The organism is Geodermatophilus sp. URMC 65 (assembly GCF_053502545.1).
Genome location: NZ_CP199954.1, coordinates 3,342,834 through 3,396,511 on the forward strand (window position 1 = coordinate 3,342,834; position 53,678 = coordinate 3,396,511).

The window sequence follows — 53,678 nt, forward strand, 5'->3', positions numbered from 1 at the left end:
CATCCTCGAGGTGAAGAACCCCGAGGCCGACGCGCAGCTGGTCGCCCAGGGCGTCGCCGAGCAGCTCTCCAGCCGGGTCAGCTTCCGCCGCGCCATGCGCAAGGCCATGCAGTCGGCCCAGCGCAGCCCGCAGGTCAAGGGCATCCGGGTGCAGTGCTCCGGTCGCCTGGGTGGCACCGAGATGAGCCGGTCGGAGTTCTACCGCGAGGGCCGCGTGCCGCTGCACACCCTCCGGGCGAACATCGACTACGGCATCTACGAGGCCCGGACCACCTTCGGCCGCATCGGCGTGAAGGTCTGGATCTACAAGGGCGACGCCAGCGGCTCGCGTGCCGAGCGGGAGGCCCTCGAGGCCCTCGCCGCCCGGCAGCAGCGCCGTGAGCGCTCGCAGCGGCCGCGCCGCTCGGGCTCCTCGGGCACCACCGCCGGCGGGACCGAGGCCGGCCGCGCCGCCGCCGAGTCCTCGACCGGCCCGGCCGTCGACACCACCGACAGCGCGGTGGCCGCGACCTCCGGTGAGGCCGCTGCCCAGCAGTCCGTCGCCGACGCCGCCGGCCCCGAGGCCACCGCTGCGGCCGAGAACACGGCCGCGCAGAACCCCACCACGTCGACTGAGCAGGGGGTCTGACACCGTGCTGATCCCACGGCGCGTCAAGCACCGCAAGCAGCACCACCCGAGCCGCTCGGGTCGTGCCAAGGGCGGTACCCAGATCAACTTCGGCGAGTACGCCATCCAGGCGCTCGAGCCGGCGTACGTGACCAACCGGCAGATCGAGTCCGCTCGTATCGCCATGACCCGCCACATCCGCCGTGGCGGGAAGGTCTGGATCTCCATCTACCCGGACCGCCCGCTCACCAAGAAGCCGGCCGAGACCCGCATGGGTTCCGGTAAGGGCTCGCCGGAGTGGTGGGTCGCCAACGTCAAGCCGGGTCGGATCATGTTCGAGCTGTCGGGCGTGGCCGAGCCGGTGGCTCGCGAGGCGATGCGCCGCGCGATCCACAAGCTGCCGATGAAGTGCCGCTTCATCACTCGTGAAGGAGAGGTGTGATGGCCGCCGGTCTGACCGCTCCCGAGCTGCGTGAGCTCTCCGTCGAGGAGCTCGCCACGCGGCTGCGCGAGTCGAAGGAAGAACTGTTCAACCTGCGGTTCCAGGTGGCCACCGGCCAGCTGGACAACAACCGGCGGCTGCAGACCGTCCGCCGCGACATCGCCCGGATCTACACGATCATGCGCGAGCGCGAGCTGGGCCTCTCGGTCGCCCCGAGCGAGGGTGTGGCATGAGCGAGCCCCAGTCGGCGGCTACGTCGAACACTGCTGCCGCGTCGGGCCCCGGCCTGGCCGGCCGTGGCTACCGCAAGGTCCGCGAGGGTCTCGTGGTCAGCGACAAGATGGACAAGACCATCGTCGTCGAGGTCGAGGACCGCGTGAAGCACGGCCTCTACGGCAAGGTCATTCGTCGCACCAGCAAGCTGAAGGCCCACGACGAGCAGCAGGTCGCCGGCATCGGTGACCGCGTGCAGATCATGGAGACCCGGCCGACGTCGGCCACCAAGCGGTGGCGGCTGGTCGAGGTCCTCGAGAAGGCCAAGTAGGCCGGTCGGGGCCCACGTGGTCCCCGTCGGAGGCGCCCTCCGGGGCGGGTCCAGGAGCGAGTACCCTGGACGACTGGCGCGCTCTCGCGGGTGCGCCCATCCCGGTACCCGTGCTCGGACGCACCGGCGGCTGACGCTGCCGGTGCGTCCGCACGTGGGTCCCGGACAGCCGGTTCACCGTTCCGGCCCGGCTGTCACAACTGAGATCAGGGAGTAGGACGTGATCCAGCAGGAGTCGCGACTGCGGGTCGCCGACAACACCGGTGCGAAGGAGATCCTCTGCATCCGGGTGCTCGGCGGGTCGGGGCGACGCTACGCGGGCATCGGTGACGTCATCGTCGCCACCGTCAAGGACGCGCTGCCCGGTGCGGGGGTCAAGCGGGGCGACGTCGTCAAGGCCGTCGTCGTCCGCACGGTGAAGGAGCGTCGTCGTCCGGACGGCTCCTACATCCGCTTCGACGAGAACGCCGCCGTCATCATCCGCGACAGCGGCGACCCGCGCGGTACGCGCATCTTCGGCCCGGTGGGCCGAGAGCTCCGCGACAAGCGCTTCATGCGGATCATCTCGCTCGCTCCGGAGGTGCTGTGACCATGGCTGCGAAGAAGGACACGACGGCCAAGGCGCCGTCGATGAAGGTCAAGAAGGGCGACACCGTCGTGGTGCTGTCCGGCAAGGACAAGGGCGCCAAGGGCCGGGTGATCGCCGCCTACCCGAAGCTGCAGAAGGTCCTCGTCGAGGGCGTGGGCCGGGTCAAGAAGCACACCCGGATCAGCTCCAACCAGCGTGGTGCCCAGTCGGGCGGGATCGTCACGCAGGAGGCTCCCATCCACGTGAGCAACGTGATGGTGATCGACTCCGAGGACAAGCCGACCCGGGTCGGCTACCGCAAGGACGAGGAAGGCCGCAGCATCCGGGTCTCGCGGCGCACCGGTAAGGACCTCTGACGCCATGAGTGCACCCACCCGTGAGCTGCCCCGCATGCTCGCCCGCTACCGCGACGAGATCGTCCCGGCCCTGCAGGACGAGTTCGGCTACGAGAACGTCATGCAGATCCCGCGGCTGACCAAGATCGTGGTCAACATGGGCGTCGGCGAGGCCACCCGCGACGCCAAGCTGATGGACGGTGCGGTCCGCGACCTGACCGCCATCACCGGGCAGAAGCCGGCCGTCGTCCGGGCCCGCAAGTCCATCGCCCAGTTCAAGCTGCGCGAGGGCATGCCGATCGGCGCGAAGGTCACCCTGCGCGGCGACCGCATGTGGGAGTTCCTGGACCGGCTGCTGTCGCTGGCCCTGCCCCGCATCCGTGACTTCCGTGGCCTCAACGCCAAGCAGTTCGACGGTCACGGCAACTACACGTTCGGCCTGACCGAGCAGTCGATGTTCCGCGAGATCGACGTCGACAAGATCGACCGTCCGCGCGGCATGGACATCACGCTGGTCACCACCGCCACGAACGACGAGGAGGGTCGCGAGCTCCTCCGCCTGCTGGGCTTCCCGTTCGCCGGCCAGCCCGTCGTCACCACCACCCGCTGAGCCGGGGGAGGAGACACCCACATGGCCAAGAAGGCGCTGATCAACAAGGCGGCCCGCAAGCCGAAGTTCGCGGTCCGCGGCTACACCCGGTGCCAGCGGTGCGGTCGCCCGCACTCGGTCTTCCGCAAGTTCGGCCTGTGCCGGATCTGCCTGCGGGAGATGGCGCACGCCGGCGAGCTGCCGGGCGTCAGCAAGTCCAGCTGGTAAAGGACCCGGCTGCCCCCACGACACGCTTCGCGCGCCGTGGGGGCCTGCAGCCGGGCCGTTCCACCCCCTCACCAGGCACCACCGATCGCCGAGAGGCCCGCGCGAGACCGCGTGAGGAACCGCGGCGAGAGAGGCACGACACCCATGACGATGACCGACCCGATCGCGGACATGCTGACGCGGATCCGGAACGCCAACCAGGCGTACCACGACTCCACGACCATGCCGTCGTCCAAGTTGAAGACGCACATCGCCGAGATCCTCCAGCAGGAGGGCTACATCGCCGGCTGGACCGTCAACGAGGTCGAGAAGGACGGCACCACCCGCAAGGAGCTGGTGGTGGACCTCAAGTACGGCCCCAACCGTGAGCGGAGCATCGCCGGCGTCCGGCGCGTCTCCAAGCCCGGTCTGCGGGTGTACGCCAAGTCCAACGCGCTGCCGAAGGTGCTCGGCGGCCTCGGGGTGGCCATCATCTCCACCTCGACCGGGCTGCTGACCGACCGCCAGGCGAACAAGAAGGGCGTGGGTGGGGAAGTCCTCGCCTACGTCTGGTGAGGAGCGAGTGACATGTCGCGGATCGGACGACTGCCGATTCCCGTGCCCGGTGGCGTGGACGTCACCATCGACGGCCAGACGCTGAGCGTCAAGGGTCCCAAGGGCACGCTGAACCACACCGTCGCCTCGCCGATCACCGTCGAGCGCGGCGAGGACGGCACGCTGCAGGTGCAGCGCCCTGACGACGAGCGGGAGAGCCGGGCCCTGCACGGGCTGTCGCGCACGCTCATCGCCAACATGATCACCGGCGTCACCGAGGGCTACACCAAGACCCTCGAGATCGTCGGCGTCGGGTACCGCGTGCAGGCCCGCGGGTCGGACCTCGAGTTCGCCCTGGGCTACAGCCACCCGGTGCCGGTGAGGGCCCCCGAGGGCATCACCTTCACGGTCGAGTCCCCGACCCGCCTGCGGGTGACCGGGATCGACAAGCAGCTGGTGGGCCAGGTCGCGGCCAACATCCGTGGACTGCGCCGTCCGGACCCGTACAAGGGCAAGGGCGTGCGCTACCAGGGCGAGGTCGTCAAGCGCAAGGTCGGGAAGACGGGTAAGTGATGGCACAGACCGAGAAGAGCGGCGCTCGGGTGCACAAGCCCGTGGGCACCGACATCAGCACCGCGCGGCGGGTCTCCCGCCTGCGCCGGCACACCCGGCTGCGCAAGCGCGTGGGGGGCACCCCGGAGCGCCCGCGCCTGGTGGTCAACCGCAGCTCGCGGCACATCCACGTCCAGGTCGTCGACGACACCGTCGGCCGTACCCTGGTGAGTGCCTCGACGCTGGACGCCAGCCTGCGCGGCGCCGAGGGCGACAAGTCCACGCTGGCCCGCCGGGTCGGCGCCCTGGTGGCCGAGCGCGCCCAGGCCGCCGGCATCACCGCGGTCGTCTTCGACCGGGGCGGCAACCGGTACCAGGGCCGCATCGCGGCGCTGGCCGACGGCGCCCGAGAGGGTGGCCTGGACTTCTGATGGACTCGCGGGACCGCAAGCCGAGCACCGTGGTGACTCGGCGGATCGACACAGAGCAGATCGAGAGGGACGTCTGATGCCAGGACCACAGCGACGCGGCGGCGGTGCCGGCGGCGGCAACGACCGCCGTGACCGTCGTGACGGCGGGCGGGGGCCCGGCGGCGCGCCTGCCGAGAAGAGCAACTTCATCGAGCGCGTGGTTGCCATCAACCGCGTGTCCAAGGTCGTCAAGGGTGGTCGGCGCTTCAGCTTCACCGCCCTGGTGATCGTGGGCGACGGCGACGGCACCGTGGGCGTCGGCTACGGCAAGGCCAAGGAGGTGCCCGCGGCCATCGCCAAGGGCGTCGAGGAGGCCAAGAAGCACTTCTACAAGGTGCCGCGGATCGCCAGCACCATCCCGCACCCCGTTCAGGGTGAGGCGGCGGCCGGCGTCGTGCTGCTGAAGCCGGCCAGCCCCGGTACCGGTGTCATCGCCGGTGGTCCGGTGCGTGCCGTGCTGGAGTGCGCCGGCATCCACGACGTGCTCTCCAAGAGCCTCGGGTCCTCGAACCCGATCAACATCGTGCACGCGACCATGCAGGCGCTGAAGGACCTCGTCCGTCCCGAGGAGATCGCGGCCCGCCGTGGTCTGCCGCTCGAGGACGTCGCTCCCGCCGCCATGCTGCGGGCGCGTGCTGGCCAGGGGGTCTGAGATGGCGCAGCTGAAGGTCACCCAGATCCGGTCGGCGATCGGCACCAAGCCCAACCAGCGCCAGACGCTGCGTTCGCTGGGGCTCAAGCGGGTCAACGACTCGGTCGTCCAGGAGGACCGTCCCGAGATCCGCGGGATGGTCGCGACGGTGCCGCACCTGGTCACCGTCGAAGAGATCAGCTGAGCAGGGGCATCACATGACTCTCAAGGTCCACCACCTGCGTCCGGCCCCCGGCGCCCACACCCCCAAGACCCGTGTGGGTCGCGGTGAGGGCTCCAAGGGCAAGACGGCCGGTCGCGGCACCAAGGGCACCGGCGCGCGCGGGAACACCTCGGCGCGCTTCGAGGGCGGGCAGACGCCGCTGCACATGCGGCTGCCCAAGCTCTCGGGATTCAAGAACCGGAACAAGGTCGTCTTCCAGGTCGTCAACCTCGACCGGATCGCGGCCCTGTTCCCCCAGGGCGGCTCGGTGAACCCCGACTCCCTCGCCGAGGCCGGCGCCGTGCGCCGTGGCCAGCCGGTGAAGGTCCTCGGCACCGGCGACCTGGGCGGTGTCCGGGTGCACGTGCACGCGCACGCCTTCTCCGCGTCCGCCGCCGAGAAGATCGGCGCGGCCGGGGGCAGCACCACCCGCATCTGAGAAAGGACCACCCTTCCCCCCACGCCTCGCACGCTCGGCGTGGGCCCCTGAAGGATGGCCGTTCCAGCAAGTCACCCGCGGCCCGGCGGCTTCCGTAGCCGCCGGGCCGCGCATTGCTAACCTCAACCGGACCGAGCAGGGGAGGGCACGTGCTGCAGGCGTTCGCCGCGGCGTTCCGGACGCCAGACCTCCGGCGCAAGCTGCTGTTCTCCCTGGCGATCATCGCCGTGTACCGCCTGGGTGCCGCCATCCCCGGGCCGGGCGTCTCGGTGGAGGCCATCAACAGCTGTCTCGAGCAGGCGCAGGCCTCCGACCAGCGGGACCTCTACTCGCTGGTGAACCTCTTCTCCGGCGGCGCGCTGCTGCGGCTGTCGGTCTTCGCGCTCGGCATCATGCCGTACATCACCGCGAGCATCATCGTGCAGCTGCTCGTCGTGGTCATCCCGCGCTTCGAGCAGCTGAAGAAGGAAGGGCAGTCGGGCCAGCAGAAGCTGACCCAGTACACCCGCTACCTCACGATCGCCCTCGCGATCCTGCAGAGCACCGGCATCATCGCCCTGGCCCGCAGCGGTCAGCTCTTCCCCGGCTGCTCGCAGGACATCATCCCGTCGAGCTCCATCTGGACGACGGTCGTCCTGGTGGTCGCGCTGACCGCCGGCACCGCCGTGATCATGTGGCTGGGCGAGCTGCTGACCGAGAAGGGGATCGGCAACGGCATGTCCGTGCTGATCTTCACCTCGATCGCCGCCCGGATCCCCGCCGAGGGCGGCTCGATCCTGCAGACCCGCGGTGCCGTGGTCTTCGCCGTCGTCTGCGCCTTCGCGCTGCTGATCATCGGGGCGGTGGTCTACGTCGAGCAGGCCCAGCGCCGCATCCCGGTGCAGTACGCCAAGCGCATGGTCGGCCGCCGGATGTACGGCGGGACGTCGACCTACTTGCCGCTGAAGGTCAACCAGGCCGGCGTCATCCCGGTCATCTTCGCCTCGTCGCTGCTCTACCTGCCGCAGCTGATCACCCAGCTGCAGGGCGACGAGACCGGTCCGGTGCGGCAGTTCTTCGAGAACTACGTCATCGACCAGAGCAGCCCGGTGCACGTGGCCCTGTACTTCGGACTGATCGTCTTCTTCACGTACTTCTACGTGTCGATCACGTTCAACCCGGAGGAGCGCGCCGACGACATGAAGCGCTACGGCGGCTTCATCCCCGGCATCCGCCCCGGCCGCCCCACCGCGGAGTACCTGCAGTACGTCCTGTCCCGGATCACCCTCCCGGGCTCGATGTACCTGGGGATCGTGGCGGTCCTGCCCAACTTCTTCCTCTCCGTCACGCAGGAGGGGCAGAACCAGAACTTCCCGTTCGGTGGCACCGCGGTGCTGATCATGGTCGGAGTGGGGTTGGAGACGGTGAAGCAGATCGAGACGCAACTCAACCAGCGCAACTACGAAGGGTTCCTGAAGTAGTGCGCGTCGTGCTGCTGGGCCCTCCTGGAGCAGGCAAGGGGACCCAGGCGCAGGTCATCGCCGACCGGCTGGGGGTCCCGGCCATCTCGACCGGTGACATCTTCCGCGCCAACGTGAGCGGCGAGACCGAGCTCGGGCTGCAGGCCAAGAGCTACATGGACGCCGGTGACCTGGTCCCCGACGAGATCACCGTGGCCATGGTCAAGGACCGGCTCGCCGAGACCGACGCCAAGGGCGGTTTCCTGCTCGACGGCTTCCCGCGGACGATCGCCCAGGCCGAGCAGCTGCGGGACTCGCTGCGCGAGCTCGGCCAGGCCCTGGACTGCGTGCTCGAGCTCGTCGTCGACGAGGACGAGCTGGTGCGCCGGCTCTCCGGTCGCCGCGTGCTCGTCGACGGTGAGTGGGTGCAGCGGGACGACGACAAGCCGGAGACCGTGCGGCACCGGCTGCACGTCTACCGGGAACAGACCGCCCCGCTGTCGGGTTGGTACGACACCGAGGGACTGCTGACCCGGATCGACGCCATCGGCGCGGTCGAGGAGGTCACCGAGCGGGCGATGGGCGCGCTCGAGGCCTGCGGAGGTCGGCGTCCCGACGAGTCGGGCGCGGGCTGAGGGCAGGCGGCGCAGATGACGGCCGCGGGGATCCTCGGCCGGATCCCGCTGCTGGCGAAGTGGAGTGGACGGATGATCCAGATCAAGACGCCGCACGAGATCGAGCTCATGCGGGGTGCGGGCCTCGTCGTGGCCGAGGCCATCGCGGCCGTCCGCGCCGCCGTCCGGCCCGGTGTCACCACCGGTGAGCTGGACGCCATCGCCGAGGACCACATCCGCAGCGCCGGCGCCGTGCCGTCCTTCTTGGGCTACCACGGCTTCACCGGCAGCATCTGCGCGTCCATCAACGACGAGATCGTGCACGGGATCCCGGACCGGGGCCGCACCCTCGCCGAGGGCGACAACATCTCCATCGACTGCGGCGCCATCCTGCAGGGCTGGCACGGCGACTCGGCGGTGACCGTGACCGTCGGGCCGCCCTCGGCGGAGGACGCGGCGCTGATCGACGTCACCGAGCGGTCCATGTGGGCGGGCCTGGCCAAGGCGCTCGCCGGCGGGCGGCTGACCGACATCAGCCACGCCGTCGAGCAGACGATCACCGCCGAGCAGCACCCGTACGGGATCGTCGACCACTACGGCGGGCACGGCATCGGCACCGAGATGCACCAGGACCCGCACGTGCTGAACTACGGGCGCGCCGGGCGCGGCCCGCGGCTGGTGCCCGGGCTGGCACTGGCCATCGAGCCGATGGTGACCGTGGGTGACCCGGCCACGGTCGAGCTCGAGGACGGCTGGACCGTGGTCACCAAGGACGGGTCGCGCGCGGCCCACTTCGAGCACACCGTCGCCATCACCCCCGAGGGCCCCTGGGTCCTCACGGCGGAGGACGGCGGCGTCGCGGGGCTGGCTCCCTTCGGGATCACCCCCCGCACCTGAAGAAGGACCTCCCTCCTCCCCACGCCTCGCAAGCTCGGCGCGGGCCCCTGGAGGGAGGCCAGGTGTGACAGGACCCTGGTTGGAGAGCCCGGCCGCGGCGGGGTACAGTGAACGACGGCGTTCGCGCCGCCCTGTTGTCGTGCTGTGGCCGTACGACCCGGGGCGCCCTCGCGGGAGCGCCTGCACCACCCGTTCTGTACACCCCTGAGTGCGTCCGCCGGGCCCCGGCGTGAGCGCGCGAGGGACACCAGCACCACCGAGTCAGGGAGGCCGTGTCGGGCATGGCGAAGAAGGACGGGGCCATCGAGGTCGAGGGTCGCGTCGTCGAGCCGCTGCCCAACGCGATGTTCCGGGTCGAGCTGCAGAACGGGCACCGGGTGCTCGCCCACATCAGCGGCAAGATGCGCCAGCACTACATCCGCATCCTGCCCGAGGACCGCGTGGTCGTGGAGCTCTCGCCCTACGACCTGACCCGCGGTCGCATCGTCTACCGGTACAAGTAACCGCCGCTGCGCGCCGCCCGAGGGGCCGGCGCGCCCGGCGCACGATCGACAGGAATGAGGGGCGGCACCGGTGAAGGTCCAGCCGTCGGTGAAGAAGATCTGCGACAAGTGCAAGGTGATCCGCCGGCACGGCCGGGTCATGGTCATCTGCGATAACGCCCGCCACAAGCAGCGGCAGGGCTGAGGGAGTACCTGGACATGGCACGACTGGCCGGCGTCGACCTCCCCCGCGACAAGCGGATGGAGATCGCGCTCACCTACATCTACGGCATCGGCAAGACCCACGCCAAGGAGACCCTGGCCGCGACGGGCGTCAGCCCCGACCTGCGCGTCCGGGACCTCGGCGACGAGGACCTGCTGAGGCTGCGCGACTACATCGACGAGCACTTCCGCGTCGAGGGTGACCTGCGCCGCGAGGTGGCCGCCGACATCCGCCGCAAGGTGGAGATCGGCTGCTACCAGGGCCTGCGCCACCGCCGCGGTCTGCCCGTGCACGGGCAGCGCACCCGCACCAACGCGCGCTCCAGCAAGGGCCCGCGCAAGACCATCGCCGGCAAGAAGAAGGCCGGCAAGAAGTAAGCCGTGAGGCGCGTCGTCGCACGACCCGTGAGGGCGGGAGCGACGGCGCGCTGCTCGTGCTCATCTGGCCACTGATCAGAAGGAAACCGGAGAGACATGCCTCCCAGGGCTCGCGCCGCGGCTGGTGCCAAGAAGGTCCGCCGCAAGGAGAAGAAGAACGTCGCCCACGGCGCCGCGCACATCAAGAGCACCTTCAACAACACGATCGTGTCGATCACCGACCCCACCGGGAATGTGATCAGCTGGGCCTCCGCCGGCCACGTCGGCTTCAAGGGCTCGCGCAAGTCCACGCCGTTCGCCGCGCAGATGGCCGCCGAGAACGCCGCGCGCAAGGCGCAGGAGCACGGCATGCGCAAGGTCGACGTCTTCGTCAAGGGCCCCGGCTCCGGCCGGGAGACCGCCATCCGGTCCCTCCAGGCCACCGGCCTCGAGGTCGGCCAGATCCAGGACGTGACCCCGCAGCCGCACAACGGCTGCCGCCCGAAGAAGCGCCGCCGGGTCTGACCGGCCACAGACGAGACTGACGAGGAGTACCTGACGTGGCCCGTTACACCGGAGCCGACTGCCGCATGTGCCGGCGCGAGAAGATGAAGTTGTTCCTCAAGGGCAGCAAGTGCGAGTCCCCGAAGTGCCCGATCGAGATCCGGCCCTACCCGCCGGGCGAGCACGGCCGGGGCCGCAGCAAGGACAGCGAGTACCTGCTGCAGCTGCGCGAGAAGCAGAAGGCGCGCCGCATCTACGGCGTCCTGGAGAAGCAGTTCCGCGGCTACTACGAAGAGGCCAACAAGAAGTCGGGCAAGACCGGTGAGGTCCTGCTGCAGATCCTCGAGTCGCGCCTGGACAACGTCGTGTACCGGGCCGGTTTCGCCGAGTCCCGCGACATGGCCCGCCAGCTGGTGCGCCACGGTCACATCCGGGTCAACGGCCGCAAGGTCGACATCCCGTCGTACCGGGTCAGCGCCAACGACATCATCGAGGTCGCCGAGAAGTCGCGGCGGATGCTGCCCTTCGAGATCGCCCAGGCCCGCGCCGGCGAGCGCCCCGTGCCGCCGTGGCTGGAGGTCATCAGCAGCCAGCTGCGCGTGCTGGTCCACAGCGTCCCGGCCCGCCAGGTGATCGACACCCCGGTCCAGGAGCAGCTGATCGTCGAGCTCTACTCCAAGTAGGAGCTCGCCGCCTGGTGCAGGAGCGCACAGCTCCTGCACCAGGCCGGCTCCGGCGGTCGGACAGATGTCCGTCGGGGCCCGCACCACCCCCTCACGGCGTCATATGGCGGGCGCCGGAGGACATCGAGGAGAACACCACCATGCTCATCGCACAGCGCCCGACGCTGACCGAGGAGACCATCACCGAGTCGCGTTCGCGGTTCGTCATCGAGCCGCTGGAGCCCGGCTTCGGCTACACCCTCGGCAACTCGCTGCGCCGCACCCTCCTGTCGTCGATCCCCGGCGCTGCTGTCACCAGCATCCGGATCGAGGGCACCCTGCACGAGTTCACCACCGTGCCGGGCGTCAAGGAGGACGTCACCGAGATCATCCTCAACCTCAAGGGCCTGGTCGTCAGCTCCGACTCCGACGAGCCGGTGACCATGTACCTGCGCAAGCAGGGTCCCGGTGAGGTCACCGCCGCCGACATCGCGCCCCCGGCCGGTGTCGAGGTGCACAACCCCGAGCTGCACATCGCCACGCTGAACGGCAAGGGCCGGCTGGAGATCGAGCTGGTCGTCGAGCGGGGCCGCGGCTACGTGCCGGCGCCGCAGAACAAGCAGCCCGGCCAGGAGATCGGCCGCATCCCGGTCGACTCGATCTACTCGCCGGTCCTCAAGGTGACCTACGCCGTCGAGGCCACCCGTGTCGAGCAGCGGACCGACTTCGACCGCCTGGTCGTCGACGTCGAGACCAAGCCGTCGATCGCCCCCCGCGACGCCATCGCCAGCGCCGGCTCCACCCTGGTCGAGCTCTTCGGCCTGCTGCGCGAGCTGAACATCGACGCCGAGGGCATCGAGGTCGGGCCGAGCCCGGCCGAGGCCGCCGACATCGCCAACTTCTCGATGCCGATCGAGGACATGGACCTCACCGTCCGGTCCTACAACTGCCTTAAGCGCGAGGGCGTGCACACCGTCGGTGAGCTCGTGACCCGCTCCGAGGCGGACCTGCTGGACATCCGGAACTTCGGGGCCAAGTCCATCGACGAGGTCAAGATGAAGCTGGCGGCCATGGGCCTGGCGCTCAAGGACAGCCCGCCCGGGTTCATCCCCACCTCGGTCGAGAGCTACGACGAGGGCTACGAGACCGATGCCTACCAGGGCCACGGCGAGTTCGCCGCCGGCTACGACCAGGCGCAGTACGACGACGGCTCCTACCAGGAGACCGAGCAGCTCTGAGAAGGACCCCGCTGCCCCCGCCGTGACAGGACCCCGTCCTCCCCACCCTTCGCAAGTTCAGGGCGGGACCCGGGACGGGGCCGGCGGCGGGATACTGCAGCGGGGCGGGTCGGACGGCGGGGCGACCCGCCGTCCGGCACCACTGCCGGGCCCGCCACACTGGCCCGGAGGCACTACCCGCGCGCAGCGCACGAGACGTCAGCACCACCATGGAGTGCAGCCGGCACCGCGGCCCGGCAGCCTGAGGAAGGACCGACATGCCCACCCCCACCAAGGGCCCCCGTCTCGGCGGTTCCCCCTCGCACGAGCGGCTGATGCTGGCCAACCTGGCCACGTCGCTGTTCGAGCACGGGCGGATCACCACCACCGAGGCGAAGGCCAAGCGGCTGCGTCCCCTGGCCGAGAGGCTGGTGACTTTCGCCAAGCGCGGTGACCTGCACGCCCGTCGTCAGGTGATGACGACGATCCGGGACAAGGACGTCGTCCACACGCTGTTCGCCGAGATCGGGCCGCGCTTCGCGGACCGTCCGGGCGGCTACACCCGCATCACCAAGGTGGGCCCGCGCAAGGGCGACAACGCCCCCATGGCGGTCATCGAGCTGGTCGAGGGTCAGACCGTGGCCCAGCAGGCCGTCGGCGAGGCCGAGCGCGCCCGGGGCACCCGGTTCGCCGGTGCCGCCTCGGGTGCCGGCGCTGCATCCGCCGCCGGTGAGGTCACCGCCGACGCCCTCCAGGCCGCCGACGACACCGACACCGACACCACCGACACCGACACCGACACAACCGGCGCCGACACCACCGAGGCCGGCACCACCGACGCCGTGGCCCTCGATGCCGAGGCCGTCGACACGGACGCCACCGCGGGCGCGACCGCTGCGGGCGACGCGGAGGCCACCACCGGGACCGTTGCGGCCGACGCCGAGAGCCCGGGCGACGCCGAGGAGACGGGCGGCGCGCGGTGAGCGACCGCGAGCAGCCGGGCCAGGGCGGCGACGCCGGCGCGGCAGGGGTCTCCGCCGGCGGCGGTGACCAGGGCGCGACCTCCGTGGGCGAGACCACCGGTCCGGGTGGCGACACGTCACCGGCCGTGATCTCCGGCGACGTGGACGCCGAGGCGCAGGAGGTCGTCACCGACCTCTACAACCCCGACGGTGAGCGGCAGGACGACAACGACGTGACGCCGGAGCCCAAGGCCGAGAACACCGCCGTGGTCGACGACCCGGTGCTGTCCCCGGACGTGGCCGCTGCTGCCGCCGCCGAGGTGGAGGCCGCCGAGCTGGGTGACGCCGCCACCGCCGGCACGCACGCGCCCGGGGGCGAGTCCGCTCCCGACCCGCGGTGAGCGGTCGCTGACCAGCCACCACGTCCCCGACGAGCCCGCCACCGCACCCGGTGGCGGGCTCGTCCGTCTCCGCCTCGGGATCGCCTACGACGGCACCGCGCTGCACGGCTGGGCCCGGCAGCCCGACCAGCGCACCGTGCAGGGCGACCTCGAGGAGGCCCTGGCCAGGGTGCTGCGCCGACCGGTCGCGCTGACCGTCGCGGGCCGCACCGACGCCGGGGTGCACGCCACCGGCCAGGTCGCGCACGCCGACGTCCCCCGCACGGTGTGGGAGGAGCAGCGGCCACGGCTGGTGCGCCGGCTGCGCGGCGTGCTACCGCCCGACATCGCCGTCCACTCGATCGACGAGGCGCCGCCGGAGTTCGACGCCCGCTTCGGGGCGCTGCGCCGCCACTACGTCTACCGGCTCACCGACGCCGACAGCGGGCCGTCGCCGCTGCGCCGGGCCGACACGGTCGGCTGGCCCCGCAGGCTGGACGCCGACGCGATGGCGGCCGCCGCGGACCTGCTGCTGGGCCTGCACGACTTCGCCGCCTTCTGCCGGCACCGCGAGGGCGCAACGACGATCCGCACGCTGGTCACCCTGGCGGTGACCCGGGAGGGCGACCTGGTGGCGGTACGGGCGTCCGCGGACGCCTTCTGCCACTCCATGGTGCGCAGCCTCGTCGGTGCCCTCACCGCGGTGGGGGAGGGCCGGCGTCCACCGGAGTGGCCGGCCGCGCTGCTGGGCCGCACCGAGCGCTCCAGCGAGGTGCCGGTCGTCCCGGCCGGGGGGCTGACTCTGGTGGCCGTCGACTACCCGCCGGACGACGAGCTGGCCGCCCGGGCGGAGGTCACCCGGGCCCTGCGCTCCTGAAGCCGTTCAGGGCAGGGCGGCGACCGCCTCCTCGATCGGGGTGTCGCCGCTCACCAGCTCCACGACCTCGTCGGTCTTGCCGGCGTCCAGCAGCGCGAGCAGCACCGCGGCGACGTCGTCCCGCGGCACCTCGCCGAACTCCACGCCGTGGGCGAGGGTGACCCGGCCGGTGCCGGGCTCGTCGGTGAGCCGGCCGGGCCGCAGGATCACCGTGTCGAGCCCGGGCCGGGGCAGGATGGCGTCCTCGGCGGCCAGCTTGGCCTGCAGGTAGACGGCGAAGACCGGGTCCATGCCCCGGGGCGTCCCCTGGCGGGCCTGCTCGACGCCCATCGAGGACACCAGCAGGTAGCGCCGGACGCCGGCCCGCTCGGCTGCGTCGGCGAGCAGCAGCGCCGCGCCCTTGTCGACGGTGTGCTTGCGGGCCTCGCCGCTGCCCGCGCCGGCGCCCGCCGCGAACACGACCGCGTCCGCCCCCGAGACCACCTCGGCCACCTGGTCGACGCCGGTCTGCTCGAGGTCGAGGACCACCGGCTCCACGCCGTCGGCGCGCAGGTCGTCGGAGTGCGCGGGGTTGCGGACGATGCCGACGACCGTGTCACCGCGACCGGACAGCAGGCGGCCGAGGCGGCGGGCGACCTGCCCGTGGGCCCCGGCGATGACGAAGCGCATGGGCAGCCCCTACCCCTGAGGGCGGCGCGGAACCCGGCGGGCGGCGGCCGCCCGGGCGCGGGCGAGGTCGGCCGGGGTGTCGCAGTCGGTCCACGGGGGCGGCTGCCCGGGCCCGACCTCCGGGTGCAGCCGGCGCACCGCGAGCGGGGCGAGCACCCGGCGCACCGGGGTGGGCCCGTGGACGTCGGCGACCGCCGCACGCAGGGCCGACGTCCGCCACACCCCGAGCAGCAGCTGGTCCCGATCGGTGTCGTCGACCACCAGGACGCCGTCGCCGGTCAGCCGCTCGCGCAGCGCGTCGATGAGCGCGCGGGTCAGGAACGGCAGGTCGCCGGCGAGCAGCGCCACCACGTCCCCGGGGACGTGCGCCAACCCGGCCCGCATCGCGGCCACCGGCCCACCGCGCGGCGGGTCCTCGCGGACGACCAGGACGTCCGGCGGCACCGGCTGCGGCGGGCCGACGACGATCCGCGGGGAGGCGTCGGGGACGGCGGCCAGGACCGCCTCGAGGATGGTGCGGCCGCCGACGTCCAGCTGCGGCTTGGGCTGCCCGCCCATCCGCGCCGCGCGGCCGCCGGCGAGGACGACGGCGGCGTAGGGCGGGAGCGCGGGCACCCAGCGACCGTAGGGCCCCGACGTGGGTACCGTCGCCCTCCGTGGGACGAGTCACGAGCCGGACACCGGTGCTGCGGATCCGCGGCGCGGCGCACAGCACCCGCCCGGACACCGTGGCGGCCGAGGAGCCGCTGGAGATCCGCCTGGCGGGGACGCCGCTGGCGGTCACGATGCGCACGCCGGGCGACGACTTCGACCTGGTGCACGGCTTCCTCGCCACCGAGGCGGTGATCGGGTCCGCGGACGACGTGGCCGGGCTGCGCTACTGCAACTCCGTGGACGAGGACGGCCGCAACACCTACAACGTCGTCGACGTCGACCTCGCCCCCGGCGTGGAACCCCCGGACACCGCGCTGGACCGGAACTTCTACACCTCCAGCTCGTGCGGCGTCTGCGGCAAGGCCAGCATCGACGCGATCCGGACGAAGACGCGGCACGACGTCGCGGGGGACGACGTCCGGCTGCCACTGCAGACGCTGCTCGCCCTGCCCGACCGGCTGCGCGCGGCCCAGCAGGTGTTCGACAAGACCGGCGGGCTGCACGCCGCCGGGCTGTTCACCGCGGACGGCGAGCTGGTGGCCCTGCGGGAGGACGTCGGCCGGCACAACGCCGTCGACAAGGTGGTCGGCGACGCGGTGCGCGAGGGGCGGCTGCCGCTGGCCGGGCACGTGCTCATGGTCAGCGGGCGGGCCAGCTTCGAGCTCACCCAGAAGGCGGCGATGGCCGGCATCCCGGTGCTGGCCGCGGTGTCGGCGCCGTCGTCCCTGGCGGTGGAGCTGGCCGCCGACGTCGGGATCACCCTGGTCGGCTTCCTCCGCGGCGACGGCTGCAACGTCTACACCCGCACCGAGCGCATCGTCGTCCCGGAGGAGCCGGATCCGCGTTGATCATGAGCTCGTTGCCGCGCTCGGCGGCGTGTCGGCGCGTGTCAACGGCAAGAACCCCATGATCAACCGCGCCCCGTCGAGGGCCGGCCGGACCAGGCCCCCGTCGTCCCACCGGTCGACGTCCGGGCACTCGTCCCGGGTCCCGCCCCGAGCGTGCGAGGGGTGGGGAGGACGGGGTCCTTCCTCAGTGGTCGCCTCCCCGGAGCTGCGAGACCACGTGGGGGAGCAGGGGGCCGAGGACGGCGAGGGCGTCCCTCACCCCACCGGTGGAGCCGGGCAGGTTCACGACGAGCGTGCTCCCGGAGGTCCCGGCGATCCCGCGGGAGAGCACCGAGGTGGGCACCTTCGACTCCCCGTACCGCCGCACCGCCTCGGCGATGCCGGGCGCCTCGCGCTCGAGCACCCGCCGGGTGGCCTCGGGGGTGACGTCGGTGGGGGAGAGCCCGGTGCCGCCGGTGGTGAGGACGACGTCCGCCCCGGACCCGATGGCCTCCAGCAGCACCATCTCCAGCTCGGCGGCGTCGTCGGGGCGCACGTGCGGCCCCTCGACGGTGAACCCCAGCGCGCGCAGCCCCTCGGCGAGGGCCTGCCCGCTGCGGTCCTCGTAGACGCCGGCGGAGGCGCGGTTGGAGGCGGTGACGACGACGGCGCGGGCGTCGGCCGGCAGCCCGCTCACGTGGTCCTCCTCGCTGCGCTCGTCGGACACGTCCGCGTGGCTGCTGTGTCCCCGGATGAGCTCGCGAGCTCGCTCATCTCCGCCACTCCCCGCTCTTGCCGCCGGACTTGGCGAGCAGCCGGACGTCGGTGATGGCCGCGCGCGGGTCGACGGCTTTGACCATGTCGATGACGGTCAGCCCGGCGACGGCGACCGAGGTGAGCGCCTCCATCTCCACGCCGGTGCGGTCGGCGGTGCGGGCGGTGGCGACGATCTCGACGGCGTCGTCGGCCACGGTCACGTCCACGGTGACGCCGTGCAGGGCGATCGGGTGGCACAGCGGCACGAGGTCGGGCGTCCGCTTGGCCCCGGCGATGCCGGCGATGCGGGCGACGGCGACGGCGTCCCCCTTGGGCACCCCCTCGCCGCGCAGCAGCGTGACCACCTCGGGGCTGACCAGCACCCGGCCGGCCGCGGTGGCCTCGCGGGCGGTGACCGGCTTGGCCGAGACGTCGACCATGCGGGCGGCGCCGGCCTCGTCGACGTGCGTCAGACGCGGTTCGGGGGTCACGAGTCCTCCTCGCCGGCGCTCGTCGGCCTCGTGGCCAGAGGTGCTCTGCTCATCGGTGACCTGGCGCTCATCGGTGACCTGGCGAGCTCGTTCACTGGAGTGCTCCTTCGATCAGCACGACGTCCACCGGGGCGCCGGCGGGCAGTTCGGTGACGTCCTCGGGGACGACGACCAGGCAGTTGGCGCGGGCCAGGTGGGCGACCAGGTGCGAGCCGGGCCCGCCGACCTGCGAGACCGTGCCCGCGTCGTAGCGGCCGCGCAGGAACTGGCGGCGCCCGGCGGGGGAGCGCAGCGCGGCGGTGAGCGTCGCCGGTGCGCGCAGCCGGCCGGGGTCGGCGTGGCCGAGGGCCCGGCGCAGCGCCGGGCGGACGAAGACCTCGAAGGAGACGAACGAGCTCACCGGGTTGCCGGGCAGGGTGACCACCGGGACGCCGTCCACCGTGCCGGCCCCCTGCGGGCCGCCGGGCTGCATCGCGACCTTGACGAACTCGACGGTGCCCAGGGTCCGGAAGGCGTCCCTCACCACCTCGTAGGCGCCGGCGCTGACCCCGCCGCTGGTGATCAGCAGGTCGGCGCTCGCGAGCTCGGCGCGGACGGCGGCGAGGAACTCCTCGACGTCGTCGGGCACGAAGTGCAGCCGCCGCGCCGTCCCCCCGGCGTCCTCGACCGCGGCGACCAGCAGCGCGGAGTTGGACTCGTAGATCTGCCCGGGCAGCAGCGGCTCGCCGGGCTCGACCAGCTCGCTGCCGGTGGAGAGCACCAGCACCCGCGGCCTGCGGCGCACCCACAGCGTCCGCGCGCCGACGGCGGCGGCCAGGCCCAGCTGCGCGGCGCCGAGCGGGGTGCCGGCGGTGAGGGCGACCGTGCCGGCGGTGATGTCCTCGCCGGCCCGCCGCACGTGGGTGCCGGGGGCGGGGGCGTCGCGGATCTCCACGACGTCGGTGGCGCCGTCGGTCAGCTCCACCGGGACGACGACCTCCGCGCCCGCAGGGAGCGGCGCGCCGGTCATGATCCGCTGCACCGTGCCGGGCTCGAGCGGGCGGACGTCGGTGCGCCCGGCGGGGACGTCGTCGGCGACCGGCAGCCGCACGGGCAGGTCGGCGACCTCGGCCGCGCGCGCGGCATAGCCGTCCATCGCGGAGTTGTCGAAGCCGGGCAGCGACACCTGCGCGGTCACGTCGCGGGCGAGCACCCGGTTGTGCGCAGCCGCCAGCGGCACCTCCTCCTCGCCCAGCGGGGCGAGCAGCGCCGTGACGACCGCCTGGTGTTCCTCGACCGTGCGCACGGGGCACATCCTGACCGATCCGCGTCAGGCGCACCGGTGGCAGGCGCACCGGGGAGGGCGAGCAGGGATGGCCGACGTCGTGGTCCTGGGCCAGGTGGGCCGCGACCTCGTGCTCCGCACCTCCGCCCTGCCCGGGCCCGGCGGCTCGGCGAGGGTCGGCGAGCGCCGCGAGCTGCTCGGTGGGAGGGGCGCCGACCAGGTGGTGGCGCTGGCCCAGCTCGGCGTGCCGGTCGCGCTGGTCGGCGTCGTGGGTGAGGTCTTGCCGGGGCACCCAAGCGGTCGCGCAGGCCGCGGCTGACGGGATCGACGTCTCCGCCGTCGTGCGCCGCCGCGGCGCCGCCACCGCGCTGCTGGTCGACCTGGTGGAGGACGGCGGGGTGCGCCGGCTGCTCCATGACGTGCCCGACGCCGTCCTGCTCACCCCGGACGACGTCGCCGCGGCCACCGACCAGTTCGCCGCCGCGCAGGTGGTGAGCCTCCAGCTGCAGCAGCCGGGGGCCGCCGTGGGAGCCGCGCTGCAGCGGGTGCCCGAGGGCGTGATCGTCGTCATCGACGGTGCGCCGGAGGACGACGCCACCCGCGACGCGGTGCTGGCCCGGGCCGGCGTGGTCCGGGCCGACGCCACCGAGGCGCGGCTGCTCACCGGCCGGGACCTGTCCGGGGTGGACGCCGCCCGGGACGTGGCGGCCGAGCTGCTCACCGCCGGGGCGCGGGTGGTCGCGCTGGGCGTGGGGGGAGGAGGGCGACCTGGTCGCGTGGCGGACCGGTCCGCGGTTCGGCGTCGCCGCGGAGGAGCTGGAGGTCGACCCCGGCTGGGCCGACGGCGACGTCCTGGTCCCACCGCTCGGCGAGCAGCCGGTCGACCCGACCGGAGCCGGGGACGCCTACGTCGCCACGCTCGTCGCGACGCTGCTGGGCGGCGCTCCCCGGAGGACGCCGCCTGGGCCGCGTCGGCGGCCGCCGGGCTGACCGTGGCGCACGCCGGCGGCCGCCCGCAGCCGGACCCCGGTGTCCTGGGAGCGGTGGTCCGCCGGGGCCGGAGCCGCTGAGCTGCCCGTTAGGGTCCGTGCGGGACCGAGGGACCGACCGAGGGGTGGACATGAGCGAGATCGACCGGATGCTGGCGGCCAACGCCGACTGGGCGGAGCGGTTCCCCGGCTCGAAGGACGTGCGTCCGGCCCGCCGCGTCGCCGTGGTGGCGTGCATGGACTCCCGGATGCCCCTGTTCCAGATGCTCGGCCTCGAGGTCGGCGACGCGCACGTCATCCGCAACGCCGGCGGCGTCGTCACCGAGGACGTCGTCCGCTCGCTGACCGTCTCCCAGCACGTGCTGGGCACCCGCGAGATCCTGCTGGTGCACCACACCCAGTGCGGGCTGCAGGCCACCGACGACAACTCCTTCGCCGACCTGGTCGAGCAGGCCACCGGCCGCCGCCCACCCTGGGCCGTGCGCGCCTTCCGTGACGCCGAGGACGACGTGCGCGAGTCGATGCGGCTCATCCGCGAGAGCCCCTACCTGCTCTCCCGCGAGGTCAGGGGCACCGTGTACGACGTCGACACCGGCGTGCTCCGCGAGGTCGTCGAGGCCTGACCTCCCCTGTGGGCCTCCTGCAGCTGGCAGGACTTCGTCCCCCCCGCCAGCTCGAGGCGGTGCCCCGGACGGGGCGGAGGGCAGGGGTCCTCCGACTGGTATCGTGGTCGGCTGGCGCGCGCGGCCGGCTGGTGTCCGCGTGTCCCGCACCGTCTCCCGTGCTCGGTGAGGCGATCCCACCAGCCGATCCGACGACGACGGAGGACACGAGCGCCGTGCGCACGTACACCCCGAAGCCCGGCGAGGTCAGCCGGGCCTGGCACGTCATCGACGCCACCGACGTGGTGCTCGGTCGACTCGCCAGCCAGACCGCGATCCTGCTCCGCGGCAAGCACAAGCCCCAGTACGCCCCGCACGTCGACGTCGGCGACTTCGTCGTCATCGTCAACGCGGGCAAGGTCGCGCTGACCGGCTCCAAGCGCGACGAGAAGATCGCCTACCGCCACTCGGGCTACCCGGGCGGCCTCAAGCGGATCAACGTCGGCGACCAGCTGCGCACGCACCCCGACCGCGTCATCGAGCGCGCGATCAAGGGCATGCTGCCGCACAACAGCCTGGGCCGTCAGATGCTCAAGAAGCTGAAGGTGTACGCCGGGCCCGAGCACCCGCACGCCGCTCAGCAGCCCCAGTCCTACGAGATCAAGCAGGTGGCCCAGTGACGACCGCCCTCACCGTGACCGACGCCGAGGGGCGTCCGGTGCAGACCGTCGGCCGGCGCAAGGAGGCCATCGTCCGCGTGCGCCTGCTGCCGGGCACCGGCCAGTTCCGGCTCAACGGCCGCACCATCGAGGAGTACTTCCCGAACAAGGTGCACCAGCAGCTCATCCGTGAGCCGTTCGTGACCGTCGAGCGGACCGAGCAGTACGACGTCGTCGGCATCCTCCGGGGTGGCGGCGTCAGCGGCCAGGCCGGCGCGCTGCGCCTGGCCATCGCCCGCGCGCTCGTCGCCGTCGAGGCCGAGGACCGCCCGGCCCTCAAGAAGGCCGGCTTCCTCACCCGCGACCCCCGCGTCACGGAGCGCAAGAAGTACGGGCTCAAGAAGGCCCGCAAGGCGCCCCAGTACTCCAAGCGCTGACCGGTACGCCCGTGGGTCGCCTCTTCGGGACCGACGGCGTCCGGGGTCGGGCCAACGCCGACCTCACGCCGGAGTTGGCCCTCTCGGTGGCACGTGCTGCCGCCGGCGTGCTCGCCGACCGCGACGGGACCCAGCGTCCCGTCGCGGTCGTCGGCCGTGACCCCCGCGCCAGCGGGGAGATGCTGGAGGCCGCCGTGGTGGCGGGCCTCGCCAGCGCCGGCGCGCAGGTGCTGCGGGCCGGGGTGCTGCCCACCCCGGCGATCGCGCACCTCACCGCGCACACCGGCGCGGACCTCGGCGTGATGATCTCCGCCAGTCACAACCCGATGCCCGACAACGGCATCAAGCTCTTCAGCCGGGGCGGCCACAAGCTGCCCGACGCGGTCGAGGCCGCCATCGAGCAGGCCGTGACCGCCGGCGAGGCCGACGGCCCGCGCCCCACCGGCGCCGGGATCGGCCGGGTCTCCGACCTCACCGACGCCGGTGCGGTCTACGTCGAGCACCTGCTGTCGACCCTCGAGCGGCCGCTGTCCGGGCTCACCCTCGTCGTCGACTGCGCCCACGGCGCCGCCGCGGTGTGCGCGCCCGAGGTCTACCGGCGTGCCGGGGCCACCGTGCACGTCATCGGTGGGGAGCCCGACGGCTGGAACATCAACGACGGCATCGGCTCCACCCACCTCGGCCCGCTGACCGAGGCCGTGCGCGCGCACCGCGCCGACCTCGGCATCGCGCACGACGGTGACGCGGACCGCTGCCTGGCCGTCACCGCCGAGGGCGACGTCGTCGACGGCGACGCGATCCTGGCGGTCTGCGCGCTCGGGCTGCACGAGCACGGCCGGCTCACCGGCGACACCGTCGTCGCCACGGTCATGAGCAACCTCGGCTTCCACCACACCATGCGCGACGCCGGCATCGCCGTGCACACCACCGCCGTCGGCGACCGGTACGTGCTCGAGGCGCTGCGGGCGCAGGGGTTGAGCCTGGGCGGCGAGCAGAGCGGCCACCTGGTGTTCCTCGACCACGCCACGACCGGCGACGGCCTGCTCACCGGCCTGTCGCTGCTGTCCCGGATGGCCGAGACCGGCTCGTCGCTGGCCGAGCTGGCCTCGGTGGTGCAGCGGCTGCCGCAGGTCCTGGTCAACGTGCCGGTGCGCGACCGGCTGGCGGTCGTGGAGAGCGACGAGGTCGCCGCGGCGGTCAACCACTGCGAGGCCGAGCTCGGGGACGACGGCCGGGTGCTGCTGCGCCCCTCGGGCACCGAGCAGCTCGTGCGGGTGATGGTCGAGGCGCCCACCCAGGAGCGCGCCGACGCCATCGCCAGGCGCCTCGCCGACGTCGTCGCGGCCGTCGACTGAGAGAGGACCACCCTCCCCGCCACGCCTCGCACGCTCGGCGCGGGCCCTGGCGGGTGGCCGTCCAGCACGTCACCAGGCTCGGGGCGGGACCGCGCCGGGCGGCACCTGGCCGCGGTGTCGACCGGGGGGACGACGACGTCATGACACACCAGTCACATCTGTCGCTCCCACTCGTCTGAGGGAGGGACGGGTCCGGTCCCGCCGGTAACCTCCATGGAATGTGCGGCATCGTGGGATACGTCGGCCCGCAGAACGCTCTGGACGTCGTCCTGGAGGGTCTGCGCCGGCTGGAGTACCGGGGGTACGACTCGGCGGGCGTCGCCGTCCTCGCTGACGGTGGGCAGGCGACGGCGAAGAAGGCCGGCAAGCTGGCCAACCTGGAGAAGGTCCTCGCCGACCAGCCCCTGCCCGAGTCGACGATCGGCATCGGGCACACCCGCTGGGCGACGCACGGCGGGCCGACCGACCGCAACGCCCACCCGCACCTGTCCGCGGACGGCAAGGTCGCGGTCATCCACAACGGGATCATCGAGAACTTCGCCGCCTTGCGCGCCGAGTGCCAGTCGGCCGGCGTCGAGTTCTCCTCCGAGACCGACACCGAGGTCGCCGCACACCTGCTGGCGACGACCTACGCCGAGACGCCGGAGGGCCCCGGCCGCCTGGCCGAGGCGATGCGCGCGGTCAGCCGCCGCCTGGAGGGCGCCTTCACCCTGGTCGCCTCGCACGCCGACGAGCCCGACACCCTGGTCGCCTCCCGTCGCAACAGCCCGCTGGTCGTGGGCGTCGGCGACGGCGAGTACTTCCTCGGCTCCGACGTCGCCGCCTTCATCGCGCACACCCGCGAGGCCCGTGAGCTGGGCCAGGACCAGATCGTGGAGATCCACCGGGAGCGCGGGGTCACCGTCACCGACTTCGGCGGCACGGTCGTCGAGCCCACGGCGTACACCGTCGACTGGGACGCCGCGGCCGCCGAGAAGGGCGGTCACGACTGGTTCATGCTCAAGGAGATCGCCGAGCAGCCGCAGGCGGTCGCCGACACCTTGCTGGGCCGGCTCGGCGAGGACGGGCGGCTGGTCCTCGACGAGGTCCGCCTCTCCGACCAGGACCTGCGCGACATCGACAAGGTCTTCGTCGTCTCCTGCGGGACCTCGTACCACGCCGGCCTGATCGCCAAGTACGCCATCGAGCACTGGACCCGCATCCCGGTCGAGGTCGAGGTGGCCAGCGAGTTCCGCTACCGCGACCCGGTGCTCGACCGGTCCACGCTGGTCGTCGTCATCAGCCAGTCCGGCGAGACGATGGACACCCTGATGGCGCTGCGGCATGCCAGGGACCAGAAGGCCCGCACGCTGGCCATCTGCAACGTCAACGGCTCGACCATCCCGCGGGAGTCCGACGCCGTCCTCTACACCCACGCCGGCCCGGAGATCGCGGTCGCCTCCACCAAGAGCTTCCTGGCGCAGATCGTCGCCTGCTACCTGGTCGGCCTCTTCCTCGCCCAGATCCGCGGCATCAAGTACGCCGACGAGGTCGCCGCGATCGTCGAGGACATCCGCGGCCTGCCGCAGGCCGTCGAGCAGGTGCTCGCCCAGATGGAGCCGGTGCGTGCGCTGGGCCGGACGCTGGCCGACGCCGACACGATCCTGTTCCTCGGCCGGCACGTGGGCTTCCCCGTGGCGCTGGAGGGTGCGCTCAAGCTCAAGGAGCTCGCCTACATCCACGCCGAGGGCTTCGCCGCCGGGGAGCTCAAGCACGGGCCGATCGCGCTCATCGACCAGGGCACGCCGGTCGTGGTCGTCGTCCCGTCGCCGCGCTCCCGGGAGTCGGTGCACGGCAAGGTCGTGTCCAACATCCAGGAGGTGCGGGCCCGTGGGGCGCGCACCATCGTGATCGCCGAGGAGGGGGACGACGACGTCCTGCCCTACGCCGACCACGTCATCCGGGTGCCCCGCACGCCGACGCTGCTGGCCCCGATCGTGACGACGGTGCCGCTGCAGGTGCTGGCCTGCGAGATCGCCGGCTGTCGCGGCTACGACGTCGACCAGCCGCGCAACCTGGCCAAGAGCGTCACCGTCGAGTGACGCTCCCCGCGGCGATCAGCTGAGCTGGTCGTCGCGGGGCCTGGCTCACTCCCGGAGGTGAGCCAGGACCCGCGACGGTGAGCTGCGACCGTTCCGGCCCGCCTGCCGAGCACCTCCCGCCGGACGGCGCGGCAGACGGCGGCACGGCAGACTGACCCGGTGATCATCGGGGTCGGGATCGACGTGGTGCCGGTCGACCGCTTCGCCGAGTCCCTGACCCGCACCCCGGGCCTGCGGGACCGGCTGTTCACCGCCGCGGAGCAGCAGACGCCGCGGGGCGCGCCGCGCACCGGGGAGTCGCTGGCCGCCCGGTTCGCCGCCAAGGAGGCCGTGACCAAGGCCCTCGGTGCACCCGGCGACCTGCGCTGGCACGACGTCGAGGTCAGCGTCGGAGAGCACGGCCGGCCGTACCTGACGGTCCGCGGGACGGTGGCCGGCCGGGCGGCGCAGCTCGGCGTCACCTCCTGGCACGTCTCGCTCAGCCACGACGGCGGCATCGCCTCGGCGGTGGTCGTCGCCGAGGGCGTGCTGCGTGGGGGGGAGGAGGCGTGATCGGGCTGTACACCGCCGCCGAGGTGCGCGTGGCCGAGGAGCCGCTCCTGGCCGCCACCCCGGAGGGCACGCTGATGCAGCGGGCCGCGACCGGCCTGGCCACCGTCTGCCTGGGGCTGCTCGGCCGCGTGCACGGCACCCGCGTCACCGTGCTCGCCGGCGCCGGCAACAACGGCGGGGACGCGCTCTTCGCCGGCGCCCACCTGGCCCGCCGCGGCGCCCGGGTGATCGCCGTCCTGCTCGATCCGGAGCGGGCGCACGCCGCCGGCCTGGCCGCGCTGCGCGCCGCGGGCGGGTGGGTCACCGGCCCCGACGGGCCGACCGGGCTGGAGCGCGCCGACCTCGTCCTCGACGGGATCGTCGGCATCGGCGGTCGCGGGGGCCTGCGTCCGCCCGCTGCCGCGCTGGTCGAGCGGGCTGCCACGGGGCCGGGGCTGATGGTCGCCGTCGACGTCCCCAGCGGGGTGGACACCGACACCGGCGCGGTGCCCGGGGCGGCGTTCCCGGCGCAGCACACGGCCACCTTCGGCGCGCTGAAGACCGGGCTGGTGGTGGGGGAGGGCCGCGGGTACGCCGGCCAGGTGCACCTGGTCGACATCGGGCTGGCCCTGCCACCGGCCGGGGTGCACCAGGTGACCGACGCCGACGTCGCAGGACGCGTCCGCCCGCCGCACGCCGGCGACGACAAGTACACGCAGGGCGTGGTCGGGGTCGTCGCCGGCTCCTCGACCTACCCGGGCGCCGCCGTGCTGTGCACGGGTGCGGCGCTGCGCGCCCGCCCGGGGCTGGTCCGCTACGCCGGGACGGCGGCCGCCGGCGTGCGGGCCGCCTGGCCGGAGGCGATCGTCACCGAGGGCCGGCCCTCCGACGCCGGGCGGGTGCAGGCGTGGGTGGTCGGCCCCGGCATGGGCACCGACGACGACGCCCGCAGCGTGCTGGCCGAGGTGCTGGCCACCGACCTGCCGGTGCTGGTGGACGCCGACGCACTCACCATGGCCGCGCAGGACCCGGACATCGTGCGACGCCGGTCGGGGCCCACGGTCCTCACGCCGCACGACCGCGAGTTCGCCCGCTTCGGGAGCGAGGTGGGGGACGACCGGGTCGGCGCGGCCCGCCGGCTGGCCGCCGACCTGGGCGCCGTCGTCCTGCTCAAGGGCGACGCGACCGTCGTGGCCGCGCCGGACGGGACCGCGTACGTCAACGGCACCGGCACGCCGTGGCTGGCCACGGCCGGCACCGGCGACGTCCTCTCCGGGCTCACCGGCGCGCTGCTGGCCACCGGCCTGCCGCCCGCCGAGGCCGCGGCGGTCGGCGCGCACGTGCACGGGCGGGCCGGGCAGCTGGCGGCTGAGGAGGGGCCGCTGATCGCGAGCGACCTGGTCCGCTCCCTGCCGGCCACGCTGGCCCGCCTGCGGCGGGCGCCCGCGGATCGGCTGGGAGACTGGGGCACGTGAGCGATCCAGCCCGGGCCGAGGTGGTCGTCGACCTCGACGCCATCGCCGCGAACACCGCGGCGCTGCGCGAGCGCGTCGGCCGCCCGCTGATGGCGGTGGTGAAGGCCGACGGCTACGGCCACGGCCTGGTCCCGGCCGCACGCGCGGCGCTGGCCGGGGGAGCCGACGCGCTGGGCGTCGCGGTGCTGGAGGAGGCGCTGGCGCTGCGCGGGGCCGGCATCGCCGCCCCGCTGCTGGCCTGGCTGCACACCCCCGGCACCGACTACGCCGCAGCGCTGACCGCCGAGGTCGAGGTGTCGGTCAACGCCGAGTGGGCCCTGGCCGAGGTGGTCGCCGCCGCCCGCGCCACCGGGCGCACCGCTGCCGTTCACCTGTTCGCCGACACCGGGCTCTCCCGCGAGGGCGCCACCGAGGCCGAGTGGCCCGGCCTGGTCGCCGCCGCGGCGCGGGCGCAGGCCGACGGCGACGTGGCCGTGGTGGGCCTGTGGAGCCACATGGCCTACGCCGACGCACCGACCCACCCGACGATCGGCGCGCAGGTGCGGGTGTTCGAGGAGGCGGTGGCCCTCGCTCGGGCGGCGGGTCTGACGGAGGCCCGGCTGCACCTGGCCAACTCGGCGGCGACGGTCGCGCTGCCCGACACCTGGTACGACATGGTGCGCCCGGGGATCGCCGTCTACGGGCTGGACCCGCTCGGCGGGGACCCGGCCGCCCACGGGCTGCGGCCGGCGATGACGGTGCGGGCCCGCGCTGCGCTGACCAAGCGGGTGCCCGCCGGCGTCGGGGTCTCCTACGGCCACACCTACTTCCCGGAGCGCGAGACGACGCTGCTGCTGGTGCCGGTCGGCTACGCCGACGGCGTGCCGCGCGCGGCGGGCAACCGGGCGCCGGTCCTGGCCGCCGGGGCACACCGGACGATCGCCGGGCGCGTCTGCATGGACCAGTTCGTGCTGGACGTCGGCGACGCCGAGGTGCACGCGGGCGACGAGGTCGTGCTGTGGGGGCCGGGGGACGGCGGTGAGCCGACGGCGCAGGACTGGGCCGACGCGGTCGACACCATCCACTACGAGCTGGTCACCCGGATCGGCGGCCGCTTCACCCGCCGCTACGTCGGCTCGGCGGGGGCGGTCTGATGACGGCGAGGCGACACCCGAGACCGCGCCGGCAGTCCGTGCCGCTGTCGCACTCCCGCGCCGGGGTCATCGGCGCCGTCCTCGGCCTGGCCGCGGCCGGCACCGCCGTCGGCGTCGCGGTCAGCCGGGCCGCCGCCCGGCGGGTGGGCGCCGAGCGGCTGGGTTCGGCGGCCGGCCTGCCGTCGGGGGCGACGGACGCCGAGCTGCGCGAGGACGACCCGCTCGGCCCGGCGTCCCGGCGCGCCGACCGCACCGCGCTGGTCCCCGCCGACGACGGCGTGCTGCTGGCGGTGGAGGAGGTCGGGCCGACCGACGCCCCGCTGACCGTGGTCTTCTGCCACGGCTACTCGCTGTCGATGGCGTCGTGGACCTTCCAGCGGCGGGCGCTGGGAGCGGCGCTGGCCACCGCCAACGGCTCGCGGCCGACGGCGCGGCTGGTGTTCTACGACCAGCGCGGGCACGGCGCCTCCGGCCGCGGGCCGGCCGAGCACTCGACGATGGAGCAGCTGGGCCGCGACCTCGAGGCGGTGCTGCGCGCGCGGGTGCCACACGGACCGGTGGTGCTGGTCGGGCACTCCATGGGCGGGATGACCGTGATGGCGCTGGCCGAGCTGCGCCCGGAGCTGTTCGGGACGCGGGTGGTCGGGGCGGCGCTGCTGAGCACCTCCAGCGGCAACCTCGCCGACCTCGACTTCGGCATGCCCGAGCTGCTGACCCGGCTGCGGGCGGCGGTGCTGCCGATCGCGGCGTTCACCATGCGCCGCCGTCCCGGCTTCGCCGAGCGCACCCGCCGGCTGGCCGCCGACCTCATCTCGCACGTCACGTGGTCGCTGTCGTTCGCGTCGAACGACGTCGACCCGGCGCTGGGCCGCTACGTCGACTCGATGATCGCGGGCACCCCGGTCGAGGTCATCGCGGAGTTCTACCCGGCGCTGGCCGGCCTGGACGAGACGGCGGCGCTGGAGCCGCTGCGCGCCGTCCCGGTGCTGGTGCTGACCGGCGACAGGGACACGCTGATCCCGCCGGAGCACAGCGACACGATCGTGGACCTGCTCGGCGGGCCCGGTGCGCCGGGCCTCGAGCACGTCGTCGTCCGCGAGGCGGGCCACATGGTGCCGCTGGAGAAGCCCGACGAGGTGACCGCCGCGCTGTCGGCGCTGCTGCGCCGGGTGGTCGCCGACCTCCCGACGGGAGCGGGACGGTGACCCGGCCGCCCCGCTTCGACGCCACCGCCGAGGAGGTCGCCCGCACCGCGGCCGCTGCTCCCGACTGGGCGGCACTGGCCGCCGCCGCCCGCCCCTGCGTGGCCTGCCCCGAGCTGGCCGCCACCCGGCAGCACGTGGTGGTGGGCGACGTCCCGGTCGGCGGGCGCCCGCGGTTCGCGCTGGTCGGTGAGGCGCCGGGGGCGAACGAGGACGAGACCGGCCGGCCGTTCGTGGGGAGGTCGGGTCAGCTGCTCGACCAGCTGCTGGCCGAGGCGGGGCTCGAGCGCGCCGAGGCCGCCGTGCTCAACATCGTGAAGTGCCGCCCGCCGGGCAACCGGACGCCGAAGGCCCCGGAGGTGGCCCGCTGCAGCGGCTGGCTGCGGCGCCAGCTGGAGCTGCTGGACCCGCCGGTCGTCGTCGCGCTGGGGCTCTCGTCGGCCAAGTGGTTCCTCGGCCCGCGCACCGTGCTGGCGCAGGCCCGCGGCCGGGCGCACGACGTCGACGGTCGAGCGGTCTGGGCCACCTACCACCCGTCGGCGGCGATCCGGTTCGGCCCGGGCGGGGCGCCGCGGGCCGGGCTGCTGGCCGACCTCACCGCCGTCGCGGGGAGCCTGGCGTGAGGCGCGAGCACGTGCTGCCGACCCCGGCCGACACCCGTGGGCTCGGCGCCGCGCTGGCCGAGCTGGTGCGCGCCGGCGACCTGGTGGTGCTGGTCGGCCCGCTGGGTGCGGGCAAGACGGCGCTGACCCAGGGCATGGGCGAGGCGCTCGGCGTGCGCGAGCCGGTCACCTCCCCGACGTTCGTCATCTCCCGCGTGCACCGCGGCGGCCGGCTGCCGATGGTGCACGTCGACGCCTACCGCCTCGGCGGGGTCGCCGACGTCGACGACCTCGACCTCGACGCGTCCACCGAGGAGTCGGTGACCGTCGTGGAGTGGGGGCAGGGGCTGGTCGAGCAGCTGGCCGAGGAGCACCTCGAGGTGCGGCTGGACCGCCGCGACGACGACGTCCGGACGGCGGTGCTCGTGCCGCACGGTCCCGGCTGGGAGCGGCGGCTGGGCGGGTCGGTCTGACCGGGCACCACGTCGTCGCCGGGGTCCTCGTGCGTGGGGCCACGGTGCTGATGGGTCACCGGTCGCCGGACCGGCGCTGGTACCCCGACGTGTGGGACCTCCCGGGCGGGCACGTCGAGCCGGGGGAGGACGAGCCGGCCGCGCTGGCGCGGGAGCTGCGCGAGGAGGTCGGTGTCGTCCCCCGGGACCCCGTGCTGCTGACCCGGCTCGAGGACGGCGAGCTGCGCCTGTCCCTCTGGGTGGTGCGTTCGTGGGACGGCGAGCCGCGCAACCTGCAGCCGCACGAGCACGACGAGCTGCGCTGGGTGGGCTCCGCGGACCTGCCCGGGCTGCGCCTGGCGCACCCGGCCTACGTCGACGTGGTCCGGCGGGCGGTCGCGGGAGCCGGTCGGGCCGCGGGACTAACCTGAGCGGTCGTGCTCGTCCTCGCCCTCGACACCGCCACGCCGACGCTGGTCGCCGGCCTCGCCCGGTGGTCCCCCGACGGCGCGATCGAGGTGCTCGCGGAGCGGGCGACCCCCTCGGGCAACCGGCACGCCGAGCTGCTCACCGTCGCGGTCACCGAGGTGCTGCGCGACGCCGGCCTCGCGCTCGGTGACGTCGAGGCGGTCGCGACCGGGCTGGGCCCCGGACCGTTCACCGGGCTGCGGGTCGGGGTGGTCACCGCCGCGGCGATCGGTGACGCCCGCGGCCTGCCCGTGGTGGGCGTCTGCTCGCTGGACGCGGTCGGCTCCGGCGCCCGCACCGTGGTCACCGACGCCCGCCGCAAGGAGGTCTACTGGGCCGCCTACGCAGCCGACGGCTCGCGCACCGGCGGCCCGGGTGTGGCGCGCCCGGAGGAGCTGGCGGTCGCCGGCGCGGTCGTCGGCGACGCCCGGTTCGCCGAGCGGCTGGGCGTGGCGGTCAGCCCGGCCGAGGTGACGACGACGGGGCTGGTCCGGGCGGCCGCGGAGCAGCTGGCCGACCCGTCGTCCGCCGGCCCGCTCGTCCCGCTGTACCTCCGCCGCCCGGACGCCGTCCCACCGACGTCGTTCAAGCCGGTGACCACCGCATGAGCGCGCGGCTGCGGCCGATGCGGCTGGCCGACCTGGACGCCGTCCTCGAGCTCGAGGAGCAGCTGTTCGCCCCGGACACCTGGACCCGGGCGATGTACCGCGACGAGCTGGCCCGCACCGACACCCGCTCCTACCTGGTGGCCGAGGACGGCGACCGGGTCGTGGGCTACGCCGGGCTGATCGCCTACGACGACGAGGCGCACGTGGCCACCATCGGCGTCGCCCCGGACCGGCAGGGCGAGGGGATCGGCGCCGCGCTGCTGGAGGCGCTGCTCGCCGAGGCCGACCGGCGCAGCCCGGTGGTGCTGCTGGAGGTGCGGGCCGACAACGAGGTGGCGCAGGGGCTGTACCGCCGGCGCGGGTTCACCGAGATCGGCCGGCGGCCGCGCTACTACCAGCCGAGCGGCACGGACGCCGTCGTGATGAAGCGGGAGAGGCTGTGAACGGGGTGGGCGGGGAAGCGATCGTGCTCGGGTTCGAGACCTCGTGCGACGAGACCGGCGTCGGCCTGGTGCGCGGGCGGACGCTGCTGTCCGACGCCCTGGCCACGTCGGTGGGCGAGCACGAGCGCTTCGGCGGGGTCGTGCCGGAGATCGCCTCGCGAGCCCACCTGGAGGCGATGGTGCCGACCGTGCACCGGGCGCTGGCCGAGGCCGGGCTGAGCGCCTCGGACGTCGACGCGGTCGCGGTGACCGCCGGGCCGGGGCTGACCGGGGCGCTGCTGGTCGGGCTGGCCGCGGCCAAGGCCTATGCGCTGGCGCTGGACAAGCCGCTGTACGGCGTCAACCACCTGGCCGCGCACGTCGCCGTCGACGAGCTGCAGCACGGCAGGCTGGCCGAGCCGTCGTTGGCGCTGCTGGTCTCCGGCGGGCACAGTTCGCTGCTGCTGGTGCCCGACCTCGCCCGCGAGGTGCAGTCGCTGGGCCGCACCATCGACGACGCCGCGGGGGAGGCCTTCGACAAGGTGGCCCGCGTGCTCGGCCTGCCGTTCCCCGGCGGCCCGCCGATCGACAGGGCGGCGCGCGAGGGCGACCCGGCGGCGATCGCCTTCCCGCGCGGGCTCACCGGCCCCCGCGACGCCCCCTACGACTTCTCGTTCTCCGGCCTGAAGACCGCCGTCGCCCGGTGGGTCGAGGCCCGGCAGCGGGCGGGGGAGCCGGTGCCGGTGGCCGACGTCGCGGCGTCGTTCCAGGAGGCGGTCGCCGACGTGCTGACCGCCAAGGCGGTGCGCGCGTGCCGCGACCACGGCGTCGACCACCTGGTGCTCGGTGGCGGGGTGGCGGCCAACTCGCGGCTGCGCGCGCTGGCCGAGGAGCGTTGCGCGGCGGCCGGGATCGTGCTGCGGGTGCCCAGCCCGCGGCTGTGCACCGACAACGGCGCCATGGTGGCGGCCCTGGGCTCGCGGCTGGTCGAGGCCGGGGTGGCGCCGTCGGCACCGGACGTCGGCGCGGACAGCTCCCTGCCGATCGACGTCGTCACCCGCTGAGCGGCGCCTCCGCGCGAGGTGGGTCATCGCCGCCTCGGCCCGCGGGCGACCGTGACGGAGAGCAGCAGGAGCTTGACCAGCCAGTCGCCGGCGTGGATCGCGGCCAGCTGCCAGGGCACCTTCTCGTGCACCACCGAGCCGGTGAGCAGGACGACGGGGAACGCTCCCCAGAGGCCCAGCCCCAGGCGCGCCGCGCTGCCCGGGTCCCGCGCCCCCGTGGACCCGGAGAGGAGGGCCACGGCGGTGGCGACCGCCCCGCTGCGGGCGAGCTCCACCGGGAGCACCCAGGCCGCGGGTGGTCCGCCGTCGGCGTAGGCCTCGTCCAGCTCCGCGAGCCGGCTGCCCCAGGCCGTGTACCAGGCCGTGCTGGCCAGCACGGATCCGGCGGCCGCGAGGCCGATCCTCCGGAGGTCGACGTGCGTGTCCCGTCCGTCCATGCGTCCTCCTCGGGTGCGGGTCCTCGGACGTGTGGACCCGGGCGGCCGTGCGGACTCATCGGTCGGAGCGGTCGCACACCAGGGCGGTGGGGACGCCGGCGACCCGGGTCACGACGACGGTCGCCGTCCCCGCGCCCTCGCCGCGCAGCTGGCGGGCGAGGGTCTCCGGCTCGATCGGCGAGCCGCGCTTCTTGACCACCACCCGGCCGACGTCGCGCGTCCGCAGCAGGGCCTTGAGCTTCTTGAGGTTGAACGGCAGCACCTCGTCGACCCGGTACGAGGACACCCACGGGGAGGGGGTCGGTCCGTCGGAGGTCAGGTAGGCGATCGTCGGGTCGACCAGCGTCGCGCCGAGGTCGGCGGCGACCAGCGACACCAGGCCCGACCGGATCACCGCCGGGTCCGGCTCGTGCAGCCAGCTCCGCATTGGTCCGGACGGCGCGGGCCCGGGGTCGGCGTCGGCGGTCAGCTCCAGGACGGCGTCGCCGCGGACCAGCGACGCACGCCGCCGGACCGTCGACACCGCGCGGCCCCACAGCAGCGCCTCGACGATCGAGCCGCCGGCCGACACCCACTCCGCCTCGACGCCGTCCGGCACCCGCTCGTGGTCCAGGCCCGGTGCCACCTTGACCACCGCGCGCGGCACCCGGTCCAGCAGCGCCGCCACCGTCGTCCAGGGCGGCGACCAGCGGTCGGGGTCCAGCTGCCGCCGTCCACCGGCCCGCCGTGCCGGGTCCAGGACGGCGGCGGCACAGCCGGCCACCTCGCCGCCGCGCGCCGCGTCGACGAGCTCGACGGCGTCGCCGGCGACCACCCACACCCGGTCGGCCACCCCGAGGGCCTCGGCGTTGGCGGCGGTCAGCTCGCGGGCCAGCGGGTCGAGGTCGACGGCGAGCACGCTGGCCCCGGCCCGCGCGAGCGCCACGGTGTCGGTGCCCGACGCGCAGCCGAGGTCGGCGGCCGAGTCGGCGGCGTCGGCGAGCAGGCGCCGCGCCCGCCGCGCGGCCAGCGCGGGCCGGCCGGCCTGCTCGAGGGTGCCGGCGGTGAGGAACAGGACGTCGGTGTCGGCGCCGAACACCGGCCGCGCCCGCGCGCGCAGCCGCGCCAGCTCCCAGGCCGGGCCGGCGTGCTCCGCACCGACCTGCGCCCGCAGCCGGGCCAGGGCGGGCAGTACCTCGAGGCCCTGGTCCACCAGCCGGGCGGCGAGCGCGGTGGCCGCAGCCCCCTCGGGCGTGCGCAGCCAGCGGAGCTGCTCGAGCGCGTCGTCGGGCACGCAGCACAGCGTGGCGCACGGGTCCGTCGCCCCCCTCGGGGACCCGGTTGAGTGGCTGGCACTCTCCTGGGTAGAGTGCCAATCGACACGGGCACGGGCGCCTGACCCCCGCGACGGCAGGCACCGGCACCGTGCCACAGCATCAGAGCAGACCCACCAGCCGTCCGATCCCGAAGGGGGCGTCGCTGACGTGACGACCGCTACCAAGGTCAACATCAAGCCGCTGGAGGACCGTGTCGTGGTCCAGGCCAACGAGGCCGAGACCACCACCGCCTCCGGCCTGGTCATCCCGGACACCGCCAAGGAGAAGCCGCAGGAGGGCACGGTCATCGCCGTGGGCCCCGGTCGCATCGACGACAACGGCAACCGCGTCCCGCTCGACGTCAACGTCGGCGACGTGGTCATCTACTCGAAGTACGGCGGCACCGAGGTGAAGTACGCCGGCGAGGAGTACCTGGTGCTCTCCGCCCGCGACCTGCTCGCCGTCGTGGAGAAGTAGAAGGACCCCGTCCTCCTCACCCCTCGCAAGCTCGGGGTGAGCCTCTGGACGGGGCCGACACGACCGCCCCGGCGACCCGAACTGACCGGGTCCCGGGGCGGTCGTCGTCCGAGCTCACCCGCCCGTCCCACCTGCACCCTGATCGGAAGGGCCCATGGCCAAGATCATCAAGTTCAACGAGGACGCCCGCCGCGCGCTCGAGCGCGGGGTGGACAAGCTCGCCGACGCGGTCAAGGTGACCCTCGGCCCGCGCGGGCGCAACGTCGTCCTCGACAAGAAGTTCGGCGCCCCGACCATCACCAACGACGGCGTGACCATCGCCCGTGAGGTCGAGCTCGAGGACCCGTACGAGAACCTCGGCGCCCAGCTGGCCAAGAACGTCGCCACCAAGACCAACGACGTCGCCGGCGACGGCACCACCACCGCCACCGTGCTGGCCCAGGCCCTGGTGCACGAGGGCATGCGCAACGTCGCCGCGGGCGCCAGCCCGACGGCGCTCGGCGTCGGCATGCGCGCCGCCGCCGACGCGGTCGCCAAGGCCCTCGACGAGGTCGCCATCCCGGTCTCCGACCAGGCCGCCATCGCCGGCGTCGCGACCGTCTCGGCGCAGGACGCCGAGGTCGGCGAGCTCATCGGCCAGGCCATGGAGAAGGTCGGCAAGGACGGCGTCATCACCGTCGAGGAGAGCACCACCCTCTCCACCGAGCTCGACGTCACCGAGGGCGTGCAGTTCGACAAGGGCTACCTCTCGCCCTACTTCGTCACCGACCAGGAGGCGATGGAGGCCGTCCTCGAGGACGCCCTCGTGCTGCTGGTCAGCGGCAAGATCAGCGCGCTGGCCGACCTGCTCCCGCTGCTGGAGAAGGTGCTCTCCACCGGCGGCCGTCCGCTGCTGATCGTCGCCGAGGACGTCGAGGGCGAAGCGCTGTCCACCCTCGTCGTCAACTCGATCCGCAAGACCATCAAGGTCGTCGCGGTGAAGTCGCCGTACTTCGGCGACCGCCGCAAGGCGTTCATGACCGACCTCGCCGTCGTCACCGGCGGCCAGGTCGTCAGCGAGGACGTCGGCCTCAAACTCGACCAGGTCGGCCTCGAGGTCCTCGGCACCGCGCGCCGGGTCACCGTCACCAAGGACGAGACGACGATCGTCGACGGCGGCGGCACCGGTGAGGCCATCGGCGACCGGGTCGCGCAGATCCGCCGCGAGATCGAGGCGACCGACTCCGACTGGGACCGCGAGAAGCTGCAGGAGCGGCTGGCCAAGCTCGCCGGTGGCATCGGCGTCATCCGCGTCGGCGCGGCCACCGAGGTCGAGATGAAGGAGAAGAAGCACCGGATCGAGGACGCCATCGCCGCCACCCGTGCCGCGGTGGAGGAGGGCGTCGTCCCCGGTGGTGGCTCGGCGCTGGTCCACGCGGCCGCGGCGATCGACTCCCTCGACCTCTCCGGTGACGAGCTGACCGGTGCCCGCGTGGTCCGGCGGGCGCTGGACGCCCCGCTGGTCCGGATCGCCGGCAACGCCGGGTTCGAGGGCCAGGTCGTGGTGGCCAAGGTCCGCGAGGCCGGTGTCGGCCAGGGCTTCAACGCCGCGACCGGCGAGTACGGCGACCTGGCTGCCCAGGGCGTCATCGACCCGGTCAAGGTCACCAAGGCCGCGCTGGGCAACGCCGTCTCGATCGCCGCGATGGTGCTGACCACCGACTCCGCCGTCGTCGAGGCGCCGGAGGAGGAGGAGCCGGCCGGAGCCGGGCACCACACCCACGGCCACTCGCACGGCCACGGGCACAGCCACTGAGCTGACGCCCGAGCTCTGCGCGGAGGGCCCGGTCCGGATCGTCCGGACCGGGCCCTCCGTCGTCCGCGCTCGGCGAGGGGTGGGCCCTCGGGTGGTCCTCGACCACCATGGCGGGATGCTCGCCGACGCGCTGCACGCACCTGGTCCGGCGGATCCCGCGGCCATGGACGACTTCGGCCGGCTCGTCGGGGACTGGCGGCTGCACTGGAGCGGCCTGGCCCCCGACGGCACGTGGCACCACGCGACCGGGGAGCTGCACGTGGGCTGGGTCCTCGGCGGGCGTGCCGTCCAGGACGTGTGGATCGTGCCCGGGCGGGGGGAGCCCGGTGCCGGGGTGCCGCCGCTGGCCTTCCACGGGACGACGGTGCGCTTCCTGCACCCGGACGGCGACCGGTGGCTGTCGACCTGGATGGAGCCGGTCAACGGCCGGGTCCGGCGCTTCACCGGGCGGGCGCACGGTGCCGACGTGGAGCTGCTCAGCGACGACGAGGAGCCGTGGCTGCGGTGGCGGATCACCGATGTGCGCGCGGACTCCTTCACCTGGTCGGCCGAGACCTCCCGGGACCGCGGCCGCACGTGGGTGCACGATGAGCTGATGCGGGCCGAGCGCCTGGCACGGCCCCACTGACGGCGAGAGGGCCGGTCCAGCAGCTGCTGGACCGGCCCTCTCGCCGTGTCGGGAGTGTGGCCCCTCCTTCAGACCCCCGCGGCGACGGCGGCGGGCTCCGCGGCGATCAGCCGGGCGCGCTCCTCCTCGCTCATGCCGCCCCAGACCCCGTAGGGCTCGCGGACCGAGAGGGCGTGCTTCAGGCAGGACTCGACGACCGGGCAGCGGGCGCAGACCGCCTTGGCGGCCGCCTGACGGCGGGCCCGGGCCGGACCCCGCTCGCCGTCCGGGTGGAAGAAGAGAGCTGTGCTCTCCCCGCGGCAGGCGCCGTGCAGCTGCCAGTCCCAGACCTCGGCGACGGGGGTGGGCAGGCGGCGGATGTCGGCCATTGCGTCCTCCTCGGCTCGGTGCGAGCCGGAGGGGGCGGTCCGGCTGCATGGGGGCCGGTGCCCGAGGCCTCAGCGGGTCAAACCCACGGCGACCCTGCATTTTGTCGGCTCAGCTCTCCCCCCGCTGGGTGAGAGCGGGTGTTGCCGCCTCCCGGAGTCGATCAAGGTGGCTGCAGGCCGTGCCGAACACCCCCACGGGACACCCGTCGGCGGTGCCGGTCCCGGCCGCAGCGACGACGACGGGTCCCCGGACGGGACCGCGTGTCCGAGCGACACCCGGCCGGGGCACCCGGGCGGTGGGGGACCGGCCCAGGGACGTGTGGCCGGGCGAGCGAGGAGCAGGCGTGATCGACGACAGGATGCGCGGACCCGGCCACGGCACGACGTGCGTGTGGGTCTACGACGAGCGCAGACGGGTCCGCGACGACATCGCGGGTCGGCTGGTGGCACTGCCCTTCGTGGGACGGGTGGAGGTCGTCGGCGACGCCGCCGCCCTCATGGCCCGGCTGGCCACGCGCCAGCCCGACGTCCTGCTCATCGGCACCCAGCGCGCCACGGACTCCGGGCTCACCGTCGCCACCCAGGCGCTGCGGACCCACCCGCGGCTGCCGGTGCTGGTCCTCGGTGCTCCCGACGACGCCGAGACCGTCCGCGCGGCGGTCGCGGTCGGTGCCCGCGGCTACCTGCGCTGGGACGCGACCGCGCTGGAGATGGGCCTGGGCCTGTCGCGGGTCGGCCTGCGGGTCGACGGCCGCGGCCCGCTGCCGTCCGTCCCGCCGCAGCCGGTGCCGCTGGCCTCGGTCGGCGCGCACGCCGGTCACGGCAACGGGACGCCGGCCTGGAACGGCGCCACCCCGCTGGCCGGCGCCGCGCCCACGACGGTGCGCTCGACCGTCCGCGAGCCCGCGCCGGTCAGCCTCTCGATGCGCGAGATGCAGGTGCTCACCGGCATGAGCCAGGGCAAGAGCAACGCCCAGATCGGCCGCGAGCTCTACCTGTCCGAGGACACCATCAAGACCCACGCCCGGCGGCTGTTCCGCAAGCTGGGTGCCAAGGACCGGGCCGAGGCGGTGGCCACCGGTTTCCGCCGCGGCATGATGTCCTGACCTGCCGAGCCGGGCTGTCCCGGCCAAGAACGCACGAGCGGGGACCGGCGCGTACGCCGGTCCCCGCTGTGTCGTCCTAGGAGTGGGTCAGACCGTGGCCGCGCACAGCGCCGTGCCGGTGACCGCCGCGCCCGGGTCGGCGTCGAAGGTGAGCACCCACTCGGTGGGCAGGGTGCCGGCGTCGCTGCCGGTGAGCTGCACGCCGTTCTCGACGCCGCTGTAGCCCGCGCCGATCGCGGTCTCGCCCTCTGCGCAGGTGACGGTCAGCGTGACCCCGTCGAGGTCGGAGGCCCCCTTCTCGTGCTTCACCGTCACGGACTTCCCGGTGTCGCCCTTGTCGCCCTTCAGGCCCTGCTCGCCGGTGTCGCCCTTGTCGCCCTTCAGGCCCTGCTCGCCGGTGTCGCCCTTGTCGCCCTTCAGGCCCTGCTCGCCCTGGGCGCCCTGCAGCGAGACCGGCTCGCCGTACTCCGTGCCGTCGAAGACGGCGACGGTGACCGCGCCAGGGGTGAGGTCGACGTAGAGGTCGCCCGTCTTCGAGGCCTCGAGGACCTCCTTGGTGGCCAGGCCCTGGCCCGACCGGATCTGGGTGCCGTCGACGCCCTTCTCACCCTGGATGCCCTCGATGCCCTGGATGCCCTGGATGCCCTGGGCGCCGGTGTCGCCCTTCGCGCCCTGCAGCGAGGTCGCCGGGCCGTACTTCGTGCCGTCGAAGACGGAGATGGTGACCTTGCCCGGGGTGAGGTCGAGGTAGAGGTCACCCTTCTTCGAGTACTTGATGATCGCCGCGCTGGCCAGGCCCGTGCCGGTCCGGATCTGCGTGCCGGCGAGGCCCGTCTGACCAGGGGCGCCCGCCTTGCCCGGCGCACCCTGGACGCCGGTCTGGTTCCAGGTGACCAGGTGCTGACCGCGAGCGCACTTGGTGGTCTTCGAGGAGACCTGGTACATGGCCCCGCCCTTGTCGGCGACGCAGACCTTGATGACGGCCGGGGCCGCGGGTGCGGCGAGCGCGGTGGCCGCGAACGACACGGAGCCCGCCGTCAGGATGACTCCCGACATGCCGGCGATGAGCAGCTTGCGCTTCTGCACGATGGGTTCCTCACTCGGCGCTGAGCGCCGCCGTTCCGAGTTTGACGCCCGGTGATCGCCGGACGACGGAACGCTATGGGCTGAGAATCGGGCGGCCTCGTTTCGTCGAGATGTCCACGTGTCTCCTCGACGAGATGTCGATCTTCGCCGTGGCGCCGCAGGGCGAGTTCTGTGTTGACTGAGGAGTTGCCCACGGCAACATCGCGGGATGCCACGCCCGTCGCGGCACGGCCCGCCGAACCCTCGTTCGGTGACCGGTCCTCAGAGTGGCCCGTAGGCCTCGTGGCCGAGTGCGGGAGTGGACGCAAGACGGGTTGAGGACGGCACCTGTCCGCGGTGCCGGTCTACGGATCGACGTGCTCAGTCGTCCCGGGCGTGCCTGCCGGCGCGGCCGTCGCCGCCGGGCTCCTCGCGTTCGGCCATCGCGGCGATCCCGTCGGCGTAGCCGCTGGCGTAGTCCCAGCTGACGTAGTCGTCGGGATCGGGGTCGAACGGCGGCTCGTGCCGGCCGGTCTGGCCCTCCTCGAGCAGCTGGCGGAGGTTGGCCTGCATCAGGGCCCAGTCGACGTGGTGCTCCTCGTCGCAGTCCGGGCAGTCGACGACGATGCCCTTGATGCCGGTGGGCTCCAGCAGCGTCCGGAACACCTCCAGTTCGGCGAGGTCGTCCAGGACGCCGGCCCGCTCCTCCATGGTCAGCGGCGGCGGACCTGGCTGGTCGGTGGACCCGAAGTCGGGCCCGGAAGCGTCGTCCCAAGAACTCACGGGTGCCACGGTAGTGGCCGGACGGACATCACACGGAGCCCCGCGGGGTGCCGCCTACGATCGAGGGCGGCTCCCCGCGCGCCCACGAGGGTGCCGGCCGACCGGAGGGGTGGCGGCAACCGATGCAGCCCGATGAGTTCGTCCCCGAGCTGCCGGCGAAGTTCGCGCCGCTCGGCCTGACCTACGACGACGTCCTGCTCATCCCCGGCGCGTCCGACGTCGTGCCGGCCGAGGTGGACACCAGCAGCCGGCTGACCCGCGGCATCCGGCTGGCCGTACCGCTGCTCTCCAGCGCGATGGACACCGTCACCGAGGCCCGCATGGCGATCGCGATGGCGCGCGTCGGCGGTGTCGGCGTCCTGCACCGCAACCTCGCCGCCGAGGAGCAGGCCGGCCAGGTGGACCTGGTCAAGCGCTCGGAGGCCGGCATGGTCACCAACCCGGTGACCGCCGCCCCGGACAACACCCTGGCCGAGCTCGACGCGCTGTCGGCCCGCTACCGCATCTCCGGCGCACCGGTGGTGGACGCCGACGGCGTCCTGGTCGGCATCTGCACCAACCGGGACATGCGGTTCGAGACCGACAAGAACCGCCTCGTCCGCGACGTCATGACGCCGATGCCCCTGGTCACCGCGCCGGTTGGCGTGGACGCCGACACCGCGCTGCAGCTGCTGAGCAAGCACAAGGTCGAGAAGCTGCCGCTGGTGGACGACGCCGGGCGGCTGCGCGGCCTGATCACCGTCAAGGACTTCGTCAAGCGCGACCAGTACCCGGACGCCACCAAGGACGCCGACGGCCGCCTCGTGGTGGGCGCGGCCCTCGGCGTCGGCGACGACGCCTACAAACGGGCCGGCCTGCTGGTCGACGCCGGCGTGGACGTGCTCGTCGTCGACACCGCGCACGGCCACCAGCGGGCCGTGCTGGAGATGGTGGCGCGCGTCAAGGCCGACTTCGGCGTGCAGGTCGTCGGCGGCAACGTCGCCACCCGCGCCGGCGCCCAGGCGCTCGTCGACGCCGGGGTGGACGCCGTGAAGGTGGGCGTCGGCCCGGGCTCGATCTGCACCACCCGCGTGGTCGCCGGCGTCGGCGTCCCGCAGGTCACCGCGATCTACGAGGCGGCGCTGGCGGCGAAGCCGGCCGGCGTCCCGGTGATCGCCGACGGCGGGCTGCAGTACTCCGGTGACATCGCCAAGGCGCTGGTCGCCGGCGCCGACACGGTGATGATCGGCGGGCTGTTCGCCGGCGTCGAGGAGGCGCCGGGCGAGCTGGTCTTCGTCAACGGCAAGCAGTACAAGACCTACCGCGGCATGGGGTCGCTGAGCGCGATGCAGAAGCGCGGCAACCAGTCCTACAGCCGCGACCGCTACTTCGCCGACGACGTGCTCTCCGACGACAAGCTCGTCCCCGAGGGCATCGAGGGGCAGGTGCCCTACCGCGGTCCGCTGGCCGGCGTCGCACACCAGCTCGTCGGCGGGCTGCGCGCCTCGATGGGCTACGCGGGTGCGCAGACCATCGCCGACCTGCAGGAGCGCGGTCAGCTGACCCGGATCACCTCGGCCGGTCTGGTGGAGAGCCACCCGCACGACATCCAGATGACCGTCGAAGCCCCGAACTACCGCGGTCGGTGAGCCACGTGTCCAACGAGGGTCCTCACGTGACCGAGACCGTCCAGGCTCCGAACCACCGGAGGCGCTGACCGTGACCACGCGCGACACCGTCGAGATCGGCCTCAACCGCTTCGCCCGCCGGGGGTACGACCTCGACGAGGTCTCGATCGTCCCCTCCCGGCGCACCCGGGACATGGAGGACGTCTCGACCGCCTGGCAGATCGACGCCTTCCGGTTCGACATCCCGTTGGTCACCAGCCCGTCGGACGCCGTGGTCAGCCCGGCCACGGCGATCGCCGTCGGCCAGGCCGGGGGCCTGGGCGTGCTCAACGCCGAGGGGCTGTGGACGCGGTACGACGACCCGACGCCGGTGTACCGCCGGCTGCGGGAGGCCGCGGGCGACGGGCCCCCACCGGTCGCCCTGCTGCAGGACGTCTACTGCGAGCCCGTGAAACCGGACCTGATCAGCGCCCGCATCAAGGAGATGCGCGACGCCGGGGGGACCACCGCCGTCCGCGTCTCGCCGCAGCACACGCTGCAGCTGGCGCCGGCCGTGCTCGCCGCGGGCGTGGACCTGCTGGTCATCCAGGGCACGATCGTCTCGGCCGAGCACGTCACCACCCAGGACGACGCGCTCAACCTCAAGGAGTTCATCGCCGACCTCGACGTCCCGGTGATCGTGGGCGGCGCGGCGAACTACCAGACGGCGCTGCACCTGATGCGCACCGGCGCGGCCGGCGTGATCGTCGGCGTCGGCGCCGACAGCTTCTCCACCACCGACGCCGTCATGGGCATCCGGGTGCCGCTGGCCAGCGCGATCGCCGACGCGGCAGCTGCCCGCCGCGACTACCTCGACGAGACCGGCGGCCGCTACGTGCACGTCATCGCCAACGGCCGGATCGAGACCAGCGGCGCCATCGCCCGCGCGCTGGCCTGCGGTGCGGACGCCGTCCAGCTCGGCGAGCCGCTGCGCGCCGCGGCCGAGGCCCCGGGCGGCGGGGTCTGGTGGGACTCCGTGGCCGCCCACCCCCGGCTGCCCCGCGGCGGGACGTCGGCGCTGATCCCCCCCGTCGGCTCGCTGCGCGACGTCCTGCTGGGCGAGGCGCGCGCCGCCGACGGCCGCACCAACCTCTTCGGGGCGCTGCGCCGGACCATGGCGAAGACCGGGTACCGCGACCTGAAGGAGTTCCAGCGGGTCGACCTGGTCATCGGCGGTCGGGGCGACGACTGATGGACTTCCCGACCGTCCTCGTCGTCGACTTCGGCGCGCAGTACGCCCAGCTCATCGCGCGGCGGATCCGCGAGGCCGGCGTCTACTCCGAGATCGTCCCCTCCGACGTCCCGGCCGAGGAGATCGTCGCGCGCAAGCCGGCGGCGATCGTCCTCTCCGGTGGGCCGTCGAGCGTCTACGCCGAGGACGCCCCGCAGGTCGACCCGACGCTGTTCGAGGCCGGCGTCCCGGCGTTCGGCATCTGCTACGGCTTCCAGGCGATGGCCGCCTCGCTCGGCGGCACGGTGGCGCGCACCGGCGACCGCGAGTACGGCGGCACGCCGCTGACGGTCACCACGCAGGGCCGGCTGTTCGGCTCGCTGCCGGTCGAGCAGTCGGTGTGGATGAGCCACGGGGACTCCGTCAGCGCCGCCCCGCCCGGGTTCACCGTCACCGCCACCTCCACCGGGGCGCCGGTCGCCGCCTTCGAGGACGTCGACCGCAAGCTCGCCGGCGTGCAGTTCCACCCCGAGGTGCGGCACACCGCGCACGGGCAGACGGTGCTCCAGCACTTCCTGTTCGACATCGCCGGCCTCGAGCCGACCTGGACGATGGCCAACGTCGTCGAGGAGCAGGTGGAGCGGATCCGGGCGCAGGTCGGCGACCGGCGGGCGCTGTGCGCGCTGTCCGGCGGGGTCGACTCCGCGGTCGCGGCCGCGCTGGTGCAGCGGGCCATCGGCGACCGGCTGACCTGCGTCTACGTCGACCACGGGCTCATGCGCGAGGGCGAGACCGAGCAGATCGAACGGGACTTCGTCGCCGTCACCGGCGCCGACCTGCGGGTGGTCGACGCCCGCGAGCAGTTCCTCGGCACGCTGGCCGGCGTCAGCGACCCGGAGCAGAAGCGCAAGATCATCGGTCGCGAGTTCATCCGGGTCTTCGAGCAGGCGGCGCTCGACGTCGTGGCCGACGCCCAGGCGCACGGCGAGACCGTCGACTTCCTCGTGCAGGGCACGCTCTACCCGGACGTCGTCGAGTCCGGCGGCGGCACCGGGACGGCGAACATCAAGAGCCACCACAACGTCGGCGGGCTGCCCGAGGACCTCACCTTCACCCTCGTCGAGCCGCTGCGGACCCTGTTCAAGGACGAGGTGCGCGAGGTCGGCCTGCAGCTGGGCCTGCCCGAGTCGCTGGTGTGGCGGCAGCCGTTCCCGGGCCCGGGGCTGGGCATCCGGATCATCGGCGAGGTCACCCAGGAGCGGCTCGACGTCCTGCGGAGGGCCGACGCGATCGCCCGTGCCGAGCTCAGCGCCGCCGGCCTGGACCGCGAGATCTGGCAGTGCCCGGTGGTGCTGCTGGCCGACGTCCGCTCGGTCGGCGTCCAGGGCGACGGGCGCACCTACGGCCACCCGGTCGTGCTGCGCCCGGTGTCCAGCGAGGACGCGATGACCGCGGACTGGACCCGGCTGCCCTACGACGTCCTGGCCCGCATCTCCACCCGGATCACCAACGAGGTGGAGGAGGTCAACCGCGTGGTGCTGGACGTGACCAGCAAGCCGCCGGGCACCATCGAATGGGAATGACCGCCGGCTGACGCGCGTGGTCTCATCCGCGGCGTGGACGCCACCCTCCGGCCGCTGACCGAGGCCGACGTCGACGCCGTCGTCGCGTTCTCCCTCGACGCGTGGGCGCCGGTGTTCGCCGGTTTCGAGCAGGTCATGGGGCCGCGGGCCTACCGCCTGGTCTACCCCGACTGGCGGACGGCGCAGGCCGCGGCGGTGGCCGAGGTGTGCCGGTCGCTCGACGCCTGGGTCGCCGACGTCGACGGCGCCCCGGTCGGGTTCGTCGCCGTCCGGTGGACCGAGGAGGGCGACACCCCGGTCGGGGAGGTGGAGATGATCGCCGTCGCCCCGCCGCACCAGCGGGCGGGGATCGCGGGCCGGCTGCTGGAGCGGGCGGTGGGCGAGATGCGGGCACGCGGTGTGCCGCTCGCCGTCATCGGCACCGGCGGGGACGACGGCCACGCGCCGGCCCGTGCCCTCTACGAGCGGCACGGGTTCACCGGCCTGCCGCTGGTGCGCTACTACCGCGCGCTCTGACCAGGCGCGAGGTGCAGGCATGCCTTCCACCGTGAGGGCATGGCGCAGCTGGCCGTCCGCACCACGGACGAACTCGTCGAGCGCGTGCGGGCAGCCGCGGGCCGACTCGGGCGCAGCATGAACGAGTACGTGGTGGCGGTGCTGGGTGCGGCGACCGATCCCGACCTGGCGGGGGACGAGGCCGAGCGGATCCGTGAGCGGTTGGCCCGAGTGCCAGGTGGTGGTGGCGTTCGACCGCCAGCTGCGGGAGCAGCCGCTGCCGAGGGGGTCACCCTCGTGCCGTCCGCTCTCGAAGGGGCATCCGTCGCGGCGTTGCCCTGGCGAGCACCGCGCTCCGACACCGCGGAGGGCCCGGGGAGCGGTGTGCTCCCCGGGCCCTCCGTGTCATGCGGTCAGCGCCTGCGGCGCGCCCTGCGCAGCTCGCTCACCAGCAGGGCGACGCCGCCACCGATCAGGACCAGCCACAGCAGGCCACCCTCGGTCACCAGGCCGAGCGGTAGCACCGCGCCGGCCATCAGCACGATCGCCAGGACGACGTAGACCAGGCCCGGCACGAGGGCGGTGAGGTCGACGCCGCGGCGCTGTGGTCGGGGCGGGTCCTCGGTCGACAGCGGGGTCACGATCTGCCAGTCCCTCAGCTGCTGTTCCTGCCAGGCGGTCGGGGTCGTCGGGAACTCGCTGTAATCAGGCACGGCGCACCTCCACGTCACCGACACCGGCGTCGATGGTCAGTTCGATCTCGGGGTTCCCGTCACCGGTCCAGGACGCGGAGCCGGTGCCCGGGGAGTAGCCGCCGTCGGAGCCGAGGCCGAGGACGTCGACGTTCCCGATGCCGCCGTCCACCTCGATCCGCACGTCGGCCGAGCGGGGCACGACGACCTCGACGTTGCCCACGCCGCCGTCCACCCTCGTGACGATCGGACCGTCGAGGCGGGACGGGTCGATGCGGGAGAGGTCCAGCGTCGCGTCGCCGATCCCCTGGTCGTAGACCGGCTGGACGGCCTCCGCGTCGACCGGGCGGTACGTGCGGTCGCCCATGCCGTCGTCGACGCCCCGCCAGGGCTCGGCGGCGACCACCACCAAGGCGAGGGACAGGACGATGCCGAGCGTGATCAGCCCGCCCTTGGCCGTGCGTCCGCCGGAGAAGGCGGCGGCGACCAGGCCGAGCCCCACGACCAGCAGTCCGGTGCCGAGCACGATGCGCGGGCCCACGTCCCAGTCGGTGAAGCGGCTGAGCAGGACGAGCGAGCCGACGACGATGAGCAGCCCGGCGAGGGTCAGCCCAGGCACCGGGGAGCGGGGCCCGGCGATGCGGGGGGCGCGGCTGGCCCCGGGACCGTCGAACGCCGGACCGGCCGGCATGAGCAGCCACAGCAGCAGGTAGACCGGGACGCCGGGGCCGGCCAGCGCCAGGGCGACGAAGCCGACCCGCCACAGCAGCGCGTCGATGCCGCTGTACTCGGCCAGGCCGCCGGAGACGCCGCCGATGACCCTGTCGCCGCGGCTGCGCCGCAGCGGCGGCCGCACCGGTGGCCCGGGCGGCGGGGGGTACGCGGCCGCCGGCGGGTCTGCCGACGGGGGAGCGGGAGGCGGTGCGGATGTCATGGCACAGACCATCCTCACGCCGGACGGCGCGGTCCATCAGGGAACGCCCCCATCCGACCCTGGTCCGTGACGTGGGGTGCTCCCCGGTGCCGCGGAGCGCCGTCCCGGTGCGACGATCGGAACCGTGACCACGACCCTGCCCGTGCCCGTGCGGCCGCCGCTGGTGCGCCCGCGCTCCGGGCGCCTGCTGGCGGGCGTCGCCGCGGGGACGGCGGTGCACCTGCGGGCCGACCCGCTCGTCGTCCGCGTCGCCTTCGTCGTGCTCGCCGCCGCCGGCATCGGCGTCGTGGCGTACGCGCTGCTGTGGTTCTTCATGCCGGTCGCCGACGTCGACGCCGCTCCGGTCGTCGGGGAGGCCGCCGAGGAGCCCAGCCGCCGGCAGACCCTCGGCCTGGGGCTGCTCGGCCTCGGCGCGCTCATCCTGGTGACCCAGCTGGGGACCTGGGGCGGCGGCAACCTCGTCCTGCCGCTGCTGCTGGTCGGGATCGGGCTGACCGTCATCTGGCGCCAGCTGGACACCGACCGCACGCTCGCCCGCCCCGGCCTCCCGTGGCTGCTCGCCGGCGGGGTGGCCCTCGGCGTCGTCGGCGTGGTGCTGCTGCTGGCCACCACCGGCCAGCTGGCCAACGCCCGCAACGGCTTCGCCGCGACCCTGGTCATCCTGGCGGGCATCGCGCTGGCCACCGCGCCGCTGTGGCGACGGCTGCTGGCCTCCCGCGAGGCCGAGCGCACCGCCCGCGTGCGCTCGGAGGAGCGGGCTGCCGTCGCCGCCCACCTGCACGACTCGGTGCTGCAGACCCTCGCCCTCATCCAGCGGCACGCCGACGACGCCACCGCGGTCTCCCGGCTGGCCCGCAGCCAGGAGCGCGAGCTGCGCACCTGGCTCTACGAGCCGGCGGCGGCCGTGGGCGGCGGCACCTGGGCGGCGCTGGTGTCCGGCGTGGTCGCCGAGGTGGAGGCCGACCACGCGCTGACCGTCGAGTCGGTCGTCGTCGGCGACGCCCCCCTGGACGACGCCCTCACCGCCCTCGGCGCGGCCACCCGCGAGGCGCTGGTCAACGCCGCCAAGCACTCCGGGGCGGCCGTCGCGGACCTGTACACCGAGGTGTCGCCGCAGCGGATCGAGGTCTTCGTCCGGGACCGCGGCGCCGGATTCGACCCGTCGACGGTGCCCGGCGACCGGCGCGGGCTGCGCGACTCGGTGACCGGTCGGCTGACCCGGTTCGGCGGGACGGCGACGGTGCGCTCGGCACCGGGCGAGGGCACCGAGGTGGAGCTGTGCCTGCCTCGCCAGGAGGCGGCCGCGTGACCACCCACGGATCCGGCCGCCCGACCGTCTTCCTGGTCGACGACCACGCCATGGTGCGCTCGGGCGTGCGCGCAGAGCTCGGCGGCGCGGTCGACGTCGTCGGTGAGGCTGCCGACGTCGAGGGCGCCGTGGAGGGCATCCGGGCGACCGTGCCCGACGTCGTCCTCCTCGACGTCCACCTGCCCGGCGGCGGCGGGCGGGCGGTGCTCGAGACACTGCGGGCCGAGCTGCCGTCGGTGCGCTGGCTGGCGCTGTCGGTGTCCGACGCGGCCGAGGACGTCATCGCCGTCATCCGCGCCGGCGCCCGCGGGTACGTCACCAAGACCATCTCCGGTCCGGACCTGCGCGACGCCGTCGCCCGCGTCGCCGACGGGGACGTGGTGTTCAGCCCGCGGCTGGCCGGGTTCGTGCTCGACGCCTTCGCCGCGACGACGCCGTCCGCCCCGCAGCGCGAGGACCCGGCCACCGACCCCGGCCTGGACCTGCTCAGTGCCCGGGAGCGGGAGGTCATGCAGCTGCTGGCGCGCGGCTACACCTACCGGGAGATCGGCTCGCGGCTGTTCATCTCGGTGAAGACGGTGGAGTCCCACGCGTCGAACGTGCTGCGCAAGCTCCAGCTGTCCAACCGCAACGAGCTCACCCGCTGGGCGGCCACGAACCGGCTGTTGTGATGGAGCCCTGTCGCGCCGAGTGGGGCCCGGAGGGCTCCGCGCAGGCGTGACGCAGCGGCTCCACGGCGCAGGGGGACGGCACCTGGTGGCGGTGTCGGCCGGTAGGCCGACAGATCACGCCGTGTGCACGACCTGGAAGGCCTCGCCGAGCCGGCCCGCGGGCAGGCCGAGACGGCGGCCGTTCTGGCGCATCCAGTCGGTGACGAAGGCCTCCAGGTCGTCGAGGTGGCCGACCTGGCTCACGTGGCTCTTGAGCGCGGCGAACTTCAGCTCGACGACGTCGGTCACGTCGACGACGTGGTCGGCGCGCGGGCTGGCGGTCAGCCACACCTCGGACACCGTCCAGGCCTCCAGCCCCTCGTCGGCGAGCAGCTCGGGGAAGGCGAAGGGGTTGCGGGCGTCGGGGTAGACGGCGCGCAGCGTGGACTCGCCCACGGTCATGTGGTCGGGGTGGCTGGCCCCGACCCGGTCCCACATCCGCTCCGGCGAGCTGGTCAGCACCCGCTGCGGGCGGACCTGGCGGATCGCCCGGCTGATGTCGCGGCGCAGGTCGAGGGTCAGCTCCAGCCGGCCGTCGGGGTGGCCGAGGAAGCGCACGTCGGTGACGCCGACCGCCTTGGCAGCCGCCTCCTGCTCGGCCCGCCGCAGCGGCCCCATCTGGTCGCGCGGGGTGTCGTCGAAACCGCCGGCGTCCCCATCGGTCACGATCAGGTAGGTGACCTCGGTGCCGGCCGCCGTCCAGGTCGCCACGGTGCCGGCGCTGCCGAAGTCGATGTCGTCGGGGTGGGCGAGCACGCACAGCGCGCGCTCCACGTGCTTGGCGGGCCTGCGGGGCTGTGGGGAGGTCACCCGCGCGAGCCTAGGTCGACCTCGTCCCCACCGACGGGAGCCCTGTCAGCTTGTCCGGGTTGCGTACCACCAGCACCTGCTCGACGAGCCCGTCGACCAGGACCAGCGAGATGGTCATGTACGGCTCACCCCCGACCCACGCGACGACGCCGGGGGCACCGTTGACCTCGGCGATCTCGACGTGCAGGCCGGGGATCGCGAGACCCTGGGCGGTGGTCGCCAGGAGGAAGCGGGCCACCTTCTCGGCGCCCACGATCGGCCGCAGCGCCGCCTTCGCCCGGCCCCCGCCGTCGGACACCAGGACGACGTCGGGCGCCAGTGCGGCCAGGAGCGCCTCGACGTCGCCACCGGCGCAGGCCGCGAGGAAGCGCTCGGTGGCCAGCCGCTGCGTGGACCGGTCGGTGTCGAAGCGCGGCTGCCGGGCCCGCACGTGCTCCCGAGCACGGTGCGCCGTCTGCCGGACAGCGGCCTCGCTGCGGCCCAGGATCGCGGCCACCTCCGCCGTCGGCAGACCGAACACCTCCCGGAGGACGAAGACCGCCCGCTCGGCCGGGGACAGCGTCTCGAGGACCACCAGCAGGGCGAGCGAGACCTGGTCCCCGAGCGCGGCAGCGTCGTCCGGGTCCGGTGGCGGGGCAGCACTCGCGACGGGGGAGGAGGCGGTGAGCAGCGGCTCGGGCAGCCACGGCCCGACGTAGCTCTCCCGGCGGCTGCGCGCCGAGCCCAGCCGGTCGAGGGCCAGCCGGGACGTGATCCGCACCAGGTACGCCCGCGGATCGGCGACGTCGGTCCGGTCGGTCGCCGACCACCGCAGCCAGGTGTCCTGGACGACGTCCTCCGCGTCGGCGACGCTCCCGAGCATCTGGTAGGCGACCGTGAACAGCAGCCGCCGGTGCCGCTCGAAGGCCGCCAGCGGGTCGGCGCCGGCGTCCGCGCCGGTCATGTCGTGGCCGGGAGCTCGCAGCGGTCCCGGAAGCCCTGGCTGGTCAGCCCGAGCGCGCTGTTGAACCGCGACCGGACGTTCTCCACGGCCACCATCATGGTGAGCTCGACCAGCTGGGCGTCGTCCAGATCGCGCCGCAGCTCGGCCACCATCTCGTCGGTCACGGCGGGTGGGGTCGCCGTCACGGCCTCGGCGTAGGCCATCACCCGCCGCTCCAGGTCGGTGAAGACGTCGCTGTCCCGCCACCCCGGGACGGCGCGCAGCTTGGCGGGGTCCACGCCCTCGTTGGTGCTGACCCAGTACCCGAAGTCGACGCACCAGGAGCAGCCGATCGCGACGGCCGAGGCCATGACGGCGAGGGCCTTCAGCGTGCGGTCGAGCCGGTCCCAGCGGGCCAGTGAGGTCTCGAAGCGCACGTCGGTCACCAGGACCCGCGGGTGGTGTCCCATGGCGGCGAGCGGGTCGGGCACCACGCCGTAGGTCCGGCGCGCGTACCACTCGGCGAGGCGGTACAGGCGGGTGCGGGGCGGGTCGAGCGGGATGCGGGCCATTGGTCGTCGTCCTCTCCGTGGGCTGGTGCTCATGGAGACGGGACGACGGCGCCGGACGTGACACGCCGCCGCGGGTTCCGCCGGTCACGGGGCCGGAGCACGCTGACGGCACACCGAGGGGGAGAGGCGCATGGATGCTGCACTGTCCCGGGCCCTCGAGCGCGTCGCCGACGGGCTGGCGGCGATGGGAGCGGGCAACCCCGGCCCGTACGCGGCCTGTTGGGCCGACTCCGCGGACGTGACGTTGTTCGGCGCCTGGGGTCCGATCGAGAAGGGACACCACGCCGTCACCCGGACCTTCGACTGGGTCGGCGGCCGCTTTAGCGACGGTGAGCTCGTGCCGCGTTACGAGGTGGTCGAGGTCAGCGGCGACCTCGCCTACACGGTCGGCTTCGAGCACGGCACGGTGCGTGTCGACGGCGGCGAGGCCCGGCCGATGACCATCCGGGTCACCCACGTCTTCAAGCGGATCGAGGACGACTGGTGGCTGGTCCACCGCCACGCCGACTTCCCGCCGCCCGACCAGCGGCGTGCGTGACCGACGACAGCGGCCCTCCTGCAGGGCCCCGCCGCGAGCCTGCGAGCGGTGGGGGGCAGGAGGGTCCTTCTTCAGAGGCGGCCGCGGCCCTGGCGCAGCAGCATCATGCCGAGCGCGGCGCCGTCCCGGCCGAGCGCGGCCTGGAAGCGGGCGAGCACCTGCTGCTCGCGGGACAGCGAGAGCCGGGTGCCGCCGGCGGCGCGGCGCAGCTCGCCGATCTCCTGCGACACGGCCAGCCGGCGCTGCACCAGCGCGATGATCTCGGCGTCGCACTCGTCGATCTGCCCGCGCAGCTCGGCGATGCGCTCGTCGGCGGCGGGGGTGGTGGGGAGCGTGGCGGTCATCGGGGTCCTCCGGGGCGGGGCGGTGGCCGTCGGACCCCGAGGACGAGAAACGCCCCGGGCTCCTCGGGCCCGGGGCGTCTGTTGTGGCGGTTGCTCAGCCAGCGGTGACGGACACCGGATCCCGGTGGCCGTAGTAAAAGCTGACGGTGGCGAGCAGCACGTCGGTGAGTGTGCCACAGCGCTGACGGCGGGAGCCAGCGCGACCCCTGGGGACGGCGGTCCGCGACGGCGGGCCGTGTCGCCCGACCGAACTACAGTGGTGTGGTCATGAGCAGCGTCCAGCAGGCCCTCCCCGGCACCGCGTCCCTCCAGCGTTCCGCGTCCGGCTCGGTGGGGCGGGAGCTGGACCGCATGCTCGCCGGCCTCAACGGGCCGCAGCGGCAGGCCGTGGTCCACGAGGGCAGCCCGCTGCTCATCGTCGCCGGCGCCGGCTCGGGCAAGACCCGGGTGCTCACCCACCG

72 protein-coding genes (2 of these 72 cut by a window edge) are annotated in these 53,678 nt (G+C 73.9%); 56 read left to right on the forward strand and 16 right to left on the reverse strand.

The features are described from left to right. From rpsC to truA, 26 genes are all read left to right on the forward strand, one after another. Positions 1-628 carry the 3' portion of a 30S ribosomal protein S3 gene (rpsC, locus tag ACWIX7_RS16240; RefSeq protein ID WP_448617471.1) on the forward strand. 302 nt of this gene lie to the left of the window's left edge, so only the last 628 of its 930 coding nucleotides appear in the window; its start codon lies off the left edge, out of view; it ends in the stop codon at positions 626-628. Between the two features lie 4 nt (positions 629-632). Then, complete coding sequence (gene rplP, locus ACWIX7_RS16245; protein WP_091213405.1) at positions 633-1,049, forward strand: 50S ribosomal protein L16; 417 nt, start codon at positions 633-635, stop codon at positions 1,047-1,049. Next, positions 1,049-1,282, forward strand: a complete 234-nt coding sequence (gene rpmC / locus ACWIX7_RS16250) for a 50S ribosomal protein L29 (protein WP_012950474.1) — start codon at positions 1,049-1,051, stop codon at positions 1,280-1,282. Before rplP ends, rpmC begins: the two co-directional genes overlap by 1 nt. Continuing rightward, entirely contained in the window at positions 1,279-1,593 is a 315-nt protein-coding gene (gene rpsQ, locus ACWIX7_RS16255) for a 30S ribosomal protein S17 (RefSeq protein WP_342705390.1), read from the forward strand. The genes rpmC and rpsQ overlap by 4 nt, the downstream gene beginning before the upstream one ends. 220 nt (positions 1,594-1,813) lie before the next feature. Next, on the forward strand, positions 1,814-2,182 hold the full coding sequence (gene rplN / locus ACWIX7_RS16260) for a 50S ribosomal protein L14 (protein WP_012950472.1): 369 nt from the start codon (positions 1,814-1,816) through the stop codon (positions 2,180-2,182). Positions 2,183-2,184: 2 nt separating this feature from the next. Beyond that, positions 2,185-2,538, forward strand: a complete 354-nt coding sequence (gene rplX / locus ACWIX7_RS16265; RefSeq protein ID WP_425284244.1) for a 50S ribosomal protein L24 — start codon at positions 2,185-2,187, stop codon at positions 2,536-2,538. A 4-nt stretch (positions 2,539-2,542) separates the two neighbouring features. Further along, positions 2,543-3,127: a 50S ribosomal protein L5 gene (gene rplE, locus ACWIX7_RS16270; RefSeq protein WP_446768801.1), complete on the forward strand. Its 585-nt coding sequence runs from the start codon at positions 2,543-2,545 to the stop codon at positions 3,125-3,127. 21 nt (positions 3,128-3,148) lie between these two features. Continuing rightward, complete coding sequence (locus ACWIX7_RS16275; protein WP_012950469.1) at positions 3,149-3,334, forward strand: type Z 30S ribosomal protein S14; 186 nt, start codon at positions 3,149-3,151, stop codon at positions 3,332-3,334. Between the two features lie 150 nt (positions 3,335-3,484). Beyond that, on the forward strand, positions 3,485-3,889 hold the full coding sequence (gene rpsH, locus ACWIX7_RS16280) for a 30S ribosomal protein S8 (protein ID WP_448617472.1): 405 nt from the start codon (positions 3,485-3,487) through the stop codon (positions 3,887-3,889). Positions 3,890-3,901: 12 nt separating this feature from the next. After that, positions 3,902-4,441 (forward strand): 50S ribosomal protein L6, encoded by a 540-nt coding sequence (gene rplF, locus ACWIX7_RS16285; protein ID WP_091213397.1) that lies wholly within the window; start codon positions 3,902-3,904, stop codon positions 4,439-4,441. Beyond that, complete coding sequence (rplR, locus tag ACWIX7_RS16290; RefSeq protein ID WP_448617473.1) at positions 4,441-4,851, forward strand: 50S ribosomal protein L18; 411 nt, start codon at positions 4,441-4,443, stop codon at positions 4,849-4,851. Before rplF ends, rplR begins: the two co-directional genes overlap by 1 nt. A 76-nt stretch (positions 4,852-4,927) precedes the next feature. After that, complete coding sequence (gene rpsE, locus ACWIX7_RS16295; protein ID WP_072919083.1) at positions 4,928-5,542, forward strand: 30S ribosomal protein S5; 615 nt, start codon at positions 4,928-4,930, stop codon at positions 5,540-5,542. A 1-nt stretch (position 5,543) separates the two neighbouring features. Continuing rightward, on the forward strand, positions 5,544-5,726 hold the full coding sequence (rpmD, locus tag ACWIX7_RS16300; protein WP_012950464.1) for a 50S ribosomal protein L30: 183 nt from the start codon (positions 5,544-5,546) through the stop codon (positions 5,724-5,726). Positions 5,727-5,739: 13 nt separating this feature from the next. Further along, entirely contained in the window at positions 5,740-6,183 is a 444-nt protein-coding gene (gene rplO, locus ACWIX7_RS16305) for a 50S ribosomal protein L15 (protein WP_448617474.1), read from the forward strand. Positions 6,184-6,332: 149 nt separating this feature from the next. Next, positions 6,333-7,643 (forward strand): preprotein translocase subunit SecY, encoded by a 1,311-nt coding sequence (secY, locus tag ACWIX7_RS16310; protein ID WP_448617475.1) that lies wholly within the window; start codon positions 6,333-6,335, stop codon positions 7,641-7,643. Further along, positions 7,643-8,257, forward strand: coding sequence for an adenylate kinase (locus ACWIX7_RS16315; RefSeq protein ID WP_448617476.1), 615 nt, complete (start codon positions 7,643-7,645; stop codon positions 8,255-8,257). Before secY ends, ACWIX7_RS16315 begins: the two co-directional genes overlap by 1 nt. Before the next feature lie 15 nt (positions 8,258-8,272). After that, complete coding sequence (gene map, locus ACWIX7_RS16320) at positions 8,273-9,133, forward strand: type I methionyl aminopeptidase (protein ID WP_448617477.1); 861 nt, start codon at positions 8,273-8,275, stop codon at positions 9,131-9,133. A gap of 281 nt (positions 9,134-9,414) precedes the next feature. Continuing rightward, positions 9,415-9,636: a translation initiation factor IF-1 gene (infA, locus tag ACWIX7_RS16325; RefSeq protein ID WP_012950459.1), complete on the forward strand. Its 222-nt coding sequence runs from the start codon at positions 9,415-9,417 to the stop codon at positions 9,634-9,636. Between the two features lie 70 nt (positions 9,637-9,706). Then, the gene (gene rpmJ, locus ACWIX7_RS16330; RefSeq protein ID WP_012950458.1) at positions 9,707-9,820 is read left to right on the forward strand and encodes a 50S ribosomal protein L36; all 114 of its coding nucleotides are present in this window, start codon (positions 9,707-9,709) and stop codon (positions 9,818-9,820) included. A 14-nt stretch (positions 9,821-9,834) separates the two neighbouring features. Beyond that, positions 9,835-10,215, forward strand: coding sequence for a 30S ribosomal protein S13 (rpsM, locus tag ACWIX7_RS16335; protein ID WP_012950457.1), 381 nt, complete (start codon positions 9,835-9,837; stop codon positions 10,213-10,215). A gap of 96 nt (positions 10,216-10,311) precedes the next feature. Continuing rightward, positions 10,312-10,719, forward strand: coding sequence for a 30S ribosomal protein S11 (rpsK, locus tag ACWIX7_RS16340; RefSeq protein ID WP_012950456.1), 408 nt, complete (start codon positions 10,312-10,314; stop codon positions 10,717-10,719). Between the two features lie 35 nt (positions 10,720-10,754). Continuing rightward, positions 10,755-11,381, forward strand: a complete 627-nt coding sequence (rpsD, locus tag ACWIX7_RS16345; protein WP_448617478.1) for a 30S ribosomal protein S4 — start codon at positions 10,755-10,757, stop codon at positions 11,379-11,381. Between the two features lie 140 nt (positions 11,382-11,521). Continuing rightward, positions 11,522-12,598: a DNA-directed RNA polymerase subunit alpha gene (locus ACWIX7_RS16350; RefSeq protein WP_448617479.1), complete on the forward strand. Its 1,077-nt coding sequence runs from the start codon at positions 11,522-11,524 to the stop codon at positions 12,596-12,598. 257 nt (positions 12,599-12,855) lie between these two features. Then, positions 12,856-13,560: a 50S ribosomal protein L17 gene (rplQ, locus tag ACWIX7_RS16355; RefSeq protein ID WP_448617480.1), complete on the forward strand. Its 705-nt coding sequence runs from the start codon at positions 12,856-12,858 to the stop codon at positions 13,558-13,560. Further along, positions 13,557-13,940 (forward strand): hypothetical protein, encoded by a 384-nt coding sequence (locus ACWIX7_RS16360; RefSeq protein WP_448617481.1) that lies wholly within the window; start codon positions 13,557-13,559, stop codon positions 13,938-13,940. The genes rplQ and ACWIX7_RS16360 overlap by 4 nt, the downstream gene beginning before the upstream one ends. Next, positions 13,879-14,796, forward strand: coding sequence for a tRNA pseudouridine(38-40) synthase TruA (gene truA, locus ACWIX7_RS16365; RefSeq protein ID WP_448617482.1), 918 nt, complete (start codon positions 13,879-13,881; stop codon positions 14,794-14,796). The genes ACWIX7_RS16360 and truA overlap by 62 nt, the downstream gene beginning before the upstream one ends. Before the next feature lie 6 nt (positions 14,797-14,802). Here the strand turns inward: truA and ACWIX7_RS16370 are convergent, their stop codons facing one another. Both ACWIX7_RS16370 and mobA read right to left on the reverse strand, forming a co-directional pair. Further along, positions 14,803-15,465, reverse strand: a complete 663-nt coding sequence (locus ACWIX7_RS16370; RefSeq protein WP_448617483.1) for an NAD(P)-binding oxidoreductase — start codon at positions 15,463-15,465, stop codon at positions 14,803-14,805. A gap of 9 nt (positions 15,466-15,474) precedes the next feature. Beyond that, positions 15,475-16,080: a molybdenum cofactor guanylyltransferase gene (gene mobA / locus ACWIX7_RS16375; protein WP_448617484.1), complete on the reverse strand. Its 606-nt coding sequence runs from the start codon at positions 16,078-16,080 to the stop codon at positions 15,475-15,477. Positions 16,081-16,121: 41 nt separating this feature from the next. On the opposite strand from mobA, the gene fdhD reads away from it, so the two are divergent. Next, complete coding sequence (gene fdhD, locus ACWIX7_RS16380) at positions 16,122-16,967, forward strand: formate dehydrogenase accessory sulfurtransferase FdhD (RefSeq protein ID WP_448617485.1); 846 nt, start codon at positions 16,122-16,124, stop codon at positions 16,965-16,967. 184 nt (positions 16,968-17,151) lie between these two features. Here the strand turns inward: fdhD and ACWIX7_RS16385 are convergent, their stop codons facing one another. The 3 genes from ACWIX7_RS16385 to moeA form a co-directional block, all read right to left on the reverse strand. After that, on the reverse strand, positions 17,152-17,643 hold the full coding sequence (locus tag ACWIX7_RS16385; protein WP_448617486.1) for a MogA/MoaB family molybdenum cofactor biosynthesis protein: 492 nt from the start codon (positions 17,641-17,643) through the stop codon (positions 17,152-17,154). 73 nt (positions 17,644-17,716) lie between these two features. Beyond that, a complete protein-coding gene (moaC, locus tag ACWIX7_RS16390) occupies positions 17,717-18,193 on the reverse strand; it encodes a cyclic pyranopterin monophosphate synthase MoaC (protein ID WP_448617487.1) in 477 nt (158 codons plus the stop codon). A gap of 91 nt (positions 18,194-18,284) precedes the next feature. Continuing rightward, positions 18,285-19,478 (reverse strand): molybdopterin molybdotransferase MoeA, encoded by a 1,194-nt coding sequence (moeA, locus tag ACWIX7_RS16395; RefSeq protein WP_448617488.1) that lies wholly within the window; start codon positions 19,476-19,478, stop codon positions 18,285-18,287. A gap of 67 nt (positions 19,479-19,545) precedes the next feature. On the opposite strand from moeA, the gene ACWIX7_RS16400 reads away from it, so the two are divergent. The 17 genes from ACWIX7_RS16400 to tsaD all read left to right on the forward strand — a co-directional run bounded on the left by ACWIX7_RS16400 (position 19,546) and on the right by tsaD (position 33,537). Then, a complete protein-coding gene (locus ACWIX7_RS16400; RefSeq protein WP_448617489.1) occupies positions 19,546-19,776 on the forward strand; it encodes a PfkB family carbohydrate kinase in 231 nt (76 codons plus the stop codon). Beyond that, positions 19,730-20,527, forward strand: coding sequence for a PfkB family carbohydrate kinase (locus ACWIX7_RS16405; RefSeq protein WP_448617490.1), 798 nt, complete (start codon positions 19,730-19,732; stop codon positions 20,525-20,527). The genes ACWIX7_RS16400 and ACWIX7_RS16405 overlap by 47 nt, the downstream gene beginning before the upstream one ends. Positions 20,528-20,577: 50 nt before the next feature. Beyond that, complete coding sequence (locus tag ACWIX7_RS16410) at positions 20,578-21,069, forward strand: beta-class carbonic anhydrase (protein WP_448617491.1); 492 nt, start codon at positions 20,578-20,580, stop codon at positions 21,067-21,069. A 215-nt stretch (positions 21,070-21,284) separates the two neighbouring features. Beyond that, a complete protein-coding gene (gene rplM, locus ACWIX7_RS16415; protein ID WP_072919118.1) occupies positions 21,285-21,728 on the forward strand; it encodes a 50S ribosomal protein L13 in 444 nt (147 codons plus the stop codon). Further along, entirely contained in the window at positions 21,725-22,144 is a 420-nt protein-coding gene (gene rpsI / locus ACWIX7_RS16420; protein WP_091380940.1) for a 30S ribosomal protein S9, read from the forward strand. Before rplM ends, rpsI begins: the two co-directional genes overlap by 4 nt. An 11-nt stretch (positions 22,145-22,155) precedes the next feature. Next, entirely contained in the window at positions 22,156-23,499 is a 1,344-nt protein-coding gene (gene glmM / locus ACWIX7_RS16425) for a phosphoglucosamine mutase (RefSeq protein ID WP_448617492.1), read from the forward strand. 218 nt (positions 23,500-23,717) lie between these two features. Continuing rightward, positions 23,718-25,580, forward strand: coding sequence for a glutamine--fructose-6-phosphate transaminase (isomerizing) (gene glmS, locus ACWIX7_RS16430; RefSeq protein WP_448617493.1), 1,863 nt, complete (start codon positions 23,718-23,720; stop codon positions 25,578-25,580). A 159-nt stretch (positions 25,581-25,739) separates the two neighbouring features. Continuing rightward, positions 25,740-26,132: a holo-ACP synthase gene (locus tag ACWIX7_RS16435; protein ID WP_448617494.1), complete on the forward strand. Its 393-nt coding sequence runs from the start codon at positions 25,740-25,742 to the stop codon at positions 26,130-26,132. Next, positions 26,129-27,586 (forward strand): NAD(P)H-hydrate dehydratase, encoded by a 1,458-nt coding sequence (locus ACWIX7_RS16440; RefSeq protein ID WP_448617495.1) that lies wholly within the window; start codon positions 26,129-26,131, stop codon positions 27,584-27,586. The genes ACWIX7_RS16435 and ACWIX7_RS16440 overlap by 4 nt, the downstream gene beginning before the upstream one ends. Continuing rightward, complete coding sequence (gene alr / locus ACWIX7_RS16445) at positions 27,583-28,719, forward strand: alanine racemase (RefSeq protein ID WP_448617496.1); 1,137 nt, start codon at positions 27,583-27,585, stop codon at positions 28,717-28,719. The genes ACWIX7_RS16440 and alr overlap by 4 nt, the downstream gene beginning before the upstream one ends. Before the next feature lie 38 nt (positions 28,720-28,757). After that, positions 28,758-29,924: an alpha/beta fold hydrolase gene (locus tag ACWIX7_RS16450; RefSeq protein WP_448617497.1), complete on the forward strand. Its 1,167-nt coding sequence runs from the start codon at positions 28,758-28,760 to the stop codon at positions 29,922-29,924. Continuing rightward, positions 29,921-30,544, forward strand: coding sequence for a uracil-DNA glycosylase (locus ACWIX7_RS16455; protein WP_448617498.1), 624 nt, complete (start codon positions 29,921-29,923; stop codon positions 30,542-30,544). Before ACWIX7_RS16450 ends, ACWIX7_RS16455 begins: the two co-directional genes overlap by 4 nt. Next, positions 30,541-30,996: a tRNA (adenosine(37)-N6)-threonylcarbamoyltransferase complex ATPase subunit type 1 TsaE gene (tsaE, locus tag ACWIX7_RS16460; RefSeq protein WP_448617499.1), complete on the forward strand. Its 456-nt coding sequence runs from the start codon at positions 30,541-30,543 to the stop codon at positions 30,994-30,996. The genes ACWIX7_RS16455 and tsaE overlap by 4 nt, the downstream gene beginning before the upstream one ends. Further along, positions 30,993-31,406: an NUDIX domain-containing protein gene (locus ACWIX7_RS16465; RefSeq protein ID WP_448622161.1), complete on the forward strand. Its 414-nt coding sequence runs from the start codon at positions 30,993-30,995 to the stop codon at positions 31,404-31,406. Before tsaE ends, ACWIX7_RS16465 begins: the two co-directional genes overlap by 4 nt. Before the next feature lie 6 nt (positions 31,407-31,412). After that, a complete protein-coding gene (gene tsaB, locus ACWIX7_RS16470; RefSeq protein ID WP_448617500.1) occupies positions 31,413-32,051 on the forward strand; it encodes a tRNA (adenosine(37)-N6)-threonylcarbamoyltransferase complex dimerization subunit type 1 TsaB in 639 nt (212 codons plus the stop codon). After that, the gene (gene rimI / locus ACWIX7_RS16475) at positions 32,048-32,494 is read left to right on the forward strand and encodes a ribosomal protein S18-alanine N-acetyltransferase (RefSeq protein ID WP_448617501.1); all 447 of its coding nucleotides are present in this window, start codon (positions 32,048-32,050) and stop codon (positions 32,492-32,494) included. The genes tsaB and rimI overlap by 4 nt, the downstream gene beginning before the upstream one ends. A 23-nt stretch (positions 32,495-32,517) precedes the next feature. Further along, positions 32,518-33,537, forward strand: a complete 1,020-nt coding sequence (tsaD, locus tag ACWIX7_RS16480) for a tRNA (adenosine(37)-N6)-threonylcarbamoyltransferase complex transferase subunit TsaD (protein ID WP_448617502.1) — start codon at positions 32,518-32,520, stop codon at positions 33,535-33,537. Positions 33,538-33,560: 23 nt separating this feature from the next. Here the strand turns inward: tsaD and ACWIX7_RS16485 are convergent, their stop codons facing one another. Together ACWIX7_RS16485 and ACWIX7_RS16490 are read right to left on the reverse strand one after the other, a co-directional pair. Next, on the reverse strand, positions 33,561-33,974 hold the full coding sequence (locus tag ACWIX7_RS16485; RefSeq protein ID WP_448617503.1) for a DUF1761 domain-containing protein: 414 nt from the start codon (positions 33,972-33,974) through the stop codon (positions 33,561-33,563). 55 nt (positions 33,975-34,029) lie between these two features. Continuing rightward, complete coding sequence (locus ACWIX7_RS16490; RefSeq protein ID WP_448617504.1) at positions 34,030-35,247, reverse strand: class I SAM-dependent methyltransferase; 1,218 nt, start codon at positions 35,245-35,247, stop codon at positions 34,030-34,032. Between the two features lie 190 nt (positions 35,248-35,437). Here ACWIX7_RS16490 and groES point away from each other — a divergent pair, with 190 nt between their 5' ends. The 3 genes from groES to ACWIX7_RS16505 all read left to right on the forward strand — a co-directional run bounded on the left by groES (position 35,438) and on the right by ACWIX7_RS16505 (position 38,169). Continuing rightward, positions 35,438-35,746, forward strand: coding sequence for a co-chaperone GroES (gene groES, locus ACWIX7_RS16495; protein WP_110005357.1), 309 nt, complete (start codon positions 35,438-35,440; stop codon positions 35,744-35,746). 154 nt (positions 35,747-35,900) lie between these two features. After that, a complete protein-coding gene (gene groL / locus ACWIX7_RS16500) occupies positions 35,901-37,541 on the forward strand; it encodes a chaperonin GroEL (RefSeq protein WP_448617505.1) in 1,641 nt (546 codons plus the stop codon). A 115-nt stretch (positions 37,542-37,656) separates the two neighbouring features. Further along, positions 37,657-38,169: a hypothetical protein gene (locus ACWIX7_RS16505; protein ID WP_448617506.1), complete on the forward strand. Its 513-nt coding sequence runs from the start codon at positions 37,657-37,659 to the stop codon at positions 38,167-38,169. A 68-nt stretch (positions 38,170-38,237) separates the two neighbouring features. Here the strand turns inward: ACWIX7_RS16505 and ACWIX7_RS16510 are convergent, their stop codons facing one another. Then, positions 38,238-38,537, reverse strand: a complete 300-nt coding sequence (locus ACWIX7_RS16510; RefSeq protein ID WP_091156592.1) for a WhiB family transcriptional regulator — start codon at positions 38,535-38,537, stop codon at positions 38,238-38,240. Between the two features lie 344 nt (positions 38,538-38,881). On the opposite strand from ACWIX7_RS16510, the gene ACWIX7_RS16515 reads away from it, so the two are divergent. Further along, a complete protein-coding gene (locus ACWIX7_RS16515) occupies positions 38,882-39,643 on the forward strand; it encodes a LuxR C-terminal-related transcriptional regulator (protein ID WP_448617507.1) in 762 nt (253 codons plus the stop codon). An 87-nt stretch (positions 39,644-39,730) separates the two neighbouring features. On the opposite strand, the gene ACWIX7_RS16520 is transcribed toward ACWIX7_RS16515, so the two are convergent. Both ACWIX7_RS16520 and ACWIX7_RS16525 read right to left on the reverse strand, forming a co-directional pair. Next, entirely contained in the window at positions 39,731-40,729 is a 999-nt protein-coding gene (locus tag ACWIX7_RS16520) for a hypothetical protein (RefSeq protein WP_448617508.1), read from the reverse strand. A gap of 360 nt (positions 40,730-41,089) precedes the next feature. Next, on the reverse strand, positions 41,090-41,491 hold the full coding sequence (locus ACWIX7_RS16525) for a DUF5319 family protein (protein WP_448617509.1): 402 nt from the start codon (positions 41,489-41,491) through the stop codon (positions 41,090-41,092). 122 nt (positions 41,492-41,613) lie between these two features. On the opposite strand from ACWIX7_RS16525, the gene guaB reads away from it, so the two are divergent. The 4 genes from guaB to ACWIX7_RS16545 all read left to right on the forward strand — a co-directional run bounded on the left by guaB (position 41,614) and on the right by ACWIX7_RS16545 (position 46,407). After that, entirely contained in the window at positions 41,614-43,119 is a 1,506-nt protein-coding gene (gene guaB / locus ACWIX7_RS16530) for an IMP dehydrogenase (RefSeq protein WP_448617510.1), read from the forward strand. Positions 43,120-43,189: 70 nt separating this feature from the next. After that, positions 43,190-44,329, forward strand: a complete 1,140-nt coding sequence (locus ACWIX7_RS16535; RefSeq protein ID WP_448617511.1) for a GuaB3 family IMP dehydrogenase-related protein — start codon at positions 43,190-43,192, stop codon at positions 44,327-44,329. Next, positions 44,329-45,891 (forward strand): glutamine-hydrolyzing GMP synthase, encoded by a 1,563-nt coding sequence (gene guaA / locus ACWIX7_RS16540; RefSeq protein WP_448617512.1) that lies wholly within the window; start codon positions 44,329-44,331, stop codon positions 45,889-45,891. Before ACWIX7_RS16535 ends, guaA begins: the two co-directional genes overlap by 1 nt. A 33-nt stretch (positions 45,892-45,924) precedes the next feature. After that, entirely contained in the window at positions 45,925-46,407 is a 483-nt protein-coding gene (locus ACWIX7_RS16545; protein WP_448617513.1) for a GNAT family N-acetyltransferase, read from the forward strand. A 392-nt stretch (positions 46,408-46,799) separates the two neighbouring features. On the opposite strand, the gene ACWIX7_RS16550 is transcribed toward ACWIX7_RS16545, so the two are convergent. Together ACWIX7_RS16550 and ACWIX7_RS16555 are read right to left on the reverse strand one after the other, a co-directional pair. After that, positions 46,800-47,099 carry a hypothetical protein gene (locus ACWIX7_RS16550; protein WP_448617514.1) on the reverse strand — a complete coding sequence of 100 codons (300 nt, stop codon included), beginning with the start codon at positions 47,097-47,099 and terminating at the stop codon, positions 46,800-46,802. After that, a complete protein-coding gene (locus ACWIX7_RS16555) occupies positions 47,092-48,012 on the reverse strand; it encodes a PspC domain-containing protein (protein WP_448617515.1) in 921 nt (306 codons plus the stop codon). Before ACWIX7_RS16555 ends, ACWIX7_RS16550 begins: the two co-directional genes overlap by 8 nt. Positions 48,013-48,136: 124 nt before the next feature. Here ACWIX7_RS16555 and ACWIX7_RS16560 point away from each other — a divergent pair, with 124 nt between their 5' ends. Further along, positions 48,137-49,321, forward strand: coding sequence for an ATP-binding protein (locus ACWIX7_RS16560; RefSeq protein WP_448617516.1), 1,185 nt, complete (start codon positions 48,137-48,139; stop codon positions 49,319-49,321). Next, positions 49,318-49,992 (forward strand): response regulator, encoded by a 675-nt coding sequence (locus ACWIX7_RS16565; protein ID WP_448617517.1) that lies wholly within the window; start codon positions 49,318-49,320, stop codon positions 49,990-49,992. The genes ACWIX7_RS16560 and ACWIX7_RS16565 overlap by 4 nt, the downstream gene beginning before the upstream one ends. Before the next feature lie 114 nt (positions 49,993-50,106). Here the strand turns inward: ACWIX7_RS16565 and ACWIX7_RS16570 are convergent, their stop codons facing one another. Genes ACWIX7_RS16570 through ACWIX7_RS16580 form a run of 3 tightly spaced genes read right to left on the reverse strand, consistent with a single transcriptional unit; the run spans position 50,107 to position 52,335 of the window. Then, positions 50,107-50,841, reverse strand: coding sequence for a PIG-L deacetylase family protein (locus ACWIX7_RS16570; RefSeq protein WP_448617518.1), 735 nt, complete (start codon positions 50,839-50,841; stop codon positions 50,107-50,109). A 10-nt stretch (positions 50,842-50,851) separates the two neighbouring features. Beyond that, positions 50,852-51,784, reverse strand: coding sequence for an RNA polymerase sigma factor SigJ (sigJ, locus tag ACWIX7_RS16575; protein ID WP_448617519.1), 933 nt, complete (start codon positions 51,782-51,784; stop codon positions 50,852-50,854). Next, positions 51,781-52,335 (reverse strand): carboxymuconolactone decarboxylase family protein, encoded by a 555-nt coding sequence (locus ACWIX7_RS16580; RefSeq protein ID WP_448617520.1) that lies wholly within the window; start codon positions 52,333-52,335, stop codon positions 51,781-51,783. Before ACWIX7_RS16580 ends, sigJ begins: the two co-directional genes overlap by 4 nt. 130 nt (positions 52,336-52,465) lie before the next feature. Between ACWIX7_RS16580 and ACWIX7_RS16585 the strand changes: the two genes are divergently transcribed. Further along, positions 52,466-52,873: a YybH family protein gene (locus tag ACWIX7_RS16585; protein WP_448617521.1), complete on the forward strand. Its 408-nt coding sequence runs from the start codon at positions 52,466-52,468 to the stop codon at positions 52,871-52,873. Between the two features lie 71 nt (positions 52,874-52,944). Here the strand turns inward: ACWIX7_RS16585 and ACWIX7_RS16590 are convergent, their stop codons facing one another. Next, on the reverse strand, positions 52,945-53,217 hold the full coding sequence (locus tag ACWIX7_RS16590; RefSeq protein WP_448617522.1) for a chorismate mutase: 273 nt from the start codon (positions 53,215-53,217) through the stop codon (positions 52,945-52,947). 267 nt (positions 53,218-53,484) lie between these two features. Here ACWIX7_RS16590 and pcrA point away from each other — a divergent pair, with 267 nt between their 5' ends. Beyond that, positions 53,485-53,678 carry the beginning of a DNA helicase PcrA gene (pcrA, locus tag ACWIX7_RS16595; RefSeq protein WP_448617523.1) on the forward strand. It continues 2,116 nt past the right edge of the window, so only the first 194 of its 2,310 coding nucleotides appear in the window; its start codon is at positions 53,485-53,487; the stop codon falls past the right edge of the window.

Bases quoted from the DNA above. Each gene is read 5' to 3' on its own strand.
- rpmC (WP_012950474.1), top strand. From the start codon at position 1,049: ATGGCCGCCGGTCTGACCGCTCCCGAGCTGCGTGAGCTCTCCGTCGAG.
- rpsQ (WP_342705390.1), top strand. From the start codon at position 1,279: ATGAGCGAGCCCCAGTCGGCGGCTACGTCGAACACTGCTGCCGCGTCG.
- rplX (WP_425284244.1), top strand. From the start codon at position 2,185: ATGGCTGCGAAGAAGGACACGACGGCCAAGGCGCCGTCGATGAAGGTC.
- rplE (WP_446768801.1), top strand. From the start codon at position 2,543: ATGAGTGCACCCACCCGTGAGCTGCCCCGCATGCTCGCCCGCTACCGC.
- ACWIX7_RS16275 (WP_012950469.1), top strand. From the start codon at position 3,149: ATGGCCAAGAAGGCGCTGATCAACAAGGCGGCCCGCAAGCCGAAGTTC.
- rpsH (WP_448617472.1), top strand. From the start codon at position 3,485: ATGACCGACCCGATCGCGGACATGCTGACGCGGATCCGGAACGCCAAC.
- rplF (WP_091213397.1), top strand. From the start codon at position 3,902: ATGTCGCGGATCGGACGACTGCCGATTCCCGTGCCCGGTGGCGTGGAC.
- rplR (WP_448617473.1), top strand. From the start codon at position 4,441: ATGGCACAGACCGAGAAGAGCGGCGCTCGGGTGCACAAGCCCGTGGGC.
- rpsE (WP_072919083.1), top strand. From the start codon at position 4,928: ATGCCAGGACCACAGCGACGCGGCGGCGGTGCCGGCGGCGGCAACGAC.
- rpmD (WP_012950464.1), top strand. From the start codon at position 5,544: ATGGCGCAGCTGAAGGTCACCCAGATCCGGTCGGCGATCGGCACCAAG.
- rplO (WP_448617474.1), top strand. From the start codon at position 5,740: ATGACTCTCAAGGTCCACCACCTGCGTCCGGCCCCCGGCGCCCACACC.
- map (WP_448617477.1), top strand. From the start codon at position 8,273: ATGACGGCCGCGGGGATCCTCGGCCGGATCCCGCTGCTGGCGAAGTGG.
- infA (WP_012950459.1), top strand. From the start codon at position 9,415: ATGGCGAAGAAGGACGGGGCCATCGAGGTCGAGGGTCGCGTCGTCGAG.
- rpsM (WP_012950457.1), top strand. From the start codon at position 9,835: ATGGCACGACTGGCCGGCGTCGACCTCCCCCGCGACAAGCGGATGGAG.
- rpsK (WP_012950456.1), top strand. From the start codon at position 10,312: ATGCCTCCCAGGGCTCGCGCCGCGGCTGGTGCCAAGAAGGTCCGCCGC.
- ACWIX7_RS16350 (WP_448617479.1), top strand. From the start codon at position 11,522: ATGCTCATCGCACAGCGCCCGACGCTGACCGAGGAGACCATCACCGAG.
- rplQ (WP_448617480.1), top strand. From the start codon at position 12,856: ATGCCCACCCCCACCAAGGGCCCCCGTCTCGGCGGTTCCCCCTCGCAC.
- ACWIX7_RS16370 (WP_448617483.1), bottom strand. From the start codon at position 15,465: ATGCGCTTCGTCATCGCCGGGGCCCACGGGCAGGTCGCCCGCCGCCTC.
- ACWIX7_RS16400 (WP_448617489.1), top strand. From the start codon at position 19,546: ATGGCCGACGTCGTGGTCCTGGGCCAGGTGGGCCGCGACCTCGTGCTC.
- ACWIX7_RS16410 (WP_448617491.1), top strand. From the start codon at position 20,578: ATGAGCGAGATCGACCGGATGCTGGCGGCCAACGCCGACTGGGCGGAG.
- glmS (WP_448617493.1), top strand. From the start codon at position 23,718: ATGTGCGGCATCGTGGGATACGTCGGCCCGCAGAACGCTCTGGACGTC.
- rimI (WP_448617501.1), top strand. From the start codon at position 32,048: ATGAGCGCGCGGCTGCGGCCGATGCGGCTGGCCGACCTGGACGCCGTC.
- ACWIX7_RS16485 (WP_448617503.1), bottom strand. From the start codon at position 33,974: ATGGACGGACGGGACACGCACGTCGACCTCCGGAGGATCGGCCTCGCG.
- groL (WP_448617505.1), top strand. From the start codon at position 35,901: ATGGCCAAGATCATCAAGTTCAACGAGGACGCCCGCCGCGCGCTCGAG.
- ACWIX7_RS16505 (WP_448617506.1), top strand. From the start codon at position 37,657: ATGCTCGCCGACGCGCTGCACGCACCTGGTCCGGCGGATCCCGCGGCC.
- ACWIX7_RS16510 (WP_091156592.1), bottom strand. From the start codon at position 38,537: ATGGCCGACATCCGCCGCCTGCCCACCCCCGTCGCCGAGGTCTGGGAC.
- guaB (WP_448617510.1), top strand. From the start codon at position 41,614: ATGCAGCCCGATGAGTTCGTCCCCGAGCTGCCGGCGAAGTTCGCGCCG.
- guaA (WP_448617512.1), top strand. From the start codon at position 44,329: ATGGACTTCCCGACCGTCCTCGTCGTCGACTTCGGCGCGCAGTACGCC.
- ACWIX7_RS16555 (WP_448617515.1), bottom strand. From the start codon at position 48,012: ATGACATCCGCACCGCCTCCCGCTCCCCCGTCGGCAGACCCGCCGGCG.
- sigJ (WP_448617519.1), bottom strand. From the start codon at position 51,784: ATGACCGGCGCGGACGCCGGCGCCGACCCGCTGGCGGCCTTCGAGCGG.
- ACWIX7_RS16580 (WP_448617520.1), bottom strand. From the start codon at position 52,335: ATGGCCCGCATCCCGCTCGACCCGCCCCGCACCCGCCTGTACCGCCTC.
- ACWIX7_RS16585 (WP_448617521.1), top strand. From the start codon at position 52,466: ATGGATGCTGCACTGTCCCGGGCCCTCGAGCGCGTCGCCGACGGGCTG.
- ACWIX7_RS16590 (WP_448617522.1), bottom strand. From the start codon at position 53,217: ATGACCGCCACGCTCCCCACCACCCCCGCCGCCGACGAGCGCATCGCC.